The 49,646-nt window shown below is 52.7% G+C and carries 57 protein-coding genes and 4 tRNA genes (1 of these 61 cut by a window edge); 9 read left to right on the top strand and 52 right to left on the bottom strand.

What is annotated here, in order from left to right; all coding sequences use genetic code 11:
- Positions 1-665: 665 nt before the first annotated feature.
- Both gluQRS and BLP45_RS08900 read left to right on the top strand, forming a co-directional pair.
- The gene (gluQRS, locus tag BLP45_RS08905; protein ID WP_090371818.1) at positions 666-1,637 is read left to right on the top strand and encodes a tRNA glutamyl-Q(34) synthetase GluQRS; all 972 of its coding nucleotides are present in this window, start codon (positions 666-668) and stop codon (positions 1,635-1,637) included.
- A 183-nt stretch (positions 1,638-1,820) separates the two neighbouring features.
- Positions 1,821-2,987, top strand: a complete 1,167-nt coding sequence (locus BLP45_RS08900; protein ID WP_090371816.1) for an NAD(P)/FAD-dependent oxidoreductase — start codon at positions 1,821-1,823, stop codon at positions 2,985-2,987.
- A 69-nt stretch (positions 2,988-3,056) separates the two neighbouring features.
- Here the strand turns inward: BLP45_RS08900 and BLP45_RS08895 are convergent, their stop codons facing one another.
- From BLP45_RS08895 to BLP45_RS08650, 50 genes are all read right to left on the bottom strand, one after another.
- Positions 3,057-3,539: a DUF2806 domain-containing protein gene (locus BLP45_RS08895; RefSeq protein WP_090371814.1), complete on the bottom strand. Its 483-nt coding sequence runs from the start codon at positions 3,537-3,539 to the stop codon at positions 3,057-3,059.
- 63 nt (positions 3,540-3,602) lie between these two features.
- On the bottom strand, positions 3,603-3,917 hold the full coding sequence (locus tag BLP45_RS08890) for a hypothetical protein (protein WP_090371812.1): 315 nt from the start codon (positions 3,915-3,917) through the stop codon (positions 3,603-3,605).
- A gap of 236 nt (positions 3,918-4,153) precedes the next feature.
- Complete coding sequence (gene rplQ / locus BLP45_RS08885) at positions 4,154-4,552, bottom strand: 50S ribosomal protein L17 (protein WP_090371810.1); 399 nt, start codon at positions 4,550-4,552, stop codon at positions 4,154-4,156.
- Entirely contained in the window at positions 4,539-5,543 is a 1,005-nt protein-coding gene (rpoA, locus tag BLP45_RS08880) for a DNA-directed RNA polymerase subunit alpha (RefSeq protein WP_090371808.1), read from the bottom strand. Before rpoA ends, rplQ begins: the two co-directional genes overlap by 14 nt.
- 34 nt (positions 5,544-5,577) lie before the next feature.
- Entirely contained in the window at positions 5,578-6,204 is a 627-nt protein-coding gene (gene rpsD / locus BLP45_RS08875; RefSeq protein ID WP_090371805.1) for a 30S ribosomal protein S4, read from the bottom strand.
- A 10-nt stretch (positions 6,205-6,214) separates the two neighbouring features.
- Entirely contained in the window at positions 6,215-6,604 is a 390-nt protein-coding gene (gene rpsK, locus BLP45_RS08870) for a 30S ribosomal protein S11 (protein WP_004181016.1), read from the bottom strand.
- Positions 6,605-6,651: 47 nt separating this feature from the next.
- A complete protein-coding gene (gene rpsM, locus BLP45_RS08865) occupies positions 6,652-7,029 on the bottom strand; it encodes a 30S ribosomal protein S13 (protein ID WP_090371803.1) in 378 nt (125 codons plus the stop codon).
- Positions 7,030-7,083: 54 nt separating this feature from the next.
- Entirely contained in the window at positions 7,084-7,197 is a 114-nt protein-coding gene (rpmJ, locus tag BLP45_RS08860) for a 50S ribosomal protein L36 (RefSeq protein ID WP_074633734.1), read from the bottom strand.
- Positions 7,198-7,214: 17 nt separating this feature from the next.
- Positions 7,215-7,433, bottom strand: a complete 219-nt coding sequence (infA, locus tag BLP45_RS08855; protein WP_004181006.1) for a translation initiation factor IF-1 — start codon at positions 7,431-7,433, stop codon at positions 7,215-7,217.
- A 21-nt stretch (positions 7,434-7,454) separates the two neighbouring features.
- Positions 7,455-8,783 (bottom strand): preprotein translocase subunit SecY, encoded by a 1,329-nt coding sequence (gene secY, locus BLP45_RS08850; protein WP_090371801.1) that lies wholly within the window; start codon positions 8,781-8,783, stop codon positions 7,455-7,457.
- A gap of 17 nt (positions 8,784-8,800) precedes the next feature.
- Positions 8,801-9,232, bottom strand: a complete 432-nt coding sequence (gene rplO / locus BLP45_RS08845; protein WP_090371800.1) for a 50S ribosomal protein L15 — start codon at positions 9,230-9,232, stop codon at positions 8,801-8,803.
- Positions 9,233-9,421, bottom strand: coding sequence for a 50S ribosomal protein L30 (gene rpmD / locus BLP45_RS08840; RefSeq protein ID WP_090371798.1), 189 nt, complete (start codon positions 9,419-9,421; stop codon positions 9,233-9,235).
- Positions 9,418-9,960, bottom strand: coding sequence for a 30S ribosomal protein S5 (rpsE, locus tag BLP45_RS08835; RefSeq protein WP_090371796.1), 543 nt, complete (start codon positions 9,958-9,960; stop codon positions 9,418-9,420). The genes rpmD and rpsE overlap by 4 nt, the downstream gene beginning before the upstream one ends.
- A 14-nt stretch (positions 9,961-9,974) precedes the next feature.
- Positions 9,975-10,331, bottom strand: a complete 357-nt coding sequence (gene rplR / locus BLP45_RS08830) for a 50S ribosomal protein L18 (RefSeq protein ID WP_090371794.1) — start codon at positions 10,329-10,331, stop codon at positions 9,975-9,977.
- A gap of 11 nt (positions 10,332-10,342) precedes the next feature.
- Positions 10,343-10,876 (bottom strand): 50S ribosomal protein L6, encoded by a 534-nt coding sequence (rplF, locus tag BLP45_RS08825; protein WP_090371792.1) that lies wholly within the window; start codon positions 10,874-10,876, stop codon positions 10,343-10,345.
- An 11-nt stretch (positions 10,877-10,887) separates the two neighbouring features.
- Positions 10,888-11,283 carry a 30S ribosomal protein S8 gene (gene rpsH, locus BLP45_RS08820; RefSeq protein ID WP_090371791.1) on the bottom strand — a complete coding sequence of 132 codons (396 nt, stop codon included), beginning with the start codon at positions 11,281-11,283 and terminating at the stop codon, positions 10,888-10,890.
- Between the two features lie 154 nt (positions 11,284-11,437).
- Positions 11,438-11,743 (bottom strand): 30S ribosomal protein S14, encoded by a 306-nt coding sequence (gene rpsN / locus BLP45_RS08815; protein ID WP_090371789.1) that lies wholly within the window; start codon positions 11,741-11,743, stop codon positions 11,438-11,440.
- A 9-nt stretch (positions 11,744-11,752) separates the two neighbouring features.
- The gene (gene rplE, locus BLP45_RS08810; RefSeq protein ID WP_090371787.1) at positions 11,753-12,292 is read right to left on the bottom strand and encodes a 50S ribosomal protein L5; all 540 of its coding nucleotides are present in this window, start codon (positions 12,290-12,292) and stop codon (positions 11,753-11,755) included.
- Positions 12,293-12,310: 18 nt separating this feature from the next.
- Positions 12,311-12,628, bottom strand: coding sequence for a 50S ribosomal protein L24 (rplX, locus tag BLP45_RS08805; protein ID WP_090371785.1), 318 nt, complete (start codon positions 12,626-12,628; stop codon positions 12,311-12,313).
- Between the two features lie 21 nt (positions 12,629-12,649).
- Positions 12,650-13,018, bottom strand: a complete 369-nt coding sequence (gene rplN, locus BLP45_RS08800) for a 50S ribosomal protein L14 (protein ID WP_090371784.1) — start codon at positions 13,016-13,018, stop codon at positions 12,650-12,652.
- A gap of 199 nt (positions 13,019-13,217) precedes the next feature.
- A complete protein-coding gene (gene rpsQ / locus BLP45_RS08795; protein ID WP_090371782.1) occupies positions 13,218-13,484 on the bottom strand; it encodes a 30S ribosomal protein S17 in 267 nt (88 codons plus the stop codon).
- Positions 13,481-13,681 (bottom strand): 50S ribosomal protein L29, encoded by a 201-nt coding sequence (rpmC, locus tag BLP45_RS08790; protein ID WP_090371780.1) that lies wholly within the window; start codon positions 13,679-13,681, stop codon positions 13,481-13,483. The genes rpsQ and rpmC overlap by 4 nt, the downstream gene beginning before the upstream one ends.
- Positions 13,682-13,683: 2 nt before the next feature.
- Complete coding sequence (rplP, locus tag BLP45_RS08785; RefSeq protein ID WP_090371778.1) at positions 13,684-14,100, bottom strand: 50S ribosomal protein L16; 417 nt, start codon at positions 14,098-14,100, stop codon at positions 13,684-13,686.
- The gene (rpsC, locus tag BLP45_RS08780; protein WP_090371776.1) at positions 14,084-14,986 is read right to left on the bottom strand and encodes a 30S ribosomal protein S3; all 903 of its coding nucleotides are present in this window, start codon (positions 14,984-14,986) and stop codon (positions 14,084-14,086) included. The genes rplP and rpsC overlap by 17 nt, the downstream gene beginning before the upstream one ends.
- A gap of 17 nt (positions 14,987-15,003) precedes the next feature.
- The gene (gene rplV, locus BLP45_RS08775) at positions 15,004-15,351 is read right to left on the bottom strand and encodes a 50S ribosomal protein L22 (RefSeq protein ID WP_090371774.1); all 348 of its coding nucleotides are present in this window, start codon (positions 15,349-15,351) and stop codon (positions 15,004-15,006) included.
- A gap of 11 nt (positions 15,352-15,362) precedes the next feature.
- Positions 15,363-15,653, bottom strand: coding sequence for a 30S ribosomal protein S19 (rpsS, locus tag BLP45_RS08770; RefSeq protein ID WP_090371772.1), 291 nt, complete (start codon positions 15,651-15,653; stop codon positions 15,363-15,365).
- Positions 15,654-15,659: 6 nt separating this feature from the next.
- Positions 15,660-16,493, bottom strand: coding sequence for a 50S ribosomal protein L2 (gene rplB, locus BLP45_RS08765; protein WP_090371770.1), 834 nt, complete (start codon positions 16,491-16,493; stop codon positions 15,660-15,662).
- The gene (gene rplW / locus BLP45_RS08760; protein ID WP_090371767.1) at positions 16,493-16,828 is read right to left on the bottom strand and encodes a 50S ribosomal protein L23; all 336 of its coding nucleotides are present in this window, start codon (positions 16,826-16,828) and stop codon (positions 16,493-16,495) included. Before rplW ends, rplB begins: the two co-directional genes overlap by 1 nt.
- Positions 16,825-17,445, bottom strand: a complete 621-nt coding sequence (gene rplD, locus BLP45_RS08755) for a 50S ribosomal protein L4 (RefSeq protein ID WP_090371766.1) — start codon at positions 17,443-17,445, stop codon at positions 16,825-16,827. Before rplD ends, rplW begins: the two co-directional genes overlap by 4 nt.
- Complete coding sequence (gene rplC / locus BLP45_RS08750) at positions 17,445-18,167, bottom strand: 50S ribosomal protein L3 (RefSeq protein ID WP_090371764.1); 723 nt, start codon at positions 18,165-18,167, stop codon at positions 17,445-17,447. Before rplC ends, rplD begins: the two co-directional genes overlap by 1 nt.
- Positions 18,168-18,282: 115 nt before the next feature.
- Positions 18,283-18,591: a 30S ribosomal protein S10 gene (gene rpsJ, locus BLP45_RS08745; protein WP_090371762.1), complete on the bottom strand. Its 309-nt coding sequence runs from the start codon at positions 18,589-18,591 to the stop codon at positions 18,283-18,285.
- A 197-nt stretch (positions 18,592-18,788) separates the two neighbouring features.
- Positions 18,789-19,979, bottom strand: coding sequence for an elongation factor Tu (gene tuf / locus BLP45_RS08740; RefSeq protein WP_090371738.1), 1,191 nt, complete (start codon positions 19,977-19,979; stop codon positions 18,789-18,791).
- A gap of 21 nt (positions 19,980-20,000) precedes the next feature.
- A complete protein-coding gene (gene fusA, locus BLP45_RS08735) occupies positions 20,001-22,091 on the bottom strand; it encodes an elongation factor G (RefSeq protein ID WP_090371759.1) in 2,091 nt (696 codons plus the stop codon).
- 148 nt (positions 22,092-22,239) lie between these two features.
- On the bottom strand, positions 22,240-22,710 hold the full coding sequence (gene rpsG / locus BLP45_RS08730; protein ID WP_090371757.1) for a 30S ribosomal protein S7: 471 nt from the start codon (positions 22,708-22,710) through the stop codon (positions 22,240-22,242).
- Between the two features lie 85 nt (positions 22,711-22,795).
- Complete coding sequence (rpsL, locus tag BLP45_RS08725; protein WP_090371755.1) at positions 22,796-23,173, bottom strand: 30S ribosomal protein S12; 378 nt, start codon at positions 23,171-23,173, stop codon at positions 22,796-22,798.
- Positions 23,174-23,428: 255 nt separating this feature from the next.
- A complete protein-coding gene (locus BLP45_RS08720; protein WP_090371754.1) occupies positions 23,429-24,841 on the bottom strand; it encodes an aspartate aminotransferase family protein in 1,413 nt (470 codons plus the stop codon).
- A 324-nt stretch (positions 24,842-25,165) separates the two neighbouring features.
- Entirely contained in the window at positions 25,166-29,395 is a 4,230-nt protein-coding gene (rpoC, locus tag BLP45_RS08715) for a DNA-directed RNA polymerase subunit beta' (RefSeq protein ID WP_090371752.1), read from the bottom strand.
- Between the two features lie 105 nt (positions 29,396-29,500).
- On the bottom strand, positions 29,501-33,574 hold the full coding sequence (gene rpoB, locus BLP45_RS08710) for a DNA-directed RNA polymerase subunit beta (protein WP_090371750.1): 4,074 nt from the start codon (positions 33,572-33,574) through the stop codon (positions 29,501-29,503).
- Between the two features lie 169 nt (positions 33,575-33,743).
- Entirely contained in the window at positions 33,744-34,124 is a 381-nt protein-coding gene (rplL, locus tag BLP45_RS08705) for a 50S ribosomal protein L7/L12 (protein WP_090371748.1), read from the bottom strand.
- Positions 34,125-34,185: 61 nt separating this feature from the next.
- On the bottom strand, positions 34,186-34,710 hold the full coding sequence (gene rplJ / locus BLP45_RS08700) for a 50S ribosomal protein L10 (protein WP_090371747.1): 525 nt from the start codon (positions 34,708-34,710) through the stop codon (positions 34,186-34,188).
- A gap of 385 nt (positions 34,711-35,095) precedes the next feature.
- Complete coding sequence (gene rplA, locus BLP45_RS08695; protein WP_090371745.1) at positions 35,096-35,788, bottom strand: 50S ribosomal protein L1; 693 nt, start codon at positions 35,786-35,788, stop codon at positions 35,096-35,098.
- A gap of 1 nt (position 35,789) precedes the next feature.
- The gene (rplK, locus tag BLP45_RS08690; RefSeq protein ID WP_090371743.1) at positions 35,790-36,221 is read right to left on the bottom strand and encodes a 50S ribosomal protein L11; all 432 of its coding nucleotides are present in this window, start codon (positions 36,219-36,221) and stop codon (positions 35,790-35,792) included.
- A gap of 94 nt (positions 36,222-36,315) precedes the next feature.
- Positions 36,316-36,849, bottom strand: a complete 534-nt coding sequence (gene nusG, locus BLP45_RS08685; RefSeq protein ID WP_090371741.1) for a transcription termination/antitermination protein NusG — start codon at positions 36,847-36,849, stop codon at positions 36,316-36,318.
- Complete coding sequence (gene secE, locus BLP45_RS08680; protein ID WP_090371739.1) at positions 36,849-37,193, bottom strand: preprotein translocase subunit SecE; 345 nt, start codon at positions 37,191-37,193, stop codon at positions 36,849-36,851. Before secE ends, nusG begins: the two co-directional genes overlap by 1 nt.
- Before the next feature lie 171 nt (positions 37,194-37,364).
- A tRNA-Trp gene (locus tag BLP45_RS08675) sits at positions 37,365-37,440 on the bottom strand.
- A 98-nt stretch (positions 37,441-37,538) separates the two neighbouring features.
- The gene (gene tuf / locus BLP45_RS08670; protein ID WP_090371738.1) at positions 37,539-38,729 is read right to left on the bottom strand and encodes an elongation factor Tu; all 1,191 of its coding nucleotides are present in this window, start codon (positions 38,727-38,729) and stop codon (positions 37,539-37,541) included.
- A gap of 52 nt (positions 38,730-38,781) precedes the next feature.
- Positions 38,782-38,856, bottom strand: a tRNA-Thr gene (locus BLP45_RS08665).
- Between the two features lie 98 nt (positions 38,857-38,954).
- Positions 38,955-39,028, bottom strand: a tRNA-Gly gene (locus BLP45_RS08660).
- Positions 39,029-39,175: 147 nt separating this feature from the next.
- Positions 39,176-39,260, bottom strand: a tRNA-Tyr gene (locus BLP45_RS08655).
- 224 nt (positions 39,261-39,484) lie between these two features.
- Positions 39,485-39,949: an FKBP-type peptidyl-prolyl cis-trans isomerase gene (locus BLP45_RS08650; protein ID WP_090371736.1), complete on the bottom strand. Its 465-nt coding sequence runs from the start codon at positions 39,947-39,949 to the stop codon at positions 39,485-39,487.
- Positions 39,950-40,099: 150 nt separating this feature from the next.
- Here BLP45_RS08650 and BLP45_RS08645 point away from each other — a divergent pair, with 150 nt between their 5' ends.
- Complete coding sequence (locus BLP45_RS08645; RefSeq protein WP_371128746.1) at positions 40,100-40,606, top strand: YbaN family protein; 507 nt, start codon at positions 40,100-40,102, stop codon at positions 40,604-40,606.
- Positions 40,607-40,735: 129 nt separating this feature from the next.
- On the opposite strand, the gene xerD is transcribed toward BLP45_RS08645, so the two are convergent.
- Together xerD and BLP45_RS08635 are read right to left on the bottom strand one after the other, a co-directional pair.
- Positions 40,736-41,647: a site-specific tyrosine recombinase XerD gene (xerD, locus tag BLP45_RS08640; RefSeq protein WP_090371734.1), complete on the bottom strand. Its 912-nt coding sequence runs from the start codon at positions 41,645-41,647 to the stop codon at positions 40,736-40,738.
- Positions 41,628-42,137 carry a methylated-DNA--[protein]-cysteine S-methyltransferase gene (locus BLP45_RS08635; RefSeq protein ID WP_090371837.1) on the bottom strand — a complete coding sequence of 170 codons (510 nt, stop codon included), beginning with the start codon at positions 42,135-42,137 and terminating at the stop codon, positions 41,628-41,630. The genes xerD and BLP45_RS08635 overlap by 20 nt, the downstream gene beginning before the upstream one ends.
- Positions 42,138-42,372: 235 nt before the next feature.
- On the opposite strand from BLP45_RS08635, the gene BLP45_RS08630 reads away from it, so the two are divergent.
- The 6 genes from BLP45_RS08630 to BLP45_RS08605 all read left to right on the top strand — a co-directional run.
- On the top strand, positions 42,373-43,881 hold the full coding sequence (locus tag BLP45_RS08630) for a leucyl aminopeptidase (protein WP_090371732.1): 1,509 nt from the start codon (positions 42,373-42,375) through the stop codon (positions 43,879-43,881).
- A 7-nt stretch (positions 43,882-43,888) separates the two neighbouring features.
- Positions 43,889-44,311, top strand: coding sequence for a DNA polymerase III subunit chi (locus tag BLP45_RS08625; protein ID WP_090371728.1), 423 nt, complete (start codon positions 43,889-43,891; stop codon positions 44,309-44,311).
- A gap of 104 nt (positions 44,312-44,415) precedes the next feature.
- Positions 44,416-44,781, top strand: coding sequence for a hypothetical protein (locus BLP45_RS08620; protein ID WP_090371726.1), 366 nt, complete (start codon positions 44,416-44,418; stop codon positions 44,779-44,781).
- Between the two features lie 148 nt (positions 44,782-44,929).
- Entirely contained in the window at positions 44,930-47,854 is a 2,925-nt protein-coding gene (locus BLP45_RS08615) for a valine--tRNA ligase (RefSeq protein ID WP_090371725.1), read from the top strand.
- A gap of 240 nt (positions 47,855-48,094) precedes the next feature.
- Positions 48,095-48,748 carry an adenylate kinase gene (gene adk / locus BLP45_RS08610; protein WP_090371835.1) on the top strand — a complete coding sequence of 218 codons (654 nt, stop codon included), beginning with the start codon at positions 48,095-48,097 and terminating at the stop codon, positions 48,746-48,748.
- A gap of 189 nt (positions 48,749-48,937) precedes the next feature.
- Positions 48,938-49,646 carry the 5' portion of a 6-phosphofructokinase gene (locus BLP45_RS08605; protein WP_090371724.1) on the top strand. The gene runs 551 nt beyond the window's last position, so the window shows 709 of its 1,260 coding nt (coding positions 1-709); its start codon is at positions 48,938-48,940; its stop codon lies off the right edge, out of view.

Here is a 49,646-nt window from a genome sequence, read left to right as displayed (position 1 = left end):
TTTGTACCACTTCGAGTCGTACCACAACGACATGTCGTAATCGCGTCCACCCGTGCCGGCGTGGCTGCTCGACGTTCCTAGTGTTGTTGCCATTTTTAATGCCTCCTATTGCGTTAATCGAGAATTCCTTGCTTCGCGTCCCGCGCCTTGCCGCTCCACCCGCGCGTAACGCCCACTACATTACCAATACATTACATACCCACAACCCTGTAAAGACTATCCCCGAAGATGTCCTAAGTCAAGCAGTTTGTCGGAACAACAGGGAACATTTCCGCCCTTCGCTTGTCCCGCCAGTTGACCCAAAGCTATGACTTCGCTTGCCGGGGATTTTACTTCCGTTCCTATCTGTTGCTATCTGTTGCGGGGAGGTAAAATTGTAATATAAATCCATCTTAACAGAAAGGTCATTTTTGGAGGAATCCTCAGTACTATTTTGGCTTGATGCAACCACAGGACTGGAGCAGTGTCTTCCGAAGAGGGCATAACGACACGCAAGCGTATACTTGAGGAAAATACTGCGCGTTATCCAGGCACCTCCTTTGAAATACTTGGGAGCAGATGAGAACGTTAACGCGGCCATTCTGAAAACATGAGTAGGTTGTTTCTATTAACCAGTTAAAAAAGCTACCGGGAAATGCGATATCTCCAGCATCTTCACCCGCGATATGGACGAAGATGTGAGAGATAGCCGACCTTCGGCACTTGCCGATAGTGCGCCCCCCTCAACCTATCGTGGCCGCTTCGCTCCGTCTCCCACCGGGCCTTTGCATTTCGGCTCTCTCGTCACCGCGGTAGGCAGCTATCTGGAAGCAAAATCGCGTCATGGAAAATGGCTGATCAGGATTGAAAACCTGGATCGATCACGCGAAACAACCGGTGCATCAAAGGAAATCCTGGGCGCACTTGAAGTATTCGGAATGGAATGGGATGGTAAGGTAATCTATCAAAGCGGGCGAAACAAAGTCTACCAGGCCGCACTTACCCTACTCGAAAAACAGGGCCTGATTTATTCCTGCTTTTGTAGCCGCAAGGAAATTGCCGATTCCAGTATTGTGGGCATAGAGGGTCCAATTTATCCTGGCACTTGCCGTGGCAATTTAGGCAATGAAGAGCAGCCTGGAGCGCGGCGAATACGAACTGATAACCGGCTGATTGAGTTCAAAGACGGGTTGCGGGGCCGGGTTCGCCAACGCCTGGAAAGAGATATTGGAGATTTTGTCTTGCGCCGGGCCGATGGCATTTTCGCTTACCAATTGGCGGTAGCGGTGGACGATGCCGATCAAGGTATCACCCACGTAGTGCGGGGGGAGGACCTGCTGAGTTCCACTTCTCGCCAGATTTATCTACAAAAACTGCTGGGTTATTCAACTCCTTCTTATATGCATCTACCGGTGGTAGTTAACGCTCAGGGTGAAAAGCTCAGTAAGCAGACTCACGCCGCACCTGTCCCCACATCTGATCCGGTCTCGCAATTGGTAATGGCAATACGTTTTCTTGGCCAGACGCCACCGGCGGAATTAACTGAAAGCGACATCACGTCATTCTGGCAATGGGCAACGAGAAATTGGAAGTCAGAAAAGATTCCCCAAAAAATATTGCCGCCTCGCGAGCGTGCGTCGAATCAAGGCAAAATGTAACGACTCAATCAAAATATTCGTGCTACGCTGTTCGTTGACCTGCTGTAGGGGCCGCTGCGGTTCATTAATTGATGAGCGCCCGATTTATTTGAACTGCATAGATGAAGCCAGCTGTTTCGTTTAAACAGGGAATGGTGGCGAGCGTTGAGCTAGCGTTGATCTTGTATCTGCAAAGGAGAGACAGTGCCTTTTCTGCCATTTTATATCCCCGGGCAAAAACAACTTAAAATTGTGATCGTGGGAGGCGGTTATGCAGGAATCGCGGCATTGGTGACGTTTTTGCGCCACATGCCGGACGCCAACATTACTATCGTTGATCCGCGATCCAATCATCTCAAGATCACCCATCTACACGAAACTTTCAGGTACCCGCTTGAAGATTTTTTGGTACCGTTCTCGGTTCTGGAAAACCGCTTTGGCTGTCGCCACGTCCGCGCCCCACTAATTCCGCAGGAACTCACTCTCAGGCAATGGCAGAACGATAAATTTCTTACCGTCAATGACGAAATCCTGGAATTCGATTATCTCCTGGTCACTTCCGGTTCCGCAGTTGCATCGATGGATAAAGCGGAGAACATTTTCGATCTGCATGATTTTATGAACGCTTCCGGCTTCGCCTTGATGGAGGGGCTGCCGGAAACGAGCGGAAAAGGCGGAAAAGGCGAACGATTCATTTCAGTGATAGGCGGTGGAGCTACCGGCATTCAATTCCTTTTTGAAATTTCCCATTTCCTTCGGCGGCGGAAAATTGAAAGTAAACTGCGCTTGATCCACGCCGCGGATCGCGTGCTCGATCAGTTCACGACAGGTTTCTCCACCTATACGCAGGCGCGCATGTCTGAACTGGATATTGATTTCCACCCGAATACCCGCTATCAGGAACAACAAGCTGACAGGATTTTGTTGGAAGAAAGTGGAACGGGACGCAAATTTGATCTGCCCTCCGCAATGTCGTTCCTGTTTCTCGGCAAGAAACCTGAAACCCTGCTCTTCGCCAATGCCTTTGGACAAGTTATGGTTGAACACGAAGCGCTGCAGAGCATCTTTACCGCGGGCGACTGTTCCATCTACCACTCTCTCGGTTCCCATACCATGACAGCACAAGCCGCGGTCCGTAAAGGAAAGCTGGCGGCACGCAATATCTTGCGCCACTCGGGCTCCCTTAAATTGCTTGAACCTTACTTGCACCGCGATTTAGGTTACGTTATCAGTCTTGGACCGGCGGATGCGGTAGGCTGGTTGGCGCTGGAAGGCAACGTGGTGGGTGGCATCCCGGCGCTGATGATTAAGGAAGTGGTTGAGGCGCAGTACGATCTACTGCTGACAGGAACCGATACTTATGTGATTTGAATAAAATCTCCATTCAAACGTGCTGTCCGATTCGTTTAACAATGACTGTAATTTGACAATACAAGCAATTCAGCGCCTTGCCAGAATGGACGATACAACCAGCCCCTGCTGAAACCATTTCTCGATTACATACTCATAGAACTCCGGATTGTGCCTGGCATCGCGAACGGCAGCGAGAGACTTTCCCAAATCAGTCAAGAGGACGTGACCCAAATCCAGTTGATTGTTTGTGTCCTGGGGAAACTGTATCTTCGTCGGTCTGCCATGATAAAACAGGCGAGTGTGCCTCCCGAATCTTTTCTTTACGTATCCCTTCGACTCCAGAGATATCAGGCCAATAGCTTCCAGGTGTTTCAAAGCCGGTAAGTTGATCCCCTGCTTCGTATAGATTTCATTTTCTAGTTCATAAATCAAAGGCAGCGGCTCTCCCTGAACCCATGCAAACTGGCAAAGCGACTTAAAGAGCTCAGCATCCTCATTATCAGATGTCCAGGAACTCAGCTCTTTATCCAATAGACGCCGGGAGCGCGGACCAGCCGGATTGTTTTCCACTGTTACTGCAATAATCGCGTCGGTGGATCGGCCCCAGCCATGGCAGCAAGCTGGAAGTCGATCTCAAAATTTAAGGCCGCGACGAGTCATTTCCTGATCGAGTTTTTCGAGAAAACCTATATTTTTTTTACGCTGCTTATCGCCTTTGTACCACGAAAAACAGGCAAGAACGCCGAGGACGATCAAGAGAACATTCGGCGCAGTCGGCCCTCCGAAAAAGATATCGGTGAGTCCGGTGAGGAATGCAAAGGCGCCCGCATACCCAGTCCAATTCAGAAATTTATTTCCCCAGGTCGCCGCTTCACGTTGGCGGCGCCATGCGTGGAGTTTCTCGCGTACCGAAATAAGTTCCGCGTCCGTCCAATCCGTTAGTTCCATCAGAACGATCTCAATTAAAATAAGACATGCTAACTGATTCAGGCCTGTGTCGCACAGGGCCAATAATGTTCTTTGCGTACACTCAATTTCCCGATCAGGGTTATTTATTTTACAAATAGTGGAAGAAGTTCAGGAAATTCTTTCTTGCGCCACCCCACGCACGGTTGATTATAGGCTCTTTACGCGTAAAAAAAGCCGGGATAACCCGGCTTTTTGCTGCCTGCAACATGGGCAATCTATGTATCACCTTTCGTAACCGCAGGTTCAACTACAGGCTCCGGACGATCCAATAATTCGATTAGTGCCATCGGCGCATTATCACCGATACGGAAGCCGAATTTAAGAATGCGCAGGTAGCCGCCGTTACGTGCCTGATAACGGGGACCAAGTTCAGAAAATAATTTGCCCACCATGTCGCGGTCCCGCAAGCGATCAAATGCCAGGCGCCGGTTAGCCAGCGACGGTTTCTTGCCGAGCGTTATCATCGGCTCGATTACCCGACGCAACTCTTTGGCCTTAGGCAGTGTTGTCTTGATAACTTCATGCCGCAACAGCGAATTGGTCATGTTACGCAGCATTGCAAGACGATGACTGCTGGTTCGATTCAGTTTTCTCAGTCCGTTATGGTGCCGCATGGCTTGTTTCCTTTTTACTTTTTTCAAGATTGGCAGGCGGCCAGCTTTCCAGTTTCATTCCCAGCGTTAGTCCACGTGAAGCCAATACCTCCTTGATTTCATTGAGAGATTTTCTTCCCAGATTAGGAGTCTTCAGTAACTCGGTTTCGGTGCGCTGAATCAAATCGCCAATATAGTAGATATTCTCGGCCTTAAGGCAATTGGCAGAACGCACGGTAAGCTCAAGATCATCCACTGGACGTAATAACACCGGATCGATCTGTGGCAACTTTGGTTGTTCCACCGGCAACGGGGTGCCTTTAAGATCTGCAAATACCGAAAGCTGCTCTACCAGCACTTTTGCGGCATAACGAATCGCTTCCTCGGGATCGACAACACCGTTAGTTTCAATATCCATAACAAGCTTGTCAAGATCGGTACGCTGCTCGACACGCGCGCTCTCCACAGCGTAGCTTACGCGCCGCACTGGGCTGAAAGAAGCATCCAGCAAAATGCTGCCGATAGTACGGCTTTCGCTTGCCAGCTGCCGCACTGTTCCGGGTACATAGCCGCGCCCCAGCTCCACCTTGATCTGCATGTCCAACTTCCCACCTGCGGTAAGATGCGCAACAACATGGTCTGGATTAATAATTTCCACGTCGTGCCCGGCCTCGATATCTCCCGCGATAACGGTGCCTTCCCCTTGCTTTTTTAGAATCAGCACGGCTTCAGTACGATTGTGTAATTTGAGAACGATGCCCTTGAGATTAAGTAGGATATCGACCACATCCTCCTGCACACCGTCAAGGGCTGAGTATTCATGCACCACCCCACTGATCTGCACTTCGGTCGGTGCAAATCCCGGCATTGAAGACAATAAAATGCGGCGTAACGCGTTCCCGAGCGTGTGCCCATAGCCACGTTCAAACGGTTCCATGGTGACTTTGGCGTGCAGCGGTGAAATATTCTGAACGTCAATAATGCGAGGCGTAAGAAAAGTGTTACTTGGCATAGCCTGATCCTTTTGCGGAAAGCTTGGCGGTTGATTACTTGGAATACAGTTCAATAACTAATGATTCGTTGATGCTTGAGGGTAAATCGGACCGTTCTGGTTTAACCTTGAACGTCCCCTTCATGGCCTTTACATCCATCTCGATCCACTCTGGAAAATTGCGCTGCTCGGCGGCTTCAACCGCGGCTTTGATGCGCAGATGGCTTTTCGCCTTCTCGACAACTTCGACCACGTCACCCGGCTTCACCTGGTAGGACGGAATGTTGACCCGCCGGCCATTTACCAATATCCCGTTGTGGCGCACGATTTGTCGTGCCTCCGAACGCGATGCACCGAATCCCATGCGATATGAAACCGTGTCCAGGCGGCATTCAAGCAACTGCAGCAGATTCTCGCCGGTAATACCCCGCTGCTTGTCGGCCAGTTCGTAATTATTGCGGAACTGGCGCTCCAGTATTCCATAGATACGGCGGAGCTTCTGCTTCTCCCGCAATTGCACCCCGTAATCGGATAGTCGCCCACTTTTCTGCCCGTGTTGACCGGGCGCATAATTTCTTCGTTCGATAGCGCACTTGTCGGTAAAACATTTCTCGCCTTTCAGGAACAACTTCTCCCCTTCGCGGCGGCATTGGCGACATTTTGGATCAAGATTTCTGGCCACAGTCTACTCCTTAAATACGGCGTTTCTTCGGTGGGCGGCACCCATTATGCGGAACCGGCGTCACGTCCGAAATGCTGGTGATTTTAAAGCCTGCTGCGTTCAACGCTCGCACCGCAGATTCGCGCCCCGGACCAGGGCCTTTGATACGCACTTCCAGATTCTTCACCCCGCATTCCTGCGCGACCTTGCTTGCCTGCTCGGCCGCTACCTGAGCAGCGAAGGGAGTGCTTTTGCGCGACCCCTTAAAACCGGCGCCGCCAGAAGTCGCCCATGACAAGGCATTACCTTGCCGGTCGGTGATCGTAACGATAGTGTTATTAAAGGAAGCATGAACGTGGGCGATGCCCTCTGCTACATTCTTCTTGACCTTCTTGCGTACCCGCGTGGCTGCTTTTACCATGTGTAATTGTTCCTTTGCGCTACGGTTCAGTTGCTATCAGATATTATTTATTTTGCTGCCTTTGCGCTGGATGACCGAACTGCCTTGCGTGGTCCTTTTCGGGTTCTGGCATTCGTGCGGGTACGCTGACCCCGTACCGGCAAACCACGCCGATGACGCAATCCACGGTAGCAACCGAGATCCATCAAGCGTTTAATATTCATCGAAACTTCACGCCGCAAGTCGCCTTCCACCGCGAACTTGGCAACTCGGTCCCGCAGTTTATCCATTTGTACATCGGTGATATCTTTGATCTTGGCGGACGGGGAAATTCCGGCTGCCGCACAAATTTCCCGCGCGCGGGCCCGGCCTATACCGTAAATCGAGGTCAGCGCGATTTCGGCATGCTGATGATTCGGAATATTTACTCCAGCGATACGGGCCATACGATTTTTCCCTACAAAAAAATTTTAATTACCAAGCGCCCTTGCCCTATTTGATCAACCCTGGCGCTGCTTATGCCTTGGATCTGTACAAATCACCCGCACCACGCGGTTACGCCGAATAATTTTGCAATTACGGCAAATCTTTTTTACTGATGCCAATACTTTCATTTGCGTTTCCTCTTCTGCTATTTGGCGCGAAACGTAATTCTCGCCCTGCTTAAATCGTACGGCGTCAAATCTACCGTTACTTTGTCACCCGGTAAAATCCGAATGTAATGCATGCGCATCTTGCCGGAAATATGCCCCAGCACCACGTGCCCGTTTTCCAGCTTGACACGGAACGTCGCGTTGGGCAATGTTTCCAGTATCTCGCCTTGCATTTGTATCGTTTCTTCCTTGGCCATCCTATCCTTGAATGCAGCTAGCTATCTTGCCGGCAATCCGCCGCCGCCCTTGAAATTAGTCTTCTTCAATAGACTTTCGTATTGGTGAGACATGATATGAGCCTGTACCTGAGCCATGAAGTCCATGGTTACCACAACAATAATCAGCAACGAAGTCCCGCCGAAATAAAACGGCACATTCCATTTCAAGATCAGGAACTCCGGCAGCAAGCATACAAGCGTCACATAAATCGCCCCTGCCAAGGTAAGCCGGAGCATGATGCGCTCAATATATCGGGCGGTCTGATCACCGGGACGGATGCCAGGAATGAAGGCGCCACTTTTCTTCAGATTTTCCGCGGTTTCTCTGGGATTAAATACCAGCGCGGTATAAAAGAAACAGAAAAATATGATCATCGCCGCATACATAATCACATAAACCGGCTGACCTGGAGATAGCGCACCGCTTATGTCTTTTAACCAATTCATCGATTCGCCGCTGGCAAACCACCCCGCCAACGTAGCCGGAAATAATATGATGCTGGAGGCAAAAATCGGTGGAATCACTCCGGCCATATTAAGCTTCAGCGGCAGATGCGAACTCTGGCCACCATAAACCTTCCGCCCCACCTGGCGTTTTGCATAGTTCACCAGTATCTTGCGCTGACCGCGCTCGACGAAGACTACGAAGGCTGTGACCACCGTTGCTGCCAGAAAAATCCCCAGTGCCACCAGGAAATGCATGGCGCCGGTTCGCACCAGTTCGAGCGTGCCTCCGATTGCGCTGGGGAGTCCAGCGGCAATGCCGGCAAAAATTATCAGAGATATACCGTTCCCAATGCCACGTTCAGTAATCTGCTCTCCCAGCCACATCAAAAATATCGTGCCGGTGACTAGCGTTATTACCGTTGTCAACAGGAACATCGGTCCAGGCTCGATTACCAGTCCGGCCTGGGACTGCAAGGCGATGGATATTCCATAACCCTGTACCAGCGCCAGTCCCAAGGTGCCATAGCGGGTATACTGAGTGATCTTTCTGCGCCCGGACTCCCCTTCTTTTTTCAACGCTTCCAAGTAGGGAAATGCCACTGTCCCCAACTGCATAATGATCGAAGCCGAAATATACGGCATAATCCCCAAAGCAAAAATCGAAAAACGGGAAAGCGCGCCTCCCGAAAACATGTTGAACATGCCGAGAATGCCACCCTGCTGCGACTCGAACAAATCTTTCAGCACTACCGGATCAATACCCGGTACCGGAACATGCGCACCGATACGATAGACAATCAACGCGAGCAACAAAAACCAAAGACGACGTTTCAAGTCACCAAGTTTTCCGGAGAGTCCTCGCAGCGATTCGTTAGCGGCCAATCTTTGTCCTCTTGAACTTACTCAATACTGCCGCCAAGCGCTTCAATAGCGGCTTTCGCACCCTTGGTTGCCGCAATCCCCTGCAATTTCACCGCGCGCTCGATCTTCCCGGAAAGTATTACCTTAGCCGTCAAAGCCGATCCGGGAATGACCCCCGCCTGCTTCAAAACCAGGATATCGATTGTATCTCCCGACAGTTTTCCCAGCGTAGACAACCGCACTTCAGCGACGCCTTTTTTGGAGGGGGAAACAAAACCGCGCTTGGGCAGGCGACGCTGCAGAGGCATTTGCCCGCCTTCGAAACCCACTTTGTGAAATCCCCCAGCCCGGGATTTCTGTCCCTTATGACCGCGTCCCGCAGTCTTGCCAAGGCCGGAACCGATGCCGCGTCCCACGCGCCGCCTGGAGCGCTTGGCGCCGGTAGCCGGTTTAATGGAATTCAGCTGCATCTATGCCTCACTCTTAACCAGATAATAAACATTCTTGATCATACCTCGCACTGCTGGAGTATCTTCCAGTTCGGCGCTACTGTTAATTCCGCGCAGTCCCAATCCACGTACGGTTGCACGATGTGACCGCTTGGTCCCAATGAGGCTCTTGATCAAAGTTACCTTGATTTTTTTTGCGCTTCCGGTCATTTTGCCAGCCCCATGATTTCTTCTACGCTCTTGCCGCGTTTGGCTGCAATTTCCGCCGGAGAGTTCATCGCCTGCAAGCCGTGCAGAGTAGCGCGCACCACGTTATAGGGATTGGTTGAACCGATACACTTCGCCAGAATATTGTGTACGCCCATCACTTCAAATATTGCACGCATTGGACCTCCAGCAATGATGCCGGTCCCCTCGGAAGCGGGTTGCATATACACTTTGGCGGCACCGTGCCTGCCTATAACCGGATGATGCAGGGTACCGTTCTTGAGATTCACTTTGATCATTTTGCGGCGCGCCTCATCCATCGCCTTTTGGACTGCAACCGGCACTTCGCGGGATTTCCCCTTGCCCATGCCAACGCTTCCATCTCCATTTCCAACCACGGTCAGCGCGGCAAAACCGAGGATGCGTCCACCTTTGACCACCTTAGTAACGCGGTTGATCGCCACCATTTTTTCCTTGAGACCATCGCCACGGTCGTCGCCTTGGGGTACCTTTCCCTGCATTCTTCCTTGCATTTTAGCCATTATCTATTCCTCGCTTAGAATTTGAGGCCATGCTCACGCGCTGCCTCGGCCAATGCCTTGACGCGTCCATGATACTTGAAACCCGAGCGGTCAAACGCAACCGTCTCGATACCCAGGCCTCGGGCCTTCTCAGCAACGCGCTTACCAACAGCAGCCGCGGCGGCAATTGTCCCGCCGTTGGGCAACTCTTTGCGCAACTCCGGTTCCAGTGTGGATGCGCTGGTCAACACCTTACCCGCGGCACCATCTATCAGTTGCACATAGATATGGCAATTACTGCGATGCACCGCTAAACGCACCGCCTTCAATTCGGCGATCTTGGCACGGGTACGGCGCGCACGGCGCAAACGGGCTTTTATCGGATTCGGCATAGCTACCCCAGTTATTTTTTCTTGGTTTCTTTCATTACGATGACTTCGTCGGCGTAGCGCACGCCCTTGCCCTTATAAGGCTCCGGCCTGCGATAAGCCCGTATTTCCGCCGCCACCTGGCCGACTTGCTGCTTATCTATGCCCTTCACAAGAACCTCGGTCTGGCTTGGCGTTTCCGCTTTCACGCCCTCGGGCATTCTATGGGCGACCGGATGAGAAAATCCCAATGTCAGGTTAAGAACTTCCCCGGCTGCCTGCGCGCGATAGCCCACACCTACCAGCGTCAGCTTTTTCTCAAAGCCATTGGTCACTCCGTGGACCATGTTAGCCAGCAGCGCGCGCATTGTACCGGACATCGCGTTTGCATGCTTGGAATCATTAGTCGCCTTTACCAGCAGGTTATTGCCGTCACGCTCAATGGAGATATCCGATACAAGGTTGCGCCGTAACGTACCCAATGGCCCTTTAACCGATACTTCTGAAGCCGACAGATTTACCTCGACGTTTGCGGGAACTGGTACAGGATTTTTACCTACTCGAGACATTTTCTATACCTTTAGGCCACTATACATAACACTTCGCCGCCAACACCGCTGGCGCGCGCCTTTCGCTCGGTCATTACACCCTTGGAAGTCGAAACGATTGCTACGCCCAGACCGTTCATCACATCAGGAAGCTTTTTACTGGCTTTATATATACGCAGACCGGGACGGCTTACGCGCTCGATTTTTTCGATTACGGGCCGGCCGGCATAATACTTCAGACTGATATCCAATACCGGCTTTCCGTCGGCTTGATGAACCGCAAAATCATCGACATAGCCTTCATCCTTTAATACTTGGGCGATGGCTGCTTTCAGCTTGGAAGCAGGCATCACGACGGAGGTCTTTTCCGAGAGCTGCGCGTTACGTATTCGCGTCAGCATGTCAGCGATGGGGTCACTCATACTCATCTAGGGGCACCTCTGGCAATCCAATTTTTATAACAAGCTAATACGCCATTTCTGAAGCTACTTGCATTCATCATATTGGACCCGCTCCCTGAAATATGACTGGGTTTCGTCCGGCATTTTAAATATTCAAACGGACCCATAAATACCTTCCTTATCACCAACTGGCCTTTGTCATACCGGGGATTTCGCCGTTCATGGCTATATCGCGAAGCTTGCCGCGACCCAGGCCAAATTTGCTATATACGCCACGGGGACGGCCAGTCAACGCGCAACGATTGCGCAGCCGCACAGGACTTGCGTTGCGAGGCAACATCTGCAGCTTGATCCTGGCGGAATGCCGCTCCTCATCACTCATTTTGGCATCGTTGATAATAATGAATAACTCAGCGCGCTGCGCGGCAAATTTCTTTACAGTCTCCCGACGTTTCAGGTCGCGGTTAATTACAGCTACTTTAGCCATCCTGTTCTCTCAATTTTTGAAGGGAAATTTGAACGCTGCCAGCAACGCCTTGGCTTCCGCGTCCGTTTTCGCGGTGGTGGTGATTGTAATATTCATTCCACGCAGCGCGTCGATTTTGTCATATTCGATTTCGGGGAAAATAATTTGTTCCTTTATGCCCATATTGTAATTGCCGCGCCCATCAAAGGCTCTGCCGGAAATACCACGAAAATCACGAATGCGGGGGATCGCCACGCTTACCAAGCGATCCAGAAATTCATACATGCGAACACGACGCAATGTCACCATGCAACCGACTGGATAGCCATCGCGCACCTTAAAGGTGGCAATCGATTTTTTTGCCTTGGTCACCACCGGCTTTTGACCGGCAATTTTTTGCATGTCGCCGACGGCGTTGTCCATGATTTTCTTATCGGCCACCGCTTCGCCCACGCCCATATTCAGCGTAATCTTGCGAATACGTGGCACTTCCATCACCGACTTGTAATCAAATTGCTGCATCAGCTGTTTCACTACGGTATTACGATAATATTCCTGTAAACGCGCCATATTCCCCTCTTTACCCTCTTAGGCGTCAAGCAGCTCGCCATTCGATCTGAAATAACGTACTTTGCGCTTGTCTTCCAGAATCTTGATCCCGACTCGGTCGGCCTTCTGTGTGGCCGGATTAAAAATCGCCACATTGGAAATTTGAATAGGCTTCTCCATCTCAATAATTCCGCCCGCCGCTCCTTTATTCGGATTGGGCCGCTGATGCTTCTTGACTTTATTGGCTCCCTCGATCACTACCAAGTCGGCATCTACCATACGCAACACTGTACCGCGTTTGCCCTTGTCTTTACCGGTGATGATGATAACGTCATCCCCTTTCCTTATTTTTCGCATAGTGACTCCCTTATCGCGCGCCTACAGCACTTCCGGCGCAAGCGAAACGATTTTCATGAAACGCGCATTACGCAGTTCACGCGTAACCGGGCCAAAAATGCGAGTACCAATCGGCTCCAGCTTGGCATTCAGCAGCACGGCGGCGTTGCCATCGAACCTGATCAGCGAACCGTCGGCACGACGCACTCCTTTAGCGGTACGCACTACCACAGCGTTATATATTTCGCCTTTCTTCACACGCCCCCGCGGCGCCGCATCCTTGATGCTGACCTTAATCACATCACCAATACCGGCATAGCGCCGTTTTGAGCCGCCCAGGACTTTGATGCACATGATTAAACGTGCACCCGTATTGTCGGCGACCTGCAGAATAGATTGCATTTGAATCATTATTTACTCACTCTCTCCAACTTTTCCAGGCCAAATCTGAGCGCGCGGATAGTATTGGAACCCGTTCGGGGTTGTGGCGCCGCCGACGATCTGCGGCAAAAAATTAAACGTCTGAAAATCAGAAGATTAAGGAGGGCAGATTATACAGTCGTCCCATCAGGAAAACAAGCAAACAAAACCGGTTAGTCTGATTTGCTGCTCAACTAAACTGTACGGCCTTCTCTATCAACTTGGTTACGCGCCAGGCTTTTGTTTTGGAAAGAGGCCGACATTCCTCAATGATTACCATATCGCCCGGATGAAATTGATTATTCTCATCGTGGACATGATACTTTTTCGAGCGAACCATGATTTTGCCATAGAGCGGATGCTTAACTTTACGCTCGACCAGAACGGTAATGGTCTTGTTCATCTTATCACTCACCACTTTTCCGATGAGAGTACGGCTTAAATTAGCTTCACTCATGACTGCTTCACTTTTTGGCTAAGAATAGTTCTTACGCGCGCAATATCCCGGCGCGTATTACGCAACTGATTGGTGTTGCCTAGCTGCTGGGTTGCATGCTGCATACGCAGGCCGAACTGGGCCTTCAGGAGCTCCAGCAGCTCCTGCTGCAGTTGCGCCGGATTCTTGGCATGTAGTTCATTGACTTTCGTTTTCATAATTAACCGCCTACTTGTCGGATAACAAATGTGGTCTGGATCGGAAGCTTGGCGGCAGCCAGGCGGAACGCTTGTCGCGCCAGCACCTCGTCAACACCGTCCATTTCATACAACATTTTACCGGGTTGAATTTCCGCCACGAAGTACTCCGGATTTCCCTTGCCATTTCCCATCCGCACCTCGGCTGGTTTGTGGGAAATTGGTTTATCAGGAAAAATGCGGATCCATATCCGCCCACCGCGTTTTATGTGGCGAGTCATCGCACGTCGTGCGGCTTCAATCTGCCGCGCAGTCAAACGCCCGCGTCCAATCGCCTTGAGTCCATACTCACCGAAACTGACCTTGGCACCGCGGGTAGCAATCCCCTTATTACGGCCTTTTTGTTGTTTGCGGTATTTCGTTCTAGCTGGCTGCTGCATCTTTTGCTCCTGGCTTCACTGTCTTTTTCATCGCGGCTTTGGTCGTCGCTTCCTCAATCGCGCTTTCAGGCTTCTTGCCAACTTTCTTTTCGTTGATCCTGGTTTCAGTGTTGGCCTCGATTCTCGCAGCCGGCTTTGCTCCTGCCGCGACCTTGGTTATGCTTGATGCCGGTTTTCTGGCAGGGCGCTTTTTCTCGGGTTCACCAATCGGACCCGGCGCTTGCATCGGGGGAATTGCCGTCGCGGGCTGGTCATTTCGACCAATGACTTCACCCTTGAACACCCATACCTTGATTCCGATGACGCCATAGGTGGTCTTGGCTTCCGAAGTGCCATAATCGAGATCGGCACGCAACGTGTGGAGTGGCACACGTCCTTCACGGTACCACTCAGTGCGGGCAATTTCGATACCATTCAATCGTCCGGCGCTCATGATTTTGATGCCCTGGGCACCCAAACGCATGGCGTTCTGCATCGCACGTTTCATAGCCCGGCGGAACATAATACGCTTTTCCAATTGTTGCGCGATGTTGTCGGCAATCAGCTGTGCGTCGATTTCAGGCTTGCGGATTTCCTCGATATTTACGTGAACCGGAACACCTATGAGCTTCTGCAACGCACCCCGCAGAACTTCGATGTCTTCGCCTTTCTTGCCGATCACAACACCAGGACGCGAACTGTATATCGTGATACGCGCATTCTTGGAGGGCCGTTCGATAATCACACGCCCTACCGATGCATGCGCCAGTTTCTTTTTCAGATATTCTCGTACCTTGATATCTTCATTCAGCATTCCGGGGAAATTCTTTCGGTTCGCGTACCATTTCGATGACCAGTTTTTCAGCACGGAAAGCCGGAAACCTGTCGGATGTATTTTTTGTCCCATAATACTTTCGCCTATCCTTATTTTTTGGCGCCGGTTTTGTCGCCGACAGTAAGAAGAATGTGACAGGTTGGCTTGACAATGCGATTGCCGCGCCCCTTGGCACGCGCACTGGTCCGCATCATTGATGGCCCGCGATCCACATATATTGTTGATACTTTTAATTCGTCTATGTCCGCGCCATCGTTGTGTTCAGCATTGGCAATGGCAGATTCCAGCAGTTTACGAATGATGACGGCACCCTTCTTTGGGCTGAAGGCAAGCAGATTAAGTGCACGGTCCACCGGCAATCCTCGAATCTGATCGGCGACGAGCCGTCCCTTCTGTTCGGACAATCGAACTCCGCGCAATACAGCAGTTGTTTGCATGTTAATCGCTCCTATTTCTTCGAGCCAGCCGACGCTGCTTTCTTGTCGCCCGAGTGTCCCTTAAAGGTACGGGTGTGGGAAAACTCCCCAAGCTTGTGTCCTACCATGTTCTCGGTAACATATACCGGAACGTGCTGCTTGCCATTGTGCACGGCGATAGTCAGGCCGATAAAATCCGGCAGAACGGTTGAGCGACGCGACCAGGTTTTGATAGGACGCTTGTCGCTGGTTGCACGCGCGGCTTCCACCTTGGCTATCAGGTGCAAGTCGACAAATGGGCCCTTTTTTACGGAACGTGCCATGATTTACTATCCCTTTTTTGAATAACGACGACGTACGATCATGCCGTCAGTGCGCTTGTTGGCGCGGGTGCGGAAACCCTTGGCAGGTGTTCCCCACGGGCTGACCGGATGGCGTCCGGCCGCAGTTTTACCTTCGCCACCGCCATGTGGATGGTCTACCGGATTCATCACGACACCGCGTACTGTCGGCCGGATACCGCGCCAGCGTTGTGCACCTGCTTTGCCGATGGAGCGCAGATTATGCTCCTCGTTGCCGACCTCGCCAATGGTGGCGCGGCAGTTCACATGTACCTTGCGAATTTCTCCGGAGCGTAAACGCAACTGCGCGTAATCGCCTTCGCGCGCAAGAAGTTGCACCGACGTACCAGCCGAGCGGGCCAACTGTGCGCCCTTGCCGGGCATCATCTCGACGCAATGAATGGTGCTACCTACCGGGATATTGCGTAACGGCAATGCATTACCGTTCTTGATTGGCGCGTCCACGCCACTCATCAACTGCATTCCGGCGACAACTCCACTTGGTGCGATGATATAGCGACGCTCGCCATCGACATAACACAATAGCGCCAGATTGGCACTGCGGTTTGGATCGTATTCCAGTCGCTCGACCTTGGCAATAATGCCGTCCTTGTTACGTCGAAAATCCACCATGCGATAATGCTGCTTATGGCCCCCACCCATGTGTCGCGTGGTAATTTGGCCATTGTTATTGCGCCCGGCGGTATGATTTTGCTTCTCTACAAGTCTGGCGTAAGGCGCGCCCTTGTGCAAACCGGAATTGACCACCTTGACGACGGCACGGCGGCCAGGAGAAGTCGGCTTGACTTTAACCAGTGCCATTATTTGACCTCCCCTTGCCCAATTTCAGAAAAATTGATTTCCTGCCCGGTCTTGATGCTGACATAAGCTTTCTTCCAGTTGCTGCGGCGGCCCATGAAGCGACCAAAGCGTTTTTCCTTTCCCTTGACGTTGGCCACTTGCACGCCTTCCACCTCAATATTTTGCGCCTTCCACATCAACTCGACAGCGGCTTTGATTTCAGCCTTGGTAGCATCCTGCACCACCCGAAAGATGACCTGGTTGTATTTCTCAACGATATAAGTCGCCTTTTCGGAAACCTGGGGCGCCAGTATTACCTGCATCAGGCGCTCCTGGCTAAATGTCTGCGCACTCATGCAAGTAACTCCTCGATTTTTGTCAGCGCCCCACGCGTCATCAGTACCGTGGCAAAGCGCATCAGACTGACGGGATCAGCATGGCCAGCCTCCACTACCATCACGTGTGGCAGGTTGCGAGATGAAAGATAAAGGTTCTCATCCACGCTGTCGGTGATAATCATGACTTCATCCAATCCCATATCTTTCAATTTCCGAGCCAACGTCCCGGTTTTTGGCGTATCCACGACGAAATTTTCCACCACTGATAAACGGTTCTCACGTACCAACTGAGACAGGATGGCGCCGATGCCGGCACGATACATTTTGCGGTTGACCTTGTGGCTGAAATTCTCCTCGGGGCTATTAGGGAAAATTTTTCCGCCGCCACGCCATAATGGACTGGAAGCCATACCGGAACGCGCGCGGCCTGTCCCTTTCTGACGCCAGGGCTTACGCGTGGATTTGGCAACATCCGAGCGTCCTTTTTGGGCGCGATTGGCGCTACGGCCATTGGCCAGATACGCGGTCACCACTTGATGGACTAAAGATTCGTTGTAATCGCGGCCAAACAAAGCATCAGAAACGGAAACCGTTGCAGCTGACTGACCATTATCATTGATGAGCTTAAGTTCCATTATGCACCCTTCTTACCGGACTTCGTGCCACTTTTCGCACCCGCTTTAGCGTCGCTCTTGGGGGCTGGCTTTGCGCTGATTCTGGCGATTTTCACGCTCGGATGCACGATAACATCGCCACCTCTCGATCCGGGAATCGCGCCCCTGATGAGCAGCAAGCCACGTTCGGCATCAACCCGCAGCACTTCCAGGTTCTGAGTGGTGCGCTGCACACTTCCCAAATGCCCGGACATGCGCTTGCCAGGAAATACGCGGCCGGGATCCTGTGCCATGCCGATGGAGCCCGGAACATTGTGTGATCTTGAATTGCCGTGGCTGGCGCGGTTCGAGGAGAAACCATGGCGTTTGATCACCCCCGCATAACCTTTGCCAATGGAGGTGCCGGTGACATCCACCCTCTGTCCGGCCTGGAAAATGTCCACCCCTATGACCGCGCCAGGCTTAAGGCTGGCGAGTGCTTCCTGCGTTACGCGGAATTCCTTGAGCAAATGACCCGCTTCCACCGCAGCCTTGGCAAAATGTCCGGCTGAAGGTTTGTTAACGCGACTGGCCCGACGCTTCCCAAAGGTCACCTGCACAGCGGAATAGCCGTCGGTATCGAGGGTTTTGATTTGTGTGACACGGTTATTAGACACGTCAAGCACTGTAACCGGCTGGCTATCGCCATCGTCGGTAAAAATGCGAGTCATGCCAACCTTGCGGCCGACAAGTCCTAAGCTCATTTTAATTACCTTTTCTCAAAAGGTGCCGATTGCAATTGACCGGCAGTTTATCTACATCTTGAACCAGGAGCTGTTATCCGTTGAAAAACAGTTAACGAAACCCGGCAGTCAAAACTCACAACTTTATTTCTACATCCACCCCTGCGGGCAAATCAAGTTTCATCAAGGCATCCACCGTCTTGTCGGTGGGATCCATGATATCCATCAGCCGTAGATGAGTTCGAATCTCGAATTGATCGCGCGAAGTCTTATTAACATGTGGAGAGCGCAATATATCGAAGCGCTCGATGCGCGTCGGCAGTGGTACAGGACCCTTCACCACGGCACCGGTGCGTTTGGCGGTTTCAACGATTTCCATCGCCGATTTATCTATCAACCGGTAATCAAACGCTTTCAGGCGAATACGAATTTTCTGGCTTTGCATAGTCAAACCTCAGGTTGAGGACTGGATTCTGAATTGGCGATCAATGCTAACGACCTGTCGGACTTAGAGGCATCTAAAGGAAATCGCAAAAGCATCTGGCTGATCAACATTCCTCACCCAGTCACTTTTTTGCGTCGATTCTTCAAGCCTGACAGACTACTGGCACTTAATCTTAAATCCCATCCTTGATCCTGTTATTACTCAATAATTTTTGCCACCACACCGGCACCAACAGTTCTTCCGCCCTCACGAATGGCAAAGCGCAGACCTTCTTCCATGGCAATCGGTGCAATCAGGTTCACCGTCACCGAGACGTTGTCGCCCGGCATGACCATTTCCGTCCCTGCCGGCAGTTCAATCGCGCCCGTGACGTCGGTGGTGCGAAAGTAGAATTGGGGACGGTAACCCTGGAAAAAGGGTGTGTGGCGACCCCCTTCTTCTTTGCTCAGTACGTAGATCTCGGCACTAAACTTGGTATGCGGGGTGATGGAGCCGGGCTTGGACAATACTTGGCCACGCTCGACTTCTTCACGCTTGGTACCGCGCAGCAGGACGCCGACGTTGTCGCCCGCCTGGCCCTGATCCAGCAGTTTCCTGAACATTTCCACGCCGGTGCACACGGTCTTGAGGGTGGGCTTCAAGCCGACAATTTCGATTTCTTCGCCTACTTTGACAATACCGCGCTCAATCCGGCCGGTCACGACGGTGCCGCGTCCAGAAATGGAGAAGACGTCTTCCACCGGCATCAGGAAGGCGCCGTCAATGGCGCGTACCGGTTCCGGGATGTAGCTGTCCAGGGCATCCGCCAGTTTGAAGATGGAGGGCTCGCCAATGTCGCTCTGGTCGCCTTCCAGCGCTTTCAGGGCAGAACCAATGATGATCGGGGTGTCGTCACCTGGAAAGTTGTATTTGGCCAGCAGTTCGCGCACTTCCATTTCTACCAGTTCCAGCAGTTCGGCGTCGTCCACCATGTCGGCTTTGTTCATGTAGACGATGATGTAGGGCACCCCTACCTGGCGCGCCAGCAGAATGTGTTCGCGCGTCTGCGGCATCGGGCCGTCGGCAGCCGATACTACCAGGATGGCGCCGTCCATTTGCGCCGCACCGGTGATCATGTTCTTGACGTAGTCGGCATGGCCCGGACAGTCAACGTGGGCGTAGTGGCGGGCCTTGGTTTCGTATTCAACGTGGGAGGTGTTGATGGTGATGCCCCGTGCTTTTTCTTCCGGCGCCGAGTCAATCTGGGCGTAGCTCTTCGCTTCACCACCAAATTTCTTCGCCAGTACCATCGTCACCGCCGCCGTTAATGTGGTCTTGCCATGATCCACGTGACCTATCGTCCCAACATTCACGTGCGGTTTCGTCCGCTCAAATTTGCTCTTCGCCATGATCTGCCCTTTACTTGATGGTTATTTCTTATTAATCACTGCTTCAGCTACGCTTTTCGGTGCTTCAGAGTAATGCTTGAATTCCATGGTATAGGTCGCGCGTCCCTGAGTCGCGGAACGTAACGACGTTGAGTAGCCGAACATTTCCGCCAGCGGGACTTCCGCGCGTATGACCTTGAGACCAGGTAAATCATCCATACCCTGGATCATGCCGCGACGCGAGGATAAATCTCCAACGACGTTCCCCATGAAGTCCGCTGGTGTTTCCACTTCCACTGCCATCATCGGTTCCAGTAGTGCCGGATTAGCCTTTCGCATGCCATCCTTGAATGCAATTGATGCAGCCATCTTGAAGGCATTCTCGTTCGAGTCCACATCGTGATAGGAGCCATCGAACAGCGTGACCTTGACATCCACCACCGGAAAGCCCGCCAATACTCCATTGGGAAGAGTCTCGCGCAAGCCTTTTTCTACCGCCGGAATGTATTCCCGTGGCACCGTTCCACCCTTGATGGCGTCGACAAACTCAAAACCCTTACCGGCCTCATGCGGCTCCATCTTGAGCCAAACGTGACCATACTGCCCGCGCCCGCCGGATTGCTTGATGAATTTACCCTCGATCTCCACTGATTTCCTGATCGCCTCGCGGTAAGCCACCTGCGGAGCGCCAACATTGGCTTCCACGCCAAACTCCCGCTTCATTCGGTCTACAATAATTTCCAGATGCAATTCGCCCATGCCGGAGATGATAGTCTGGCCGGATTCTTCGTCGGTACGAACACGGAAGGACGGGTCTTCCTGCGCCAGACGGTTCAAAGCAATCCCCATTTTCTCCTGGTCGAGCTTTGTTTTTGGCTCCACCGCAACGTGAATCACCGGTTCTGGAAATACCATCCGCTCCAGGGTGATAACGTCGCTGGGATCGCATAGCGTATCGCCGGTCACAGCCTCCTTCAAGCCTACCGCGGCCGCGATGTCGCCGGCGCGGACTTCCTTGATTTCTTCGCGTTGATTGGCGTGCATTTGCAGCAACCGTCCAATTCGCTCCTTCCGTCCCTTGATGGGATTGTAGATGGTATCGCCGGATGCCACCACGCCGGAGTAAACGCGAAAAAAAATCAACTGACCGACATAGGGATCAGTGGCGATCTTGAACGCCAGACCCGCGAAAGGCTCTTCGTCGTCTGCATGGCGTTCGCCGGGCTCGCCATTCTCTTTTTCGCCATTAATCGCGCGAATATCCAGCGGCGAAGGCAAGTAGTCAAGCACGGCGTCAAGCATGGCTTGCACGCCCTTGTTCTTGAATGCGGAACCACAAAGCATCGGCACAATCTCGTTACTAATAGTACGAATGCGCAATCCCTTTTTGATGTCGGCAGCGGACAAATCTCCTTCTTCAAGATATTTGTTCATCAACTCTTCATTCGCCTCAGCAGCTGTCTCCAGCATCTTTTCACGCCACAGCTTGGCATTTTCCAGCAAATTGGCGGGAATATCACGCTCCTCAAACTTCATCCCCTGGCTTGAATCGTCCCAGTAAATTGCTTTCATCTTGATCAGATCGACAACCCCTTCGAATTTTTCTTCGGCGCCGATCGGCAGCTGAACAGGCACCGGATGCGCTTTTAAACGCGTCTGCATCTGTTCAAGGACGCGCATGAAATTCGCGCCGGCACGATCCATCTTGTTGACAAAAGCAAGGCGGGGAACCTTGTATTTATTGGCTTGACGCCATACGGTTTCGGTCTGCGGCTGTACGCCGCCAACCGCGCAGAATACCGTGCACGCCCCATCTAGGACGCGTAGGGACCGCTCTACCTCAATAGTGAAATCAACGTGTCCAGGGGTGTCAATGATATTGATGCGATGATCGGGATAGTTATTTTCCATCCCTTTCCAGAAGCATGTGGTGGCGGCGGAGGTAATCGTAATACCGCGCTCCTGCTCCTGCTCCATCCAGTCCATCGTCGCCGCGCCGTCATGCACTTCACCAAGTTTGTGCGACACACCCGTATAAAACAGTATGCGTTCGGTAGTCGTGGTTTTGCCGGCGTCTATATGCGCCATCACACCGATATTCCGGTAACGTTCAATGGGAGTTTTTCTTGCCACAGTATGTAAACCTTAAATTTGAATCACCAGGACGCCCAAAAAAAGAAGCACCGATGAGTAAGAAGAGGCAGTCTTCAACCGATAGCGGTATGGTCATGAATCCAGGTAAATTATCTTTACCGCTATCCAGCACTAACGATTAGTTGCATTAGAACCGGTAATGTGCAAACGCCTTGTTGGCGTCTGCCATACGATGAATTTCCTCGCGCTTCTTGACCGCCCCGCCGCGGCCTTCCGCTGCTTCCGCCAATTCACCGGCAAGACGCGCACCCATGGATTTTTCGGCGCGTTTACGTGCGGCATCGCGTAGCCAGCGCATCGCCAGGGCATTTCGTCGAATCGATCGCACCTCCACCGGGACCTGATAGTTGGCCCCCCCGACACGGCGGCTTTTTACTTCCACCATCGGTCGAACATTTGATAGAGCCTGCGTAAATACTTCCACCGGGTCCTTTCCGGTTTTCTTTTGAATCTGATCCATGGCGCCGTAAATTATCCTCTCTGCTACGGATTTTTTACCCCGTGTCATCAATACGTTGACGAATTTCGCCACCTCCGTATTATGATACTTGGGATCCGGTAAAATTTCGCGTTTTGGAACTTCTCTCCGTCTCGGCATTCTCTAACCTCGGTGTTTAATGATCCAGCATTAGGTGGATCAATGCTCGTCTGATTTATTCGGCACTAAAGCGCTCAAACTGCTCTTAAGCTGCTTTCGGCTTTTTTGCGCCGTACTTGGAACGGCTCTGCTTGCGATCTTTTACTCCGGCGGTATCTAGGCTACCGCGAACTGTATGGTAGCGAACCCCCGGTAAATCTTTAACACGGCCTCCACGAATCAGCACTACGGAGTGTTCCTGCAGATTATGCCCTTCCCCGCCAATGTAGCTGGATACTTCAAAACCATTGGTCAGTCGAACCCGGGCGACCTTGCGCAAAGCGGAGTTTGGCTTTTTTGGCGTAGTGGTATAGACCCGGGTACAAACCCCTCGTTTCTGGGGGCTATTGCCCAATGCCGGCACCTTGCTCTTCACGCGTCTCGCTGCACGAGGTTTACGCACTAACTGACTAATTGTCGGCATTTTATTTCCTAAAAAAACGGGATGGCAATATAACCGTCCCGTTGCCATGTGAGTTCTGGGGATTCCACCGACCGGTTACTTCTGTCCAGGGGCGGCTAAAAAGACTGCGAATTCTATGGGGTTTATCCTACTATGTCAAGTTACACTCCCTTTATGTATGGAGGTTCCAAGACGGCACGGACACGAGTTTTACCGCTCCTTTTATTTTGTCCGGTTGGTTTCATGGCGCCACGTATGCCGGCGAAAGCGCAGCTGCTAGATGGTGGCCGCGCGGCCCTCGCGCCGCTTCGCGGTAAGTGCATGGCTCCCCAGCTTCTTCAATACTTCCCAAGCCGGCCCGGGAAATTTGTGCAGCTTCACCATCACATCCTCAAGCGCTTCCAGAAACCAGTCCACATCGGCGTCGCTGATATTCAAGGGCGGCAGGATTTTGACGATAGGCATAGCGTGACCGGCCACCTGGGTGAGGATATGATGATCATCCAGGAGCGGGAGAACTATCGCCTGGGCAAAAAGATTTTCGTCCATCTTGTTGACCATGCTCCAGGCTGCCCGTAGCGAAATCGACTCCGGCTGACCAAACTCGATAGCAATCATCAGGCCCCGCTGACGTACGCCCTTCAGGAATTCAAAGCGTGGCACCATTGCCTCGATACCGTTGCGGAAGCGTGCGCCGAGCTCGTTGGCACGCTCGGCGAGATTCTCGTCGTCCAGAACACTGAGCGAAGCCAATCCTGCCGCCATCGCCATATTACCCATACCGAATGTGGAGGCATGAACGATGGCCCGATGCATGGTATCGTAAACGCTGTCGTAAACCGCCCGGCGAGTAATCGTTGCACCGACCGGAATATAGCCGCCCGAAAGTGCTTTAGACAGACAAATAATATCGGGCCGCAAATTCTCGATCCACTGGCTCGCCAGGAAGCGTCCTGAACGTCCCATGCCGGATTGCACTTCATCGCAGATCATCAGTGTGCCGTATTTCCGGCATAGATCCTGGGCACCAAGGAGATACTCGTTACTGGCAATATTAACGCCCTTTCCTTGAATTGGCTCAACGACGAAGGCAGCCACATCGCCCCGAGCAAGACGTGCTTCAAGACCGGAGAGGTCACCGAGCTTCACCTCTGAACTGCCTGGCAGCATCGGTTCAAAACCCCTGCGAAAACTTGCTTCCCCATTCAGAGAAAGAGCACCCATGGTCAAGCCGTGAAACGCTTTCGCAAGGTGCGCAGTGCAAGGCCGGCCGGTATATGCACGCGCAAACTTGATTGCTGCTTCGATGGCTTCGGTTCCCGAATTGCTGAAGTAAACAGTATCCAGACCCGGCGGCATGCGTTTTACGAGTTCACGCGCCAGAGCGGCGGCAAGTGGAGGAGCGTCGAAGCCGACCCATCCCGGGAAATCGGAGTCCAGTACTTGCTGTAATGCCCCGCGAATGGCGGGATGGCGGCGACCAAAATTGAAGACGCCCCAGTTGGTAAGAAAATCCAGATAGCGCGTGCCAGCCTCGTCCCAAAGATAGGGACCCTCGCCGCGCACCCACGAACGGTTGAATCCGAGGGTACGCAATACTTTGACGAAGACCGGATTCACATGGTCTTCGAAAAGTTCGAAGTTCCTGCCACGGGTCTCGGCAAGTATGGCGTTGATGTCAAGTGGCATAATTCAGACCTTCGATCCCTGCTTTAACCTAAATCCCGCATTGAACAGGACAGTGATCCCGGTCTCCGATCCGCGCCGGATCCTAACTGATGCTGTTCCCCTCGCTATCAACGACGCGATCAAGTTGGCCTGCCTCATTTGATCGCTTTATTTGATCCCCTCAGGGATTGTGAGTTATCCTTGATCCGGTAGTGTGACATTACTATCCTTCCTCAATATGCGTGCGGACTTATCTTGCTCCCAATACTTTGAACCCCTGCGTTCGCCCCCCAATGAGAAATACATATTCCGCATAGCAGTGGCTGACCTCATCTCCGCTGGATCTTAGACAGTATATCCCTTGTTTCGCATTTCCCCCGTGTCTTCTTCACTGAAACTATGGCTCTCATCGGCGTTTAACAGCTGACGCTGCTTCTTGCGGGTATTGTGAAAAGCCAGTCCGGTACCTGCGGGAATGAGCCGCCCGACGATGACATTTTCCTTGAGGCCACGCAAGTCATCCTTCTTGCCCATAATAGCGGCTTCGGTCAGCACACGGGTGGTTTCCTGGAAGGAAGCAGCGGAAATAAACGAATCAGTGGAAAGAGATGCCTTGGTGATACCCAGCAGCATGAATTCGTATCCCGCTGTTTTTTTGTCCTCTATCACCACACGTTCGTTTTCCGCCAGCAGGTCCGCGCGCTCAACCTGCTCACCTGGAATAAAGCGTGTATCGCCGGCGTCGACGATTTGCACCCGGCGCAACATTTGCCGCACAATCACCTCAATGTGTTTGTCATTGATCTTGACGCCCTGCAGGCGATACACGTCCTGGACCTCGTCAGTGATATAACGTGCCAGCGCTTCCACCCCCAGCAGGCGGAGGATATCGTGAGGATCAGCGGGCCCATCGACGATACTTTCCCCCTTGTTCACCACCTGGCCATCATGCGCAGTGACGTGCTTATCCTTGGGAATCAGGTATTCATGCGAAACGCCATCCAGATCGGTGATAACCAGGCGTTGTTTCCCTTTGGTGTCTTTGCCAAATGATACGATACCCGTCACCTCCGCCAGCACGCCGGCATCCTTGGGGGAACGAGCTTCAAACAATTCCGCCACCCGAGGCAGGCCTCCGGTGATGTCGCGGGTTTTCGAGCTTTCCTGAGGAATACGCGCCAGCACTTCACCGACACTGACCTGTTGGCCGTCCCGCACAGTAATAACTGAGCCGATCTGAAACGTAATATTGACGGATAAAGTGCTGCCGGCAAGTCTCACTTCCTTGTCTTCTTCGTCCAGGAGTTTCACCAATGGACGCAAACCTTTGGTTTGGGCTACGCCGCGCCGTTTGGGGTCGATCACGACTAATGTGGACAAGCCCGTTACTTCGTCTATCTGCTTAGCCACCGTCACGCCTTCTTCAACGTTCTCAAAGCGAACCCTGCCGGCATATTCAGTAATAATGGGGCGAGTATGCGGATCCCATGACGCCAACACCTGCCCCGCCTTGACGATTTCTCCGTCACGGACCAGCAATGTTGCTCCATAAGGCGCTTTGTGACGCTCGCGTTCGCGGCCGTTATCATCATGTATCACGACTTCACCGCTACGGGAAATCGCAATCAATTCGCGACGGGAATTGGTAACATACCGCATGGTGGGAGAATAACGTACAACGCCATTGGATTTGCTCTCCACCTGGCTTGCCACCGCGGTTCTGGAAGCGGCCCCGCCGATGTGGAACGTGCGCATTGTAAGCTGCGTGCCCGGCTCGCCTATCGACTGCGCTGCAATGACACCCACCGCTTCGCCAACATTTACCGGCGTGCCCCGTCCAAGATCGCGTCCGTAGCATTTAGCACATAGGCCGTGGCGCGTTTCACAGGTAAGCGGCGTACGCACTTTCACTTCATCTATACCAAGAGATTCAATGGTATCCACCGCACTCTCGTCCAACAGTATACCGGCCGGATAAATGACTGCCTGATGCTCCGGATTGATGACGTCATTTGCCACGACTCGTCCGAGTATACGTTCGCGCAGCGCTTCAATGACTTCACCGCCCTCGATCAATGCCTTCATTACAACGCCGTTGCTGGTGCCGCAGTCGTCCTGCGTCACAACGAGATCCTGGGTCACATCCACAAGACGACGAGTGAGATAGCCAGAGTTTGCGGTCTTCAGTGCGGTATCGGCCAGGCCTTTACGGGCGCCATGAGTGGAAATAAAATACTGCAGTACATTCAACCCCTCACGGAAATTTGCCGTGATGGGGGTCTCGATAATTGAGCCGTCGGGCTTGGCCATCAAGCCGCGCATGCCGGCTAGCTGACGAATCTGGGCGGCGGAACCGCGAGCACCGGAGTCGGCCATCATGTAGATGGAATTAAAGGATTCCTGTGTCAGCGGCTTGCCTTTCTTGTCTTGTTTGACTTGCCCGGTTAGCGGATCATGCACCGGCTCAACACCGAGCTGATCCATCATGGCCTTGGCCACCTGATCGCCGGCCCGGCCCCATATATCCACTACCTTGTTGTAGCGCTCGCCCTGCGTCACCAGACCGGAGGTGTACTGAACTTCAATCTCCTGCACCTCCTTCTCGGACGCGCTGATAATGTCATTCTTCTGTACCGGTGTAAGCATATCGTCCAGGCAGATCGAGATGCCGGCGCGGGTAGCATAAGTAAAGCCCGAGTACATCAGCTTGTCCGCGAAAATTACCGTTTCACGAAGTCCACAGCGACGGAAGCTTGCATTAATGAGCTTGGAGATTTCTTTCTTCTTGAGTACTTTGTTAATTAGAGGAAAGGGCAACCCGGCGGGGAGAATTTCAGACAGCAGCGCCCGCCCCACAGTGGTGTCATAACGCGTGGTTTTCTCGCGACGTTCACCGTCGATGTCCACTTCATATTCCGTTATCCGCACCGTGATTCTGGCATTCAGCTCAATGATGCGGCTCTCATAAGCGCGCGATACTTCGCTGATGTTGGAAAACATCATGCCCTCGCCATGAGCGTTGACCTTCTCCCGGGTCGTGTAGTAAAGCCCCAGCACGATATCCTGCGACGGCACGATAATGGGTTCTCCATTCGCCGGTGACAAGACATTGTTGGTGGACATCATGAGGGTGCGGCATTCCATTTGCGCCTCCAGCGACAACGGCACGTGAACCGCCATCTGATCGCCGTCGAAGTCGGCGTTGAATGCCGCGCATACCAATGGATGCAACTGTATCGCCTTGCCTTCTATCAGTACCGGCTCGAATGCCTGGATGCCCAATCGATGCAGCGTCGGGGCCCGGTTTAGCATGACCGGATGCTCCCGAATGACGTCCTCCAGGATGTCCCAAACGATAGGGCTTTCGTTTTCCACCTCACGCTTTGCTGCCTTGATGGTGCTGGCAATGCCCATTATTTCCAGTTTGTTGAAGATGAACGGCTTGAATAATTCCAATGCCATTTTCTTCGGTAAGCCGCACTGATGCAGTTTGAGCTGCGGACCGACGACGATTACCGAGCGCCCGGAATAATCCACACGCTTACCCAGCAGATTCTGCCGGAAACGCCCGCCTTTGCCCTTGATCATATCCGCAAGCGATTTTAGCGGCCGCTTGTTCGCCCCGGTCATGGCCTTGCCACGACGGCCGTTGTCCAGCAGTGAATCCACCGCTTCCTGGAGCATGCGCTTCTCGTTGCGTACGATGATTTCCGGCGCTTTCAATTCAAGCAGACGTTTCAGGCGGTTGTTGCGGTTGATGACGCGGCGATATAAATCGTTGAGATCGGAAGTGGCGAACCGCCCGCCATCCAATGGCACCAACGGACGCAACTCGGGCGGGAGTACAGGCAACACCGCCAGGACCATCCATTCCGGCTTGATGCCAGATTTGTTGAATGCCTCCAGCACCTTCAGGCGCTTGGAGATTTTCTTCATCTTGGTTTCAGAGCCGGTTGTTCCCATCTCGCGTCGAAGGTTGTCAATTTCAACACGAATGTTCAAGTTACTTAATAAATCACGCACGCCTTCCGCGCCCATGCTGGCACGAAAATCGTCACCGTACTCTTCTGTCTTGGCGCGATAGTCGTCATCCGTCAACAACTGGCAGCGAGCAAGCGGCGTCATGCCAGGATCGGTTACCACATACGCTTCAAAATAAAGAACCCGCTCGATATCACGCAGCGTCATATCCAGTACCATACCCAGACGCGACGGTAGTGATTTTAGAAACCAGATGTGCGCAACTGGCGAAGCGAGCTCGATGTGCCCCATACGCTCACGCCGCACCTTCGATAGCGTCACTTCGACGCCGCATTTTTCGCAGATCACGCCGCGATGCTTCAGGCGTTTATATTTTCCGCACAGACATTCGTAATCCTTTACCGGACCGAAAATTTTTGCGCAGAACAGCCCATCCCGCTCCGGCTTGAATGTCCGGTAGTTAATCGTTTCCGGTTTCTTCACTTCGCCGTAGGACCAGGAACGTACTTTCTCAGGGGAAGCCAGGCCGATTTTGATCGAATCGAACTCTTCCTTCTGGGTAACCTGTTTGAATAAATCAAGCAGTGCTTTCATTTGTCACTCCTGTTGATCAGGGATCCGATACAAAAAATATCCCGCAAAAAGCACGGAAAACGAAAAGGTATTTGGCCCTCCGCCCTTACCGCTGCAACAGAACTGCTAATGCCGATCCAAATCGATATCCATCGCCAGCGAACGGATTTCTTTCACCAGCACATTGAATGATTCCGGCATGCCGGCATCGATCTTGTGGTCACCCTTGACGATACTCTCGTACACCTTGGTACGCCCGTTCACATCGTCGGACTTGACCGTCAGCATTTCCTGCAGGGTATAAGCAGCACCGTATGCTTCCAGCGCCCATACTTCCATTTCGCCAAAGCGCTGACCCCCAAACTGGGCCTTGCCACCCAGCGGCTGCTGGGTTACCAGACTGTAAGGACCGGTGGAGCGCGCATGCATTTTATCGTCCACCAGGTGATGCAGCTTCAGCACATGCATATAACCCACTGTCACAGGGCGGTCGAAAGCCTCCCCGGTTCTTCCATCGTATAACGTCACCTGGCCGGACCGCGGCAGACCGGCAAGGGCCAGCATATCCTTGATTTCGTGTTCGGTAGCCCCGTCAAATACCGGGGTCGCGAAAGGCACGCCATCCTTGAGATTCTCCGCCAGATCCAGGATTTCCACATCGGTGAGCGAAGCAATATCTTCCCGTTTGCCGCTGGTGTTGTAAATCTTGTCAAGAAATTTACGGATCTCCGCGGTCTTGCTTTCAGCACGCAGCATATCGCCGATCTTTCTGCCCAAACCTTTCGCTGCCCACCCCAGGTGGGTTTCCAGAATCTGGCCCACGTTCATGCGCGACGGAACACCCAAGGGATTCAGCACGACATCGACTGGTGTCCCATCGGCCATGTAAGGCATGTCTTCCACCGGCACGATCTTGGAAATCACACCTTTGTTGCCATGACGTCCCGCCATCTTGTCTCCGGGCTGCAGGCGCCGTTTCACGGCCACGTAAACCTTGACCATTTTCTGCACGCCCGGTGGCAGCTCGTCGCCCTGTGTAAGCTTCTTTTTCTTCTCTTCAAATGCGGCGTCGAACGCCTTGCGTTTCTGTGCAAGACCTTCCTCGATCTGCTCAAGTTGCAGACTCGTCTCTTCGTCCGAAAGCCGGATATCGAACCAGTGGTGCGGATCGATGCTGTCCAGATATTCCTTGGTGATGCTTGCACCTTTGGCGAGTTTTTTTGGACCCCCGGTTGCCGCCTTGCCCTTAAGCAAACGCTCTATACGCTCGAATGCATCGGCTTCCACAATTCGCATCTGGTCAGCCAGATCCTTCTTGTAGCGTTTCAGTTCATCGTCAATGATCTGCTGCGCGCGCTTATCGCGCTCGATTCCTTCACGCGTGAATACCTGCACATCGATGACCGTACCTGAAATACCCGATGGTACACGCAGTGACGTATCCTTTACATCGGAAGCCTTTTCGCCAAAAATAGCGCGCAGGAGCTTTTCTTCAGGCGTCAACTGGGTTTCGCCCTTAGGGGTAACCTTTCCAACTAGCACATCGCCGGCTTCCACTTCGGCGCCGATGTGAACAATACCTGAGGCATCCAGCCGTCCGAGCTGCATTTCGGACAGATTGGAAATATCGCCGGTAATTTCCTCCGTTCCCAATTTGGTATCCCGGCTCACCACCGATAGCTCCTCGATATGAATCGAGGTGAAACGGTCCTCGGCAACAATGCGTTCCGAAATGAGAATCGAATCCTCGAAGTTGAAACCATTCCATGGCATGAATGCTACCAGCATGTTCTGCCCCAGCGCCAGTTCACCCTGGTCGGTGGAGGCGCCATCCGCCACCACATCGCCCCGCGCAATCACGTCTCCCACCTTCACTAGTGGACGCTGATTGATGTTGGTGTTCTGGTTGGAACGGGTATATTTAATCAGATTGTAGATGTCCACGCCCACTTCGCCGGCACGTGTTTCGGTATCATGCACCCGCACCACGATACGGCTGGCATCCACATAATCCACTACTCCACCGCGTACCGCCTGTACTGCGGTTCCGGAATCCACTGCCACCACACGTTCGATGCCGGTGCCAACCAGTGACTTCTCCGCACGGAGGCAAGGCACTGCCTGGCGTTGCATGTTGGACCCCATCAATGCGCGGTTAGCGTCATCATGTTCCAGAAATGGAATCAGTGAAGCAGCGACCGACACGATCTGCGCCGGTGCCACATCCATATACTCGATACGATCCGGTGTCGCCAAGGTAAACTCATTCTTATGGCGGCAGGAAACGATGTCGTTGGTGAATTTGCCCTGGCGATCAAGCTCCGCATTTGCCTGGGCAATAACATACTGGCCTTCCTCTATCGCCGACAGATAGTCAATTTCATCGGTGACGCTGCCGTTCTTCACCTTGCGGTATGGCGTTTCCATGAAGCCATACTCGTTCGTGCGAGCGTATAGAGCGAGGGAATTAATCAAACCAATATTAGGGCCTTCCGGTGTTTCAATCGGACATACACGGCCATAATGGGTAGGATGCACGTCGCGCACCTCGAACCCCGCACGCTCGCGCGTCAGTCCGCCCGGTCCCAGCGCCGAGACGCGGCGTTTGTGAGTAATCTCGGAAAGCGGATTCGTCTGGTCCATAAATTGCGACAACTGGCTGGAGCCGAAGAATTCGCGCACCGCCGCCGATACCGGCTTCGCATTGATCAGGTCATGCGGCATCAAATTATCTGATTCAGCCTGGCTGAGACGTTCTTTCACCGCCCGTTCGACCCGCACCAGTCCGGAACGGAACTGGTTTTCTGCAAGCTCACCGACAGAGCGCACGCGACGGTTACCGAGATGATCGATATCGTCGATCTCACCGCGGCCATTGCGCAGTTCAACCAAAATCTTGATGACTGCAATGATGTCCTCATTCGACAACGTGGTGGAACCGCTCAATTCTGTCCTGCCCACGCGGCGATTGAATTTCATCCGTCCCACTACAGAAAGATCATAGCGTTCAGGCGCATAGAACAATCCGTGGAACAGCGCTTTTACGGCTTCCTCGGTAGGAGGTTCGCCGGGACGCATCATCCGGTAGATGGCGACCTGTGCGGCCATCTGATCGGCAGTCTCGTCTATCCTCAAGGTTTGTGATATGTATGCGCCTTGATCAAGATCATTTGTATAGATAGTGTGAATCTCTTCTATATTGGCCTCGTGCAGTTTGGCGAGCAAAACTTCCGTGATCTCATCGTTGGCGAGGGCCACCACTTCCCCCGTTTCCTTATCCACCACGTTATGACCCAGTACCCGCCCAAGCAGAAAGTCTTCCGGCACCGCAAGCTTATCTATGCCGGCTTGCTGCATTTCACGGACGTGCTTGACGGTGATACGTTTGTCTTTCTGGACGATGATCTTGCCGCTTTTGGCAGCAATATCAAAGCGCGCCATATCGCCCCGCAAACGTTCCGGTATCAGTTCGAACAAGATGCCTTTTTTGGACAGATGAAACGTATCAAAAGAAAAGAAATCCGTAAGAATTTGCTCTGGCGTATAACCTATCGCTTTCAGCAATGCGGTAATCGGCATTTTACGGCGGCGATCAACGCGGAAATAGAGATAATCCTTGGGATCGAACTCGAAATCGAGCCAGGAACCGCGATAGGGGATGATACGCGCGGAAAAAAGCAGTTTGCCGGATGAATGCGTTTTGCCCCGATCATGCTCAAAGAATACACCCGGTGAACGATGTAGTTGAGACACAATCACGCGTTCGGTGCCATTAATGACGAACGACCCCGTGTTAGTCATGAGCGGAATCTCTCCCATATAGACTTCCTGCTCCTTCACTTCTCTCACCGTGGGTTTGGAAGCCTCCTTATCCATGATCGTCAGCCGCACTTTGGCACGAAGCGGAGAAGCATAGGTAAGACCACGCTGCTGGCATTCCTTGACATCAAACGGAGGAGCACCCAGCACATAATTGACGAAATCGAGCCGCGCATTTCTGGAGTGGCTTTCGATCGGAAAAATCGAGATAAACGCCGCCTGCAACCCGTGATTGGGGCGACGATCAGGCTCAACTTGAGCTTGCAGGAAAGCTGCGTACGATTCGATCTGGGTAGCGAGAAGAAACGGAATCGGCAAGACACTGGCGCGCTTGGCGAAACTTTTACGGATACGTTTTTTCTCGGTAAACGAATAGCTCATGGAATCTCCGGAAGGTCAGAAGACGGGTGGACAGAAAATGGGAGCAAAGTACCTGTTGTTAAGCTATCGCGCTAAATGTCCCGGGCACAAAAATGCGTGAATCCTGCGCTGAAAAAACCAGAATCTGACGGCGTCTCTTCAACCGTCAGCTGGTCTCGTCACCTTACCGCTATTTAATTTCGCAGGTCGCACCGGCTTCGGCAAGCTGCTTCTGGATGGCTTCAGCGTCGGCTTTAGGGATACCTTCCTTGACTGCTTTGGGTGCACCGTCCACCAGATCCTTTGCTTCTTTCAAGCCCAGGCCGGTAACCGCGCGCACAACTTTGATCACGTTAACCTTGCTTTCACCGACCGTGGTCAGGATCACGGAAAATTCCGTTTGCTCCTCCACAGCCGCAGCAGCGGCACCGCCTGCGGGAGCAGCGCTCGCGACAGCCACAGCGGCGGCGGAAACACCAAACTTTTCCTCCATTTCCTTAATCAGCTGTGAAAGCTCAAGCACCGTCATATTCGCAATCGATTCTAAAATTTCTGCTTTGGCTATCGCCATGATTCTCTCCTGATAAATTTAAGCTTCTGGTTATATGGTGATTTCAAGTAACTTGAACCTGCTAAGCGGTTTCTTTCTGATCGCGAACAGCGGCGAGGCCGCGCACAAAACGGGTTGGCACTTCGTTGAGCGTCCGTACAAAATTGGCTATGGGCGCCTGCATCGTGCCTAACAGTTTCGAAAGCAACTCGTCGCGGCTCGGGAGGGACGCAAGATTTGCAATCTCCTGGCCGGACATGACGAAATTCGCCATGGCCCCGGCCTTGATCACGAATTTGTCATTGCCCCTGGAAAATTCGTATAGCACTTTCGCCGCCGCTACCGGATCACTGCCAATACCATAGGCGAGAGGTCCCACCATGTATTCGGAAAGTCCGGTAAAAGGCGTGTCGGTAACCGCGCGCCGCGCAAGTGAGTTCTTGAGCACCCGAAAATATATCCCTGATTGACGTGCCTTCGCACGCAATTGGGTCATATGCCCGACTTCAAGCCCACGATACTCGGCAATGATGATCGCCTGGGCCTTTGCCACTTGGGCGCTCACTTCAGCGACCACCGCTTTTTTCTCTTCTAGATTTAGACTCAAGGCACTTTCTCCATCTGTTAATACGGTTTGAGTTTTAGTTCGAGTAATGTGAAAAACTCGCGACCTCGTCTCAATACCGAGAACCGGCGACCTTAAATCAGGAGATAAACCTGTTCCTGTTTTTGGGGTACGCCATCTGCGCTGGGTGCTGAAAATAGTCGAAAGTCAGAAGCAAGAGATGACGATATACGCTCTGCCCAACCATTTCCCATTTCATTTGCAATTAAGTTTTCAAGCGATAGCCTGACTCAGTAATTAAATGGCTTTGCAGCTTATTATTTACTGCCCACCTTCGCTCAACAACCCCAACGGTCTTTGACAACCTACCGGTTTAGCGACATTCGCCTCCCGATAGCCCAAAGTCTTACTATTCATTCGTAAATTGTCAGCGCATGCTGGTCTGATCCACCCGGACCCCTATGCCCATTGTGCTGGAAACTGATATCTTCCTCAGATAAATACCTTTGGATGCAGCAGGTTTGGATTTGTTGAGCGCATCCACGAGCGCCAGCATGTTTTCCTTTAGCGCATCCACGCTAAACGACGCGCGACCAATGGTGCACTGAACAATTCCGGCTTTGTCGGCGCGATATTGCACCTGCCCCGCCTTGGCGTTCCTTACCGCGCCCGCGACATCCGGTGTCACCGTCCCGACCTTGGGATTTGGCATCAGGCCGCGCGGCCCAAGTATCTGGCCCAACTGACCCACGACACGCATGGCATCGGGACTGGCGATGGCCACATCAAAATCAATATTGCCTGCTTTGATTTGTTCCGCTAGGTCTTCAAACCCGACGATGTCGGCGCCCGCCGCAAGCGCTTCCTTAGCCTTATCACCTTGGGCAAATACCGCTATTCGCACAGTCTTGCCAGTACCCGCCGGCAAGACTACCGAGCCGCGTACCGTCTGGTCGGATTTTTTTGCATCAATACCGAGATTGACAGCCACGTCAACGGATTCATCAAATTTCGCTGTGGCCGTCTCCTTGATAATCTTGAGTGCATCCGGCAGCGGATAGGGCTTGTTACGATCCACCTTCCCGGAGATTTCCTTGAAACGCTTGGATATGTGCGCCACGTTATATGCCCTCCACTTCCACGCCCATACTGCGAGCGCTGCCGGCGACAGTGCGAACCGCCGCGTCCATATCGGCTGCCGTCAGATCGGGCATTTTTATCTGGGCAATTTCTTCCGCTTGCTTCCGCGTTAACCTGCCTACCTTATCCGTATGCGGCTTGGGGCTACCCTTGCCCACTCCCGCCGCTTTCTTGATCAGAACTGTCGCGGGCGTAGTCTTCATGATGAAAGTGAAGCTCTTGTCGGCATAAGCGGTAATAACGACCGGTACCGGCAGCCCAACTTCCATTTTCTGCGTAGCGGCATTGAACGCCTTGCAGAACTCCATGATGTTGAGTCCCCGCTGGCCAAGCGCGGGACCAATAGGCGGGCTGGGGTTGGCTTTGCCCGCCGGCACTTGCAACTTGATATAGCCGACTATTTTCTTCGCCACAATGATTCTCCTCTTGGGTGCGAACGAGCGCAGATGCGCTCTCCCCGTTTAATAAACAACATAGCATCCCTTGATGGGAATCACCTATTCGTTTTCAAGCTTTTTCGACCTGGCTGAAATCCAGTTCTACCGGGGTTGGGCGGCCAAAAATGGAAACCGACACCCTGATTTTGCTTTTGTCATAATTGACGTCTTCGACATTGCCATGAAAATCGGTGAATGGACCTTCCTTGACCCGGACCGCCTCCCCCGCTTCAAAAAGAACCTTGGGCTTGGGCTTTTCCACGCCTTCCTGAATCTGATGAAGGATATTCTGGACCTCTTTCTCGCTGATGGGCGTCGGCTTCATCGCCGACCCCCCGATAAAGCCGGTCACCTTGGCCGTGTTCTTTACCAGATGCCACGTCTCATCCGTCATCTCCATCTCGACCAACACATAGCCGGGAAAGAATTTTCGTTCGCTCAGATTCTTCTGGCCGCCTTTCATTTCAACCACTTCTTCTACCGGAACCAGTATTTGTCCAAATTTTTCCTGCATTCCGGCGCGATTAATTCGCTCCTTCAATGCGCGCTGCACACTCTTCTCAAATCCGGAGTAGGCGTGAACCACAAACCATTTTTTATCCATCACCCCTCCTGTCCCATCATATACCTCACCGCCAGCAGCAATCCCGCGTCCACCATCCATAAAAATATGGCCATCACCAGTACAAAAGCAAACACAATACCGGTGGTTTGTACGGTTTCCTTACGGCTCGGCCATACTACCTTCTTGGTTTCTTCCGAGGATTCCCTGCTGAATGCATAAAATTGCTTACCTTGCGTGGTAAACCAGACCGTCACCGCCGCCAGAACGAAACCGGATAGAACTGCGAGGACACGAATTACCATGGCGCTATCGCGCAGGTAATAGAAACCTGCAATACCCGCAATCAACAGCAGAAGCGCGAACCCCAACTTGATCTTATCCACTCTATCCCACTCTGCCTTTAATGCTTATCAGTAAATGAAACCTTGCGGGAACCGATTATGCAAATTGCAACTCAGCCCACAGAACCATGGTTATTCAATGCGCTTGTGACACGATGAACTTTGTCTAACTGGAAATAAGCGAGATTGATAGTTCAATGAATATCCTTGTCTTGGCAGGCCAGGAGGGCATCGAACCCCCAACCTTCGGTTTTGGAGACCGACGCTCTGCCAATTGAGCTACTGGCCTATATTCCCTTCTAGAACAAAGATAGAAATCAGGAAATTCATTGTATTAAGCATGGGAACAAAAATCTTCAACTCCTGGACTGATCCTTGATCCTGTTATTACTCAATAATTTTTGCCACCACACCGGCACCAACAGTTCTTCCGCCCTCACGAATGGCAAAGCGCAGACCTTCTTCCATGGCAATCGGTGCAATCAGGTTCACCGTCACCGAGACGTTGTCGCCCGGCATGACCATTTCCGTCCCTGCCGGCAGTTCAATCGCGCCCGTGACGTCGGTGGTGCGAAAGTAGAATTGGGGACGGTAACCCTGGAAAAAGGGTGTGTGGCGACCCCCTTCTTCTTTGCTCAGTACGTAGATCTCGGCACTAAACTTGGTATGCGGGGTGATGGAGCCGGGCTTGGACAATACTTGGCCACGCTCGACTTCTTCACGCTTGGTACCGCGCAGCAGGACGCCGACGTTGTCGCCCGCCTGGCCCTGATCCAGCAGTTTCCTGAACATTTCCACGCCGGTGCACACGGTCTTGAGGGTGGGCTTCAAGCCGACAATTTCGATTTCTTCGCCTACTTTGACAATACCGCGCTCAATCCGGCCGGTCACGACGGTGCCGCGTCCAGAAATGGAGAAGACGTCTTCCACCGGCATCAGGAAGGCGCCGTCAATGGCGCGTACCGGTTCCGGGATGTAGCTGTCCAGGGCATCCGCCAGTTTGAAGATGGAGGGCTCGCCAATGTCGCTCTGGTCGCCTTCCAGCGCTTTCAGGGCAGAACCAATGATGATCGGGGTGTCGTCACCTGGAAAGTTGTATTTGGCCAGCAGTTCGCGCACTTCCATTTCTACCAGTTCCAGCAGTTCGGCGTCGTCCACCATGTCGGCTTTGTTCATGTAGACGATGATGTAGGGCACCCCTACCTGGCGCGCCAGCAGAATGTGTTCGCGCGTCTGCGGCATCGGGCCGTCGGCAGCCGATACTACCAGGATGGCGCCGTCCATTTGCGCCGCACCGGTGATCATGTTCTTGACGTAGTCGGCATGGCCCGGACAGTCAACGTGGGCGTAGTGGCGGGCCTTGGTTTCGTATTCAACGTGGGAGGTGTTGATGGTGATGCCCCGTGCTTTTTCTTCCGGCGCCGAGTCAATCTGGGCGTAGCTCTTCGCTTCACCACCAAATTTCTTCGCCAGTACCATCGTCACCGCCGCCGTTAATGTGGTCTTGCCATGATCCACGTGACCTATCGTCCCAACATTCACGTGCGGTTTCGTCCGCTCAAATTTGCTCTTCGCCATGATCTGCCCTTTTTAAAGCTCTTTCTATCCCGATTTGTAAATTACATACCTATGGAGCCCATGGCCAGGATTGAACTGGCGACCTCTCCCTTACCAAGGGAGTGCTCTGCCACTGAGCTACATGGGCAGGCGCCTTTCCTGCCAACCACCAACTTCGCACCAGTTTTGCAATGACTTCCTTACCAATAAACCTTAGAAACCTTAGCTTTTCTCAAGCGTCGAACCTGGAGCGGGTGAAGGGAATCGAACCCTCGTCGTAAGCTTGGAAGGCTTCTGCTCTACCATTGAGCTACACCCGCATCTAACAATCGATTTGGATAGAAGCAACCAATCAACCTATACGGAATCAACCATCGCCGCTTTCCCCAAAGGATCGCCAATAAGCTCGCAAAGAGTCGTTAGGCCACTGACCCGGCCCGCCTTCAGCAACTATCAGCCACCTGATTTGGTGGAGGGGGAAGGATTCGAACCTTCGAAGGCAGAGCCGTCAGATTTACAGTCTGATCCCTTTGACCGCTCGGGAACCCCTCCAAATAAAACCGCTAATTGTGAATGTTTTAGGTGCATAAGTCAACGTGGATTTTAGGATTGTTATACCCCATGCTCAGCACCCGGCCGTCGATGCGTTTTAAGTGGTCGCTTTACAATTCTTGCCGGTCATCCATTCGTTTTGCGAGATCCGCCGCAAGGATTCGCGCACTTAATATCGAATATAACGATGTTCAATGGGGCCTTGCGCCATCACATAAATGATATCAGTGCGTCGATCCTTGACGCAGGCCTAATAGCTCAACATCGAATACTAAAGCCGCATTCGGTGGGATCACACTACCCGCTCCGCGTGAACCATAGGCCATTTCCGCGGGAATAATCAACGTGCGCTGTCCCCCGACTTTCATGCCCGTAACCCCCCGGTCCCAGCCCTTAATTACGCGTCCGGCGCCCAGCAGAAATGAAAAAGGCGTGCCACGATCGCGGGAACTATCAAATTTTGCACCCTTCTTCTCCGGAGCGGCCGCATCGTAAAGCCAACCGGTATAATGAACTTCGACTGTTTTGCCGACGACCGCTTCTTCTCCAGTGCCTATTTTTATATCTTTTTTGACGAGTTCAGTCACGTTTGGGGCTCCTCTTTTAGTTTCGGAAAATGCGAGCTGGGGCAGGAGAAGTATGCCGAATATCAATATGCTCAAATTAATCAGTGTGCTTGCTTTAGCCATGGCCACCTCAAAAATTAAATTTAAATCATTTGATCGGCCCTTGCTCGGAAGAGGGGCCGAATACTCTATCGGGTTTGTCGGCAGAATCAGTTTTTCTGCGTCCAGACTCTCTCAATATTATACCCGGTATGTTAGTCTGCGCCGCAGCCAATGACACAGCCTGTCAAGCCCGGCAATGCCGCAGATAACCGGATGGAGGTCCCACGCATGGGGGAACGCTCAAACGAGGAGATACGCCAAGAGGAACCAGAGGCATATTCGGCGCGCCTGCATGACTCGAGGGTGGTCCGTGGCCTGTATTTAACAGTGGGTTTTGCAGCTCTGATATTGGGCGTGGTAGGAATAGTACTGCCGGTACTCCCCACCACCCCTTTTGTGCTCCTGGCCGCCGCCTGCTTCGCACGCAGCTCAAAACGCTTTCACGACAAGCTCCTGGCCAACCGTACCGCCGGTCCGATTATCCGCGAATGGGTCGAACACCGCAGCATTCGCCGCCAGGTCAAGCGCTGGGTGTATCTGCTCATGGCGTTGTCATTCAGTAGCTCCATCCTGATGCTGACATCTTTTTGGCATCAGGTGATGCTGGCTGTGCTGGGTATCACCCTGGTGGCATTTATCTGGCGCATACCGGTGAGAGATTCCGATCCCGATCCATAACCCTTCGTAACCAGGTACTCATGCCAGGCGATAACCGGAATACACATGTCGCCGTTTCTCGTGACTGATATGCATGCCGTGCAAAAATCGCTCTCACGAGTTCAAATTACTACGTATGCGAGAACCGTTTCATCCCCGGGGGTGGTGCATGGCATGTATTTGTTTCAGCCGCTCACGTGCCACATGCGTATAGATCTGGGTAGTGGAAATATCGGCATGACCCAGCAGCATTTGCACAACACGCAGGTCAGCGCCGTGATTGAGGAGGTGAGTCGCAAAGGCATGACGCAGCGTATGTGGCGACAAAGCCTTTGCGATCCCCGCCCGACGCGCATAGCGTTTGATCAGATGCCAGAAAGCCTGGCGTGTCATGGCTGAGCCACGAGAGGTAACGAACAGCGCATTACTGGTTTTTCCGCGCAGCAGCACGGATCGGATTTCTTCTATATAACGGATGACCCATTCCAGCGCCTCCTCACCCAAGGGCGCCAAACGCTCCTTGCCACCCTTGCCCGTCACGCGTATGACGCCCATGCTCAGGCTGAGTTGCGCGACCTCAAGACTAACCAGCTCCGATACCCGTAGCCCGCTGGCATATAGCACCTCAAGCATGGCACGGTCTCGAAAACCCAAGGATTGTTCTACATCAGGCACATTAAGCAGCGCTTCCACGTCGGCTTCGGTCAGGCTTGCAGGCAGACTGCGGGGAAGCTTCGGCGTATCAATATTGAGACTGGGATCAGCCTGGATTTTTCCCTGCCGCAGCAAAAAGCGGTAGAACCGCTTCAAACTCGACAGCTCGCGGCTGGTTGTGCTCGCCTTGACCTTGACCGAAACCTTATAGGCGAGAAACCCAAGCAGATCTGAATGCGTGGCGGCTACCAGCGCGCTGTCATTCCACTTTTGCTTCGCGAGCCAGTCGCCGAATTGCTGCAGATCGCTGCGGTAGCTCTCAAGGGTGTTGCGAGATAGCCCGTCTTCCAGCCATAGGGCATCGGAAAATTCATCCAGAAGGCCTGCGTTAAGCTCGGATGCACTCATGCTGCAATAGCCAGCGCTTGATACCCAGCGGTACTCCATCCCTTGCATTCATGAAGCCGCCCAACCCGCCGTTCCTGGCAATAACACGATGACATGGAATGACGATGGGAAGCCGGTTGGCACCACACGCCTGCCCCACTGCACGGGGAGCGGAATGCAGTTGCGTCGCGATATCGGCATAACTGCGGGTTGCACCGCTGGGAATGCCCTGTATGGTATGCCATACCCGGCGCTGATGAGTGGTGCCGCCAATGTGAAGTGACAAATCAAATACAAAACCAGGATCAGCCAGATACGCGCGCAACTGCTGGCAAACTTCCTTGGCAAGGGGACCGTGTGGCGCAAGCAAGGGCGTGTCCAGCGGCAGATATTCGATATCGGTCAACCAGTCTTCTTCGATGCGAAGACCGAGAATGGCAACAGGTGTAGCGATTTTCGCTTGATAGTCATCTGCTGGTTTTGCTTGCAAGTTAACTCTTTGTTTGTTCATGATAGCATCGGTTATATTGTCATTCATCACATAAAAAGCACAGGCGCATGAGTGCTTCCGCCAACAAACACCCGGGCTTCACGTTTCGCACTAATGTGTCAAATCCGGTTGCGAAAGTTTTTTCTCAGCCGTTTTATGCTGCCTGCTTTGACTTTATGCGAATAGTCCGGCGATAATCGGCCATTATCCGGTTTTGAGAAATCTGCGGGCAAGACCATGAAGGAAGGAGCTAGTAGTGAAATTTAGCATAAAAAGCGAGAACCCGGAGAAACAGCGCAGCGCCTGTGTGGTGGTTGGCGTATTCGAGCCGCGCAAGTTGACCGACGCTGCGCTTGCAATGGACAAGATCTCCAATGGTTATATCGGCGGTATCTTGCACAGTGGCGATATGGAAGGCAAGACCGGCTCGGCATTGGTGCTGCACAATGTGCCCAATACTTTGTGCGAGCGAATACTTCTGGTGGGCCTCGGCAAGGAAGGCGAGTTCGGCGATAAAGGATATCGTGATGCAGTGCGCACTGCTTTCAAGACACTCCATGAAACCGGAGCCGCGGACGCTGCCCTGTTTTTAACCGGGATACCGACAGAAAAGCGCGACAACGCCTGGAAAATTTCCCAGACAGTAATCGTGGCGATGGAAAGCATCTACCGCTTCGATCGCCTCAAAAGCAAGGTTGAAGAAAACAAACCGCGTCTGCGCGAGGTCAATCTGGGTATCATGAATTCCGGCAACCAAGCCGAGCTGGCCGCGAACGAGGTAGCCATGCAACAAGGACTTGCCATTGCCGAAGGCATGAACCTGGCCAAGGACCTGGGTAATCTCGCACCCAATATCTGCACCCCAACCTACCTTGCGGAGCAAGCCGCGGGGTTGGCGAAGACTTATAAGCTCAAGGTTACCATCCTGGAAGAGAAAGATATGGAAAATCTCGGCATGGGGTCGTTGCTGGCGGTTGCACGCGGCAGCCGTCAACCTGCCAAGCTGGTCGTGCTGGAATACTGGGGACGAGCAAAAAAGGACAAGCCCGTGGTGCTGGTGGGGAAGGGTATTACCTTTGATACTGGCGGCATTTCATTGAAGCCCGCAGCGGAAATGGATGAGATGAAGTACGACATGTGCGGTGCAGCCAGCGTGCTCGGTACCATTACAGCAATTGCGCGCATGCGACTTCCGATTAATTTAGTCGGAATCATTCCCACTACCGAGAATATGCCCGGCGGCAATGCCACCAAACCCGGCGACGTCGTCACCAGCATGTCAGGACAAACCATAGAAATCCTCAATACCGATGCTGAAGGACGGCTGATCCTGTGTGATGCGCTGACTTATGCCGAGCGCTATGACCCGGAAACGGTCATTGATATTGCCACCCTCACTGGGGCCTGTGTCATCGCGCTGGGGCATGTGGCGACGGGTCTGCTTAGCAATGATGAAGAACTGGCGGAGGAGTTGATGCATGCTTCCAGCCAGGCGGCCGACCGTGCATGGCGCCTGCCATTATGGGACGATTACCAGGAGCAATTGAAAAGCAATTTTGCCGATATCGCCAATATCGGGGGACGCGCTGCTGGAACCATTACCGCAGCCTGCTTCCTGTCGCGCTTCACCAAGAAATATCGATGGGCTCATCTGGATATCGCTGGCACTGCATGGAAGTCCGGCAAGGAAAAAGGTGCAACAGGCCGCCCGGTACCACTGCTGACGCAATTCCTGGTCGGGCGGACGATGAAGAAAACTCTGTAACACATCCATGACCGAGATCGACTTTTACTCCGGCGGTGGCGATCGGTTACAAACTGCCTGCCGTCTTGCCGCCAAGGTGGTCCGGCAAGGCCTCAAACTGATGATTTATACGCCTGATGCAGCCATGGCCGAGCGCTTCGACAAGTTATTGTGGACTTTTTCGCCGATCGATTTTATTCCCCACTGCCGCGGCGAGGACAAGCTGGCCAGTGTGACTCCGGTGGTAATCGGCCGTCAAGCCACGAAAACTCTACATGATGACGTACTACTCAATCTGGATATCGAGCATCCACCTTTCTTCAGCCGTTTTCAGCGTTTGATCGAAGTCGCCGGAAGCGCGCCGGAAGATACGCACGCAGCACGAAAGCGCTATCGCTTCTATCAGGATCGAGGGTACGAAATTCGCCATCATAAACTTGGGATGGCATAGATGGGCTCAAACTCTGAATCCTCGTTTTGCTTATCACCGTCCGCCATGACTTGTCCTTCCATCCTTCCATCCTTCAATCCATCGCCTCATAGATCCTGGTATCCATGACAAATAGCAACGAAAGTTCGTCAGAGGCCGATTATGATGAAATCCTGAGCAGGCTGGATGCGCTGCTGCACAAACACGAGAGCAAGCCTCCAGTTTTGACCGAAACGGACACCCTCGCCTCCCTTTCGATTTCCCCCTCCGAGGCCGCGACGGAGCAGGCCTCGCTGACCGCAGCCGACAACATACCAACGCTTACTGAAACAGTCCTTTTGCCTCCGTCAATGCTGTCGGCTCATTCTGATATCTCCTCGCTACTGGAGCAAATTCTGGATTCCGCACTCAGGGATGTAGGCCTCGATCTCGATGCCAAAGGACGGATAGCATTGGTCCAGGCACTGGAAAACCGTCTATTTGGTCTTTAACGCTGTCTTTACGTTTTTGCCGCCCACTCTACAATCTCGACCATCGATTATCATTCGCCGTAGGCAGCACTTCGCTCAGCGATAACAATCCCTGCCTGCGTCTTCCATTATAATAATTGGTTTTCCGGCGCCGCCCATCTCAATCTTCATGGAACTCGAAAAAAGCTTTGACCCCCGGATAATCGAAAGTCATTGGTATCCTCACTGGGAATCCTCTGGCTACTTCAAGTCCATGTCGAATGGAACAGCCGCTGGAACAGCCCCTGCTTACTGCATCATGTTGCCGCCACCCAATGTAACCGGCACGCTGCATATGGGGCACGCTTTCCAGCATACATTGATGGATGCGCTCACGCGCTATCATCGCATGCGTGGAGACAATACGTTATGGCAGCCGGGCACGGATCATGCCGGCATTGCCACCCAGATCGTCGTCGAGCGCCAACTGGATCAGCAACACATAAATCGGCGTGATCTTGGACGCGACGAATTTCTCAAGCGCGTGTGGCAATGGAAAGAAGAATCCGGCTCCGCCATTACTCACCAGATGCGGCGCCTGGGAGCTTCCTGTGACTGGTCGCGTGAACGCTTCACCATGGATCAAGGATTATCCCGCGCCGTCACCGAAGTTTTCGTCCGGCTTTATCACGAGGGCCTGGTCTACCGCGGCAAACGTCTGGTGAACTGGGACCCGGTACTGCAAACCGCCGTTTCCGACCTGGAAGTGGTGTCAACGGAGGAAGACGGATTTCTATGGCATATCCACTATCCCCTCGAAAAGGGTGCGGGCGTAAACTCGAACGGGGCAGGAGCGGAAAGACTGGTCGTCGCTACCACCCGCCCTGAAACCATGCTCGGCGACATGGCGGTGGCCGTGCATCCGGATGATCCACGTTATCGGCACCTGATCGGCTGCCATGTGCGCCTCCCGTTATGTGAACGCAGCATCCCGATAATCGCCGACGCGTACGTCGATCCGGAATTCGGGACCGGCTGCGTGAAAATCACCCCCGCGCACGACTTCAATGACTACCAGATGGGACAGCGACACAAGCTCCTTCCACTCGGCATTTTTACACTGGATGGAAAGATCAATGATTGTGCCCCCACCGAATATCAGGGACTGGACCGTTTTGATGCCCGCAAGAAAATTATTTCCGATCTGGAAGTGCAGGGATTACTGGTTGAGACCAAACCCCACAAACTGATGGTGCCACGCGGCGATCGCACGCACACGGTGATCGAGCCCATGCTCACGGATCAATGGTATGTCGCGATGGAAGGTTTGGCAAAACGCGGGCTGCAAGCGGTAGCGGCTGGCGACGTGAAATTTACGCCGGAAAACTGGAGTCACGTTTATAACCAATGGCTTGAAAATATCCAGGACTGGTGCGTTTCGCGCCAGTTGTGGTGGGGACATCGGATTCCGGCATGGTATGACGATGATGGCAACATTTACGTAGCTAAAACTAAACAAAATGCATACGAGAAATACTTCGAGCGTCTCAAGGGTGCTGTAGGTCGGCAAACCTTACATGATAAAATTGCGATCCTGGAAGCACAGATTAAATTTGATGAAGACATTGAGCAAATAGAACAACACGCCGAAAAAACCGGAATTCCTCTTTTGCGCCAGGACGAGGACGTTCTCGATACCTGGTTTTCATCGGCACTATGGCCGTTCTCCACTTTGGGCTGGCCGGAAGAAACCCCGGAGCTCAGGACTTTTCTGCCGACTTCCGTCCTGATTACCGGTTTCGACATCATCTTCTTCTGGGTGGCGCGCATGGTCATGATGTCACTGCATTTCACCGGCAAGGTACCGTTCAACGAGGTCTACATAACCGGGCTGATCCGCGACGCGGAAGGCCACAAGATGAGTAAATCCAAAGGCAACGTGCTGGACCCGCTGGACCTCATCGACGGCATCACATTGCCGCATCTGATCTCCAAGCGCACAACCGGGCTGATGAATCCCACGCAGGCGCAATCTATTGAAGCAATTACACGCAAGCATTTCCCCGATGGTATCCCCGCATTTGGTGCCGATGCCCTGCGCTTCACTTTTGCCAGTCTCGCATCCCATGGCCGCGACATCAAATTCGACATGCAGCGCTGCGAAGGTTACCGGAATTTCTGTAACAAGCTGTGGAATGCCACCCGCTATGTGTTGATGAATTGCGAGGGAAAAGATACAGGTTTGATCACGGATTCGGCCACGGGTTTGTCCAGTGAACCGCCATTGGAGTATTCCGACGCCGACAGATGGATAATCAGCCGTTTGCAACAGGCCGAAAGCGCGGTGGAGCAGGCTTTTCACGACTATCGCTTCGACATTGCTGCACGTGAAATCTACGAATTTGTCTGGGATGAGTATTGTGACTGGTATCTGGAATTTGCCAAGGTACAGTTAAATAGCGGCAATGACTCCGCACAGCGAGGCACGCGCCGCACACTGGCACGGGTACTGGAGACGGCATTGCGGCTGGCCCATCCCATTATCCCTTTTATTACGGAAGAGTTGTGGCAGAAAATCGCCCCGCTTGCAGGCAGGCAAGGCGCAAGCATTATGCTACAACCATACCCTCGAGCCAATCCGGCGCATATTAGCGACGACGCCATCAGGCGTATTGTCACGCTCAAGGAAATGATCAATGCCTGCCGCGCGTTGCGAGGTGAAATGCATCTGTCTCCAGCAATAAGGATTCCTCTCCTGGCTGCCGGCGACCAGCAAACTTTGACTGATTTTTCTCCCTACCTCATGGCATTGGCTAAACTTTCGCATGTGGAAATCATGCAGGACGGTTTGCCGCATGCCGAAGCACCGGTAGCGATCGTGAACGAATTCAGGGTAATGCTGAAAATCGAAGTCAATATCGCTGCGGAGCGTGAGCGCCTGGCCAAGGAAATCAGCCGTGTTGAAGGCGAAACCACCAAAGCGGAAAACAAGCTTGCCAATGCGGGCTTCGTCGAGCGCGCGCCGGCCAAGGTAGTGGAGCAGGAAAAAGAGCGGCTTGCCAACCACAGCGCAACGCTGAAGAAATTGAAGGAGCAGTTGCGTCAACTTGATTGAATAATGGATTGTTTACGGTTATTTGAGTTGGCTAAAGCAGATGTTTTGTTTATTTTTTGCGCACCTGCGCTGAGGGCAAATGCAAAGCACGGACGGAATTCACAAGCTCGTCATCGCTGTGACTCAGTAAAAAATTTAGGTATCCCGCCTGGCTGCGATATAATCGCCGGACTCAAAGCATAAATGCTTCTCACTCTCTGCCGTTGCAGCAGGGAGTTTTATATTGGGAAGGGGGAAATAATCATAATTATTTTACTAGGCGGCCCCGGCGCGGGGAAAGGCACGCAAGCTAATTACATCAAGGAACGTTTCGGCATTCCGCAGATTTCCACCGGGGATATGTTGCGCGCTGCGGTCAAGGCGGGAACCAGGCTGGGTATGATGGCCAAGAAGATCATGGATGCGGGCGGGCTGGTTTCTGACGACATCATAATCAATCTGGTCAAAGAGCGCATTGCGCAGCCGGATTGCATAAAAGGCTTTCTGTTTGACGGTTTCCCTCGTACCATCCCGCAAGCGGATTCAATGAAAGCCGCGGGCGTACCGATCGACTACGTCGTTGAAATTTATGTATCCGACGAAGAGATCATCAAGCGTTTATCGGGTCGCCGGCTGCATCCGGCTTCGGGGCGCATTTATCACGTGATATTTAATCCGCCCAGAACGGAAAACGAAGATGATTTAACCGGCGAGCCGCTGATGCAGCGTGACGATGATAAAGAGGAAACCGTAAGAAAACGGCTCGAAATCTATCACGCCCAGACTGAGCCGTTGGTAGAATACTACTCGAAATGGTCAGCTAATGGCGAAAATGGTGCGCCCAGATATGTGAAAGTCGCTGGGGTTGGATCAGTTGAAAGTATCCGTGACACCATTTTCGCATCACTGAAATAACTTCGATCTAGCAGCCTGTCGGACAATTCGCGAACAGAGCAATACCGCATTGGCAAGACTCGGTATCCTGCCGAGCGCTATAGTGCCGCCGGCACTATAGCGCCATGGGAGCGTGCCTGGATATGTTCCGCAGCAGCCTCCAGGATTAAAACAGGATCTAAAAAGGATTTAAATAATCAGGAGAGAACCATGGCAGCAAAAAACGCTTTTTATGCTCAGTCCGGGGGGGTCACAGCAGTCATCAACGCGTCCGCCGCTGGCATTATCGAAACCGCGCGCCAGCAGAAAGGGAAAATAGGCAGGATTTATGCAGGCCGTAACGGCATTATTGGCGCGCTAACCGAAGACCTGATCGATACCGGCAAAGATTCCATCGCGGCAATCAGGGCACTGCGCTATACGCCATCCGGCGCATTTGGCTCCTGCCGTTACAAACTGAAAAGCCTGGAGCAGAACCGTCGCGAATACGAACGTCTGATTGAAGTATTCAAAGCGTATAATATCGGCTATTTTTTCTATAACGGGGGCGGGGATTCCGCTGATACCTGCCTTAAAGTATCGCAACTGGCCGACACGTTAGGCTATCCCATCCAGGCCATTCATGTTCCGAAAACCGTCGATAACGATCTTCCCATCACCGATTGCTGCCCTGGCTTCGGCTCCGTAGCGAAATACATCGCCGTTTCGACGCTCGAAGCGAGCTTTGACGTCGCAAGCATGTCAAAAACATCGACCAAGGTATTTGTGCTGGAAGTGATGGGACGTCATGCCGGATGGATCGCGGCTGCGGGTGGTTTGGCATCCGGCAAGGATTGCGAGATTCCCATCGTTATCCTGTTTCCGGAGGTCCCATTCGATAGATCGAAATTTCTCGCCAAGGTGGACAGTTACGTCAAAA

It is taken from the genome of Nitrosospira sp. Nl5 (genome assembly GCF_900102495.1).
In the GTDB taxonomy this organism is placed as follows: Bacteria; Pseudomonadota; Gammaproteobacteria; order Burkholderiales; family Nitrosomonadaceae; genus Nitrosospira.
Note: the sequence above shows the minus strand (reverse complement) of the source record. Positions and strands in the feature narration are given on the sequence as shown.

Bases quoted from the DNA above. Each gene is read 5' to 3' on its own strand.
- gluQRS (WP_090371818.1), top strand. From the start codon at position 666: ATGGACGAAGATGTGAGAGATAGCCGACCTTCGGCACTTGCCGATAGT.
- BLP45_RS08890 (WP_090371812.1), bottom strand. From the start codon at position 3,917: ATGGAACTAACGGATTGGACGGACGCGGAACTTATTTCGGTACGCGAG.
- rplQ (WP_090371810.1), bottom strand. From the start codon at position 4,552: ATGCGGCACCATAACGGACTGAGAAAACTGAATCGAACCAGCAGTCAT.
- rpoA (WP_090371808.1), bottom strand. From the start codon at position 5,543: ATGCCAAGTAACACTTTTCTTACGCCTCGCATTATTGACGTTCAGAAT.
- rpsK (WP_004181016.1), bottom strand. From the start codon at position 6,604: ATGGTAAAAGCAGCCACGCGGGTACGCAAGAAGGTCAAGAAGAATGTA.
- rpsM (WP_090371803.1), bottom strand. From the start codon at position 7,029: ATGGCCCGTATCGCTGGAGTAAATATTCCGAATCATCAGCATGCCGAA.
- rpmJ (WP_074633734.1), bottom strand. From the start codon at position 7,197: ATGAAAGTATTGGCATCAGTAAAAAAGATTTGCCGTAATTGCAAAATT.
- infA (WP_004181006.1), bottom strand. From the start codon at position 7,433: ATGGCCAAGGAAGAAACGATACAAATGCAAGGCGAGATACTGGAAACA.
- rplO (WP_090371800.1), bottom strand. From the start codon at position 9,232: ATGCAGCTGAATTCCATTAAACCGGCTACCGGCGCCAAGCGCTCCAGG.
- rpmD (WP_090371798.1), bottom strand. From the start codon at position 9,421: ATGACCGGAAGCGCAAAAAAAATCAAGGTAACTTTGATCAAGAGCCTC.
- rpsE (WP_090371796.1), bottom strand. From the start codon at position 9,960: ATGGCTAAAATGCAAGGAAGAATGCAGGGAAAGGTACCCCAAGGCGAC.
- rplR (WP_090371794.1), bottom strand. From the start codon at position 10,331: ATGCCGAATCCGATAAAAGCCCGTTTGCGCCGTGCGCGCCGTACCCGT.
- rplF (WP_090371792.1), bottom strand. From the start codon at position 10,876: ATGTCTCGAGTAGGTAAAAATCCTGTACCAGTTCCCGCAAACGTCGAG.
- rpsH (WP_090371791.1), bottom strand. From the start codon at position 11,283: ATGAGTATGAGTGACCCCATCGCTGACATGCTGACGCGAATACGTAAC.
- rpsN (WP_090371789.1), bottom strand. From the start codon at position 11,743: ATGGCTAAAGTAGCTGTAATTAACCGCGACCTGAAACGTCGGGAGACT.
- rplE (WP_090371787.1), bottom strand. From the start codon at position 12,292: ATGGCGCGTTTACAGGAATATTATCGTAATACCGTAGTGAAACAGCTG.
- rplX (WP_090371785.1), bottom strand. From the start codon at position 12,628: ATGCGAAAAATAAGGAAAGGGGATGACGTTATCATCATCACCGGTAAA.
- rplN (WP_090371784.1), bottom strand. From the start codon at position 13,018: ATGATTCAAATGCAATCTATTCTGCAGGTCGCCGACAATACGGGTGCA.
- rpsQ (WP_090371782.1), bottom strand. From the start codon at position 13,484: ATGAGTGAAGCTAATTTAAGCCGTACTCTCATCGGAAAAGTGGTGAGT.
- rpmC (WP_090371780.1), bottom strand. From the start codon at position 13,681: ATGAAAACGAAAGTCAATGAACTACATGCCAAGAATCCGGCGCAACTG.
- rplP (WP_090371778.1), bottom strand. From the start codon at position 14,100: ATGCAGCAGCCAGCTAGAACGAAATACCGCAAACAACAAAAAGGCCGT.
- rpsC (WP_090371776.1), bottom strand. From the start codon at position 14,986: ATGGGACAAAAAATACATCCGACAGGTTTCCGGCTTTCCGTGCTGAAA.
- rplV (WP_090371774.1), bottom strand. From the start codon at position 15,351: ATGCAAACAACTGCTGTATTGCGCGGAGTTCGATTGTCCGAACAGAAG.
- rpsS (WP_090371772.1), bottom strand. From the start codon at position 15,653: ATGGCACGTTCCGTAAAAAAGGGCCCATTTGTCGACTTGCACCTGATA.
- rplB (WP_090371770.1), bottom strand. From the start codon at position 16,493: ATGGCACTGGTTAAAGTCAAGCCGACTTCTCCTGGCCGCCGTGCCGTC.
- rplW (WP_090371767.1), bottom strand. From the start codon at position 16,828: ATGAGTGCGCAGACATTTAGCCAGGAGCGCCTGATGCAGGTAATACTG.
- rplD (WP_090371766.1), bottom strand. From the start codon at position 17,445: ATGGAACTTAAGCTCATCAATGATAATGGTCAGTCAGCTGCAACGGTT.
- rplC (WP_090371764.1), bottom strand. From the start codon at position 18,167: ATGAGCTTAGGACTTGTCGGCCGCAAGGTTGGCATGACTCGCATTTTT.
- rpsJ (WP_090371762.1), bottom strand. From the start codon at position 18,591: ATGCAAAGCCAGAAAATTCGTATTCGCCTGAAAGCGTTTGATTACCGG.
- tuf (WP_090371738.1), bottom strand. From the start codon at position 19,979: ATGGCGAAGAGCAAATTTGAGCGGACGAAACCGCACGTGAATGTTGGG.
- rpsG (WP_090371757.1), bottom strand. From the start codon at position 22,710: ATGCCGAGACGGAGAGAAGTTCCAAAACGCGAAATTTTACCGGATCCC.
- rpsL (WP_090371755.1), bottom strand. From the start codon at position 23,173: ATGCCGACAATTAGTCAGTTAGTGCGTAAACCTCGTGCAGCGAGACGC.
- BLP45_RS08720 (WP_090371754.1), bottom strand. From the start codon at position 24,841: ATGCCACTTGACATCAACGCCATACTTGCCGAGACCCGTGGCAGGAAC.
- rpoC (WP_090371752.1), bottom strand. From the start codon at position 29,395: ATGAAAGCACTGCTTGATTTATTCAAACAGGTTACCCAGAAGGAAGAG.
- rpoB (WP_090371750.1), bottom strand. From the start codon at position 33,574: ATGAGCTATTCGTTTACCGAGAAAAAACGTATCCGTAAAAGTTTCGCC.
- rplL (WP_090371748.1), bottom strand. From the start codon at position 34,124: ATGGCGATAGCCAAAGCAGAAATTTTAGAATCGATTGCGAATATGACG.
- nusG (WP_090371741.1), bottom strand. From the start codon at position 36,849: ATGGATAAAAAATGGTTTGTGGTTCACGCCTACTCCGGATTTGAGAAG.
- tuf (WP_090371738.1), bottom strand. From the start codon at position 38,729: ATGGCGAAGAGCAAATTTGAGCGGACGAAACCGCACGTGAATGTTGGG.
- BLP45_RS08650 (WP_090371736.1), bottom strand. From the start codon at position 39,949: ATGGCTAAAGCAAGCACACTGATTAATTTGAGCATATTGATATTCGGC.
- BLP45_RS08645 (WP_371128746.1), top strand. From the start codon at position 40,100: ATGACACAGCCTGTCAAGCCCGGCAATGCCGCAGATAACCGGATGGAG.
- xerD (WP_090371734.1), bottom strand. From the start codon at position 41,647: ATGAGTGCATCCGAGCTTAACGCAGGCCTTCTGGATGAATTTTCCGAT.
- BLP45_RS08635 (WP_090371837.1), bottom strand. From the start codon at position 42,137: ATGAACAAACAAAGAGTTAACTTGCAAGCAAAACCAGCAGATGACTAT.
- BLP45_RS08625 (WP_090371728.1), top strand. From the start codon at position 43,889: ATGACCGAGATCGACTTTTACTCCGGCGGTGGCGATCGGTTACAAACT.
- BLP45_RS08620 (WP_090371726.1), top strand. From the start codon at position 44,416: ATGACAAATAGCAACGAAAGTTCGTCAGAGGCCGATTATGATGAAATC.
- BLP45_RS08615 (WP_090371725.1), top strand. From the start codon at position 44,930: ATGGAACTCGAAAAAAGCTTTGACCCCCGGATAATCGAAAGTCATTGG.